The organism is Oceanococcus sp. HetDA_MAG_MS8 (assembly GCA_019192445.1).
Lineage (GTDB): Bacteria > Pseudomonadota > Gammaproteobacteria > Nevskiales > Oceanococcaceae > MS8.
In genome coordinates this window covers 1-57671 of sequence record JAHCMK010000012.1, presented here as the reverse complement: position 1 = coordinate 57671, position 57671 = coordinate 1, and the positions used below count along the sequence as shown (strand labels likewise).

Below are 57671 nucleotides of genomic sequence, written 5' to 3'. Positions count from 1 at the left end.
TCGCCGCAGCCATCACGCCAAAGACTCGGCTGCTGGTGCTTAACAGCCCATCCAACCCTTCGGGCAAGGCCTACACGCGGGCTGAACTTGAAGCATTAGCCGATGTGCTCCGTTTGCACCCACAGGTGTGGATCGCTACTGACGATATGTACGAAGCCATCCTCTGGGCGGATGAGCCTTTTGCCAACATTGTGATGGCTGCGCCCGATTTGTTGGAGCGCACCATCGTGCTGCATGGAGTGAGTAAAGCCTATTCCATGACTGGCTGGCGCATTGGTTATGCGGCAGGGCCTGTAGCCCTTATCAAAGCCATGGCCAAAATCCAGTCGCAAAGTACCTCCAACCCTTGCTCAATTTCACAAGCGGCAGCGGTGGAAGCTTTGAGCGGCCCTCAGGATTGTGTGCAGATGATGCTAGAAGCCTTCAAGCAGCGGCACGACAAAGTGGTGGCAGGGCTGAACAGTCTGCCAGGCGTGGAGTGCATTGCCTCCGACGGGACCTTCTATGCGTTCCCCGATTTCTCGGGGGCAATGCAGACTATGGGCTGCGCCGATGATGTTGCTTTAGGTGAGTTGCTCCTGGAGCGTGCCGAAGTCGCTTTGGTGCCTGGGTCCGCCTTTGGTACACCCAACCACATGCGCCTCAGCTTCGCCACGAGTCAAGACCTGCTGGACCAGTCCCTAGAACGTTTGCACAAGGTGCTTTCGGCATAAAAAACTTTGCTGGATGCCTTGCACCTAGCAGGCATCTTGCTGCTATAATGCGCGCTTCAATTCCCGAGTAGCTCAGTTGGTAGAGCAGGTGACTGTTAATCACCGGGTCGGCGGTTCGAGCCCGTCCTCGGGAGCCAGGATTGAAGAAAAAGCCGGCCTTTGTGCCGGCTTTTTTGTGGGCGCCATTGTCTAGCGGGCTCGCGCCGCCTTCGGCGGTACACGCCGGCCGTCCTGGCCGGCGCCCTCCGGGCGTCCGCTACGCGTCCGTGTGAATCGGCCGTCCGTGGCCGCTTCATCGAGCCGCGTCCTCGGGAGCCAGGATTGAAGAAAAAGCCGGCCTTTGTGCCGGCTTTTTTGTGGGCGCCATTGTCTAGCGGGCTCGCGCCGCCTTCGGCGGTACACGCCGGCTTTTCTGTGGCTGCGATGCAAGCTCGATGCTTAGCTGGCGCCTGGGGAGTCGGGTAGAGACAGGCCGAGTTTGTGGGCCCGCTTGGTCCAGCTTTCGCGGGCGGCTTTGCGGAGGTCTTCCACGGCGTCGCTTTCATCGATGATTTCCACGCCTAGCAGTGTTTCCATCACATCCTCCATGGTGACCACCCCGCACAAGCCTCCATACTCATCCACGACGACGGCAAAATGCTCGCGGCGGCTCAGCAGCTCGCTGAAAAGGGCTCTTAGGGAAATGCCCTCGGGAACGAACATCACGGGGCGGGTTAACTCTTTCAGCGTGGCTCGGCTGTCCCCCTGGGCGAGTCTGAGCATGATGTCGGCTTTGAGTACGTAGCCGCGAATATCTTCGTCGTGCCCGGCATACACCGGATAGCGTGAAAAGGTCAGTGGCTGGTCAGTGCTCATCAGTTCTTGCAGGCTGATCTCCTCTGGCCACTTGACCACCACAACACGCGGGGTCATCACATCTTGCACACGTAGCGCGCTAAAGCGGATGAGGTTGAGAAAGATCTTGGCTTCTTCAGGAGCCAACACACCTTCCTGACTACCGGTTTGTGCCAAAGCGCGGAACTCTTCACGGCTAATGCTAGGCGTCGGAGCCTCTGGCCGGAGTAGGTTGGTGAGGCGTTTGGATAAAACGACCAAGGGCCAAAGCGCAATGATGAGTAAGCGGCAGCTCTGTGCAGTGAAGCCGGCCAGTTGTTTGCTGTAAACCGCGCCAATGGTTTTGGGAATAATTTCCGAGAAGATGAGAATCGCCAGCGTCACCGCCGCTGAGACCACACTGAGCCAAGCAGTGCCGAACACCACTTGAGCCTGAGCTCCGATGCCCGCGGCGCCGAAGGTATGAGCGATGGTATTGAGGCTGAGAATGGCGGATAGAGGTCGGTCAATATCCTGCTTGAGTCGTCTGAGCAGATGCCCAGAAGCGGAACCACACTCCACCATCACCGCCAGATGGGCGGGAGTCACCGATAGCAGCACCGCTTCTAAGATGGAGCATAGGAAAGACACGCCTACGGCCAAGAAAAAGTAGACCACCAAAAGGGCCATGGCATTACAGTCGAAAAGTCAGGCCAGTACCCATCATAAAGACTGAGTCTGTGAATGACTGTCGATGCAGAGTGTGAACCTACCTCAGGCGGCTCTGAATAAATCTCGCGAGTATGCACAGCGATTTATGCAGCGCCGCGCTCGCGAGTAGCTTCGCTTTGGGGATGATCCGCTAAAGGATAGCCAGCGTCGCCGAGCCATCAGCGCTAAGCTAAGTCGCCATGGAGTCCTCACCTGTGATGCTTTCGGCCTTCGCCTCCGCACCTCATTGGCTAGCAGTGCTGCTGACCTTCGCCTTGGTGATGGCCGTCGTCGTCATGCACTACGAAGTGCTGGCCAGGGTCAATGTACTGCTGCCGCGCTGGCGCCAGTTGCCGCCGCGCACCCGCGTGTTGGTGGTGATGATCACCTTGGTGTTGTTACATGTGGTGGAAATTTGGATCTTCGGCGTGGGGATATACGCCGTGAATTGGATGCCCAGTTTGGGCCTGATTCATGGAGTAGAGCGCTTGGAGCTATTGGATGCGGTGTATTTATCGGCCACAACCTATACCACCCTCGGCTTTGGTGACCTTGTACCCCATGGGCCCATTCGTTTTTTGGTGGGCACCGAGGCCTTGGCAGGCTTGTTATTGATTACCTGGTCGGCTTCGTTTACTTATTTGGAAATGCAGCGCGATTGGCGCGGTTAGGCATTGCCGTAGAGTAGCCAACTTAGCCCAAATATCAGCAATGCGCCTATACCGACCAGGGTGAGCGTGAATCGCAGCTCGGGCCACAGCGCGGTGGGCGAGGGGGGTGGAGTCTCGGTTGCGCCTTGGTAGATCTGCACAATAACCTGGGCACGATCACGATCTTGGATGTCTACCTGAACCTGGGCGAAATCTAAGCCTGCAAGCTCCCCCACACCGCCTTGCAAATAATGCCCGCAGACATGCGCGCTAATGCCCTCGGCCTCGAGCATGCCGGCCACAATATGGGCTTCGTTGATGTCTTGAGCTTGGAAGATGGTGTGCATGCTCGATGGGGAAAAGCCAGAAGATTGATGGCTTGAGGCTGGCGTAGACGAGAGTCATAGAGTGGTCTGCACGGCGCAAGTGTGCAAGGGTGTGGCGCCACACCGCAGGCTGAAAACCTAAGCGAGGGTTGGCGGCGCGATGAACGAACTGGTGGCCAGTAAGCCAGGCCTTCGCCTCCAATGCTGGATTCCGTGCGAATAAGCAGCATAGAGTGGCGACCCTATCCACAGTAGCGCCGCTGGCCCGCGGCGGCTGGATTTCTAGTATTGGCCAGAAGCCCCGGTCGCGGGCATGGCTTGCAGGAGTAAGAGCAAGACAATGAAAGCCCAACTACAAAGCATTGTGGTGATTCTGGTCGCCACCGGGATCGGTTTGGCACTGGCGCATATTGTTTCGCCAGGTAGCCTCAGCCTGTTAGGGCAGCCTTTACTACCGATGCTGGCCCTGCTTGCTTTTGGCGTGCAGTGGCTGGTTTTCTTGCCATCGTATTGGGCGCAAACTGAGCATTATTACGACCTCACCGGGAGTGCAACCTATATCAGCGTCATTGCGTTAGCCGCTGGTATGCGGCTGAGCGCAGAGGCCGATTGGCGCACAGCACTGCTGCTAGGACTGGTTCTGATCTGGGCCTTGCGCCTGGGGAGCTTCTTATTCAAGCGAATCCGTCAGGATGGAAAAGATGGTCGTTTTGACGATATTAAGCCGCACTTTTTGCGCTTCTTGGTGGCCTGGACACTGCAAGGACTATGGGTCTTTTTAACGCTCTTCGCAGCGCTGATTGCGATGAGTGTGCAACCAACCCAGGCGCCTGGGCTCCTCGAGGTCCTGGGGCTGGGAGTATGGCTGCTCGGGTTTGCGTTCGAGGCCGTTGCAGACTGGCAAAAGTCTGCATTTAAGGCCAACCCTGCCAATAAAGGCCGATTCATCGATGTCGGTCTCTGGCGCTGGTCCCGTCACCCCAATTATTTCGGCGAGATCACCTTGTGGGTGGGCGTGGCCATGATCGCGACGCCGGTCATGAGCGGTTGGTTATGGCTAGGCTGGCTGTCGCCCGTATTCGTGGCCTTTTTGCTCATCAAAGTGAGTGGTATTCCCATGCTGGAGCAGCGCGCCGACGACCGTTGGGGAGGGCAGGCCGATTACGAGGCCTACAAAGCCCGCACTCCGGTCTTGATTCCTCGGCCGCCACGCGCGCAGCCCTCATTGTCCTAGCGTTTTTAGGAGTGATCGGGGTTGGCCAGAAGGATGGCCGCGCCCAGCCCGCCGCCGGCACAGGTGGCGGTGAGGGCATAACGCCCCCCGCTGGCGCGCAGCCGTCGCGCTGCCGTACTCAGCAGGCGAGTACCCGTGCCGGCAAAGGGGTTGCCCAAAGCCACGGAACCACCCCAGCAGTTGAGGCGATCTTCGGGAATAGCTCCGGTCGCTTGGCTTAATCCCAGTTCCTCTTGGGCGAAGCTGGTGTCGGCGAGAGCCTTTTGGTTACACAGGACCTGGGCCGCAAAGGCTTCGTGCAGCTCAAATACATGGATGTCGTTCATCTGTAGCTGATGCCGAGCCAATAAGCGGGGGATGGCCATAGCAGGGCCCAGCAGCATTTCGGTGTGTAAGTCGTTGACGCCTACGAGTTGGTAATCCACCACCTCAGCCAAGGGTTGGGTTCCTAGCTCCTGGGCTCGTTGTCGGCTCATCAACAGCTGCGCTCCTGCACCGTCGGTGATGCCTGATGCGTTTCCGGCTGTGACCACACCATCAGAGGAGAATGCGGGCTTGAGCTGCGCCAACTTCTGGGCGGAAGTATCGCGGCGCATGCCGTCGTCGCAACCGACCGCAGCTCCGGCACGGTCATCGACGGCGATGACTTCGTCGGTGTAGTGGCCGGCATCCCAGGCTGCACAGGCGTTGAGATGACTGCGTAGTGCAAAGGCATCTGCGGCTTCGCGGCTCACGCCGAACCGCTTCACCATGGCCTCACAGGCCGCGCCCATTGTGAGTCCAGTACTCAGATCTTTACTGGAAGGAACCTCGGGTAATAAGTCCCATGGCCAGAGTCCAGCCACAGCGCGTAGCTTGTCTTTGCCATTGCGGGCGAAGGCGAGTTTGACAGCGCGCTGACGGACCTTGCGCTTCAAGCGTATAGGCAGGTCAGAAAAGTTCTCACTTCCGCCGGCTAGGCCTACCTGAATACGGCCCAGAGCAATCATGTCGCAGATGTGTGCAAAACCCACCGCCGGAGAGACGCCCGCCATGGACACGCTGTATGCCGGTATGCGTGCTGCTAAACCTGCATTGAGGCCGGCTTCGCGGGCGATGTTCGTTGTTTCCAGTTCTTGTACAACGGCGCCGACGGTCAGCAGCTCCACCTGTTGATCTAGCCCCGGGTAGCGTTGCAAGAGGGCGCGTAATGGCAGCGCTGCGAGTTCATGGTGGCGGTAGCGCGCGAACACGCCGCCGGAGTGCAAAAAAGGTGTTCGCACAGCGTCGACGATGACTGGCCGATTGGTGGGAGGGACATGGGCATAGGCCGTCATTGGGAGGCTCCCTCGCGCTTGATTTGGCCAGCTAAGTACACCGCGCCTTGGGGGTCAACGACGCGCATCGTCGTGGTGGAGTCTTGGGTGGCCAGTTCCACATTGAGGCGGGGCTGGGGTAATAGGTTGGGTTTGACAAAGCGCAGATCGGCATCGCTGATCTGGCTACCGTCAGCCTGCACACATTCCCAGCTCCGAGCGAGGGTGCCAAAACCGTGGAGGATGCACCCGCCGAACTTGCTGCGTCGCGCCAGCGGCCACACCGTATGAATGGGGTTGAAGTCGCCGGTGAGGTAGAAGAAGCGCTGGCCGTCGGCACGGTCGGCAGACCAATGGCCCACCTGACGAAAGTTTTGCGCAGAGGCAGCTTGCTGGGCTTGTTTCTTTGCGCGAGGCGACCTTCCACGCAGCACGGCCGCATAGATATCAACGCTCATGGCCTGAGGCTGCTCCTCCCAGCCGACCTGAACCTGCGTGTGCACGCGCACCCTGGAACCCTGATCACTGCAGTCCACTAAGCGGCCGCTCAAATGAATGGGGACATCTCGGGGAATCAGCGAATATACCCGGAACCGACAGCCTTGATTGACGACTTGCAGCATATTAACGGGTGCCAAGCCACACAGCCGGGACACCAGCTCCAGCCCATATTTACTAAAAAAATGTGCCGGTAGCGTATGCGCATAGCGTTCGGGGTCGGCTCCGGACCAGGCTAGGTACTGGTCGACCAACGACCGACTGCATGGGGGCACGATTTGCCGCTGCGTCGCCGTGGGATCAAACAACCGGTGCTTGATGGGAGCAGGTAGCCAAGACAGCAATAAACCGGTGGTCATGCCACGAATGGTGGGCCATTGCTGAGCCGCAAGAGTAGGAGACACGGACATAACAGTTATTTTCCTGAAGACGGATGCTGGGATCGCCGCCGATGAGCTGTAGCGGCCCAGATAAGAAATAGGCTGAGGAGATTCATCCATGAAAGCTGGCCACCGGCATGGCTCAATGCCTGGCGGGCTTGAGCACTACTTGGTTGGATTGCTGCTACCGTGGTGCTCGCACAATCTCGGCGAAGATCTGTACAGCTTCGCGTAACACCATCGCGTTGAGTAAAAGCCCAGGCCGAGTCGTAATACACGCTGAGGCGCTCAGCGAATTCTGTGTGCTGATTCTGGTGGGCGAGTAATCGTTCATCAGCATTGATAAAACCGCCTTCTCCGGGTCTTTTCAGCCAGCGGTCCAACCATGCCAGGGTGTAGTGTTCGGCCATAGGCCGGCCCCAGCCACCTTGGCACTGGCCAGCGACCACTTCAGGACACCAAGAGCTTGCGGGAAAGCCTGGCAGTAATGACCATTCGAAATGGGTGCTGCCTGCAATGGTGAACTGGAAAGCCGGAATGCCTGCTCTTTGCCAGCTGGCAAACGCTTCTAAATGTTGATCGCGTTGTGGTGGCGCCAGAAAAGGCAGTGGTGCCAATCCATATTCGCTAGCCTGGCCCATGGTCGGAAGCTGCGGAACGATGGGCGGTAATTCGCGGGCAACGACGAGGTCGAGCAGTACTTGGCGTAGCGGTTCGGGAAGATAGTCATAGCCCGCACCAATGGCCCCGCCAACCTGAGTACTTTCCGGGCCCAGCCAGCCATCCCAGGCGACCACGGCGTCGACGGGATTTGTTGAATCCATGGTGCCGGGCCAAGCCTGGGCACCCGGTGCTCCATAACTCTGCACCACGGAAACACCGATGGCTCCGGCGGAGTGGCCAACAATACCCAACCGCTGCAGATCCAAAGTTTGATGGTGGGGGTTGTATGGCTGTGTGACGGTGGCTGTGGTGCTAGCGCAGCTTGCAGCATGGGGATAGGGGCGCTCCGGGCTGCTGCGGAAGAAGTCGATGGCGTCGACGAGACCCTCCCAAAACACGGCGAGATTGATGTTGGTTCCCTGGCCCCCATTGGGAGCCTGCATATCGGAGCGGCCTTGGCCACGGGGATCGAAGCTGAGCACGCTATATCCGGCCCGGACCATGGCTTGTGCCGCCCACCAATACAAAGTCTCTGGTGCTTGTACAGAGCCATTCATGATGACCACGCCGGGACGGCTCTGCTCAGCCGAGCCTATGGGCCGCCATAACCGGCCACTCAAACGCGCACAGTCCCGATCGTAGAAGACAACGGGCTCCACCTCCGCTTCTGCACTATAAAAATCATCGACCCCTGGATAGCGAAAGGGGTCACCCGTACACGGTAGAGCCCAGGTGGTACACAAAGGAGTCAGGGGGGAGTTCAGGGACAGGCTCACCAAGGCCAGAGGATCTGCGCTGAGTTGCTGTGCCAGGGTCGCCACCGCCGCTACAGGGTCACCGCTGAGCGCCGCCGTAATACTCGATTGTAGTGGTGGGCTGCTCGCCAGCAGCCAGCTGGGGTCGGTTAGCGCGCGCTGGCTGAAGCTGGCAATGTTGGCCAAAGATTGCTCCAGCCAGCGCTGCATGAATGGCGGCTGTGCCAGTTGCTCGCCGACGGCGCTCAGAGCAGTTTGATAGTTCTGCAGCTCGCGGGCCGTCCATTCCGGTGAAGGGTAGGCAGGGTCTTGGGCCTGCGCTGGGGCAAACAGCGCGCAGAGCAATGCGGCGCAGTATGTCAATCGGCAGGCTGCGGTTTGGGGTTTGGCCATCATGGCGAATGCACCTGCATGCAGGTGTCCGTGTCTCCTCGGGAGCCCGCAGTATATGCAGGTTATTCACGCGGGGGGTGTGGCTCAGGTGCGCCTTTACTCAAGGATGCGGGGGCTTACACTGAAGCCTTTGGTGATTGGCCTGGCTCGCGACAACCATGCGTACTCAAACGCCCTTACAACACCCTGGTGCAGCCTTTGTGGATGTTTTTAAACAAGCATTTACCCATTCCGAAGGGGCGCAAGAAGGTGCCCTGATTGCGGCTCTGGTGCAGGAGCTACTCAGCGGCTCCAAAGCGGACATTCATTGCTGCGCCGGTTATGTTGACGATGAGGTGGTTGCCGCTGTGGTGTTCTCGCGCATGGCTTTCAGTGAGGATTCGCGCAGCGTTTTCCTACTGTCTCCCATGGCCGTATTGCCGCAGAAACAGGGGCAGGGCTTCGGGCAGGCTCTTATCAACGCAGGCCTGAGTATGCTGCGCGACGCTGGTGTGGATGTCGTTCTTACCTACGGCGACCCGGCCTACTATCAGCGCGTAGGCTTCGCGGCCATCAGCGCCGAGCAAGCGCAGCCCCCGCATCGCTTGCAACAACCGCATGGCTGGCTGGGGCAATCTCTCGATGGGGTGCTGCCCTGGCCGCCGCTGCGGGGAACAAGCCAGTGTGCAGCGGCGCTGGATCACCCTGATTACTGGTGAGCGGAATGGCCGTGGAGCCAGCCTTAGACGGTTTGGTCAAACCTAGCAAGACTCAGCCACTGATGCGCGAAATGGAGTTTGTCGCGCACCTGCGGAGGTGTCACAAAGGGGTATAAGTCGGTCAGGCCCATGCCGCGACTCACATGATTGAAGGCAATGCCGAGCTCTAAGCCCCTTTGCAGGAGTTTCTCGGTATGGGTGTCGGCATACGCGTCATAACCGGTATCGTCGCCCGCTGATGCCAGGGAGGTGGCGTGAAAGCTGTCGACGAGGTCGACAAGATGCAGGGCATGCGCGGCGCTTTCCGCCCAGTCTTCATGGGGGTGAGAGGACGCGTAGGAAGAAATGTAGTGCTGCTCCCAGCCGGCTTGCGGACCTTGCTGATAATGCTGGTTTAAGGCAAGGGCATAGTCCAGGCTGACATCTCCGAAGAGTGCCGCAAAGGCGTTTGTAAAGCCGGAGTACTCGCACAGACGCTCATAGAGAAAATGGGCGATCTCATGGCGAAAATGGCCCACCATGGTGCGATAGCTTTCGCCCAGATTCTCGCGGCGGCGGACCCGTTCGGTCGCGTCACATTCGGCCAGATTGATGGTCACTACCCCAGACTGATGCCCCATGCTGACCTGAGTGGGGCCGCTCGCAGTGGCTTCCGAGAGCATATGAAACTCGGGCCTTGATCCACCATCGGCGTGGCTGAACCAACCCCAGCGATAAAGCCCGGCAAGTACGCGACGCTTTGACCCTTCGGCCAAAGCCCAGAGCGCGTTGTTATCCGCCACTGTGAGGTCCGGGTGCACGCTTGTCAGCATGCAGCTCGCGCATAGGTCCTGACCCATGGCAGCCTGCCAGTTACAGGCCAAGGTGGTGCGGTTAGAGCAGGGCTCGCCCTGGGTGTGGAACAGCTGCTGGTCGGGGTCGAAGTACAAGCCCTGCCCACAGCTACAATGGAGATTGTCGAAAAAAACACGGCCCCCACATGTGGGGCAATGAAAGCTCTGCATCCGCATGCCTCGTCGCTGCCTCCGCCCAAAAGTGGCTGAGGCAAAGCATTGCTAGCCTAGCAGTCAGACGCAGTGCTTGCTGTTGATTGGCTCAGAGAACGATTGAAGTACAGCCTTGCCGTAGTTCTCGTGAGGCTATTGACCGAGTATGAGTTCAAGCTCAACACCATCGCTGTGGTCGCTGCGTATCACCGAAAACCCGAGGTCTTTCGCCAGATGGATCATCGCCTGTTTGGATGACAATGCTTGGCCACAGAGCCTCTCGATACCGTGTTCTTTACAGTATCGGATCATCTTTTCCAGCAAGGCTCGTCCTAGGTCTCGACCCTGAAAATCGGAGCGCACGATGAGGGCGAACTCTGCATCGGTATTGTCGGCATTGGCTACAGCGCGGACCACACCCAAGGTTTCCTCTCCAGTATGGGTGTGGCGGGTAGCAATGAAGGCCATCTCACGCGCGTAATCAATTTGGGTAAACCGGGCCAATTGATCATGAGATAAGTCGCCGACTGCGCGGAAGAAGCGAAAATACAGGTCCTCGAAGGAGAGCTTGTCAATGAACACTTTGTGCGCTGGCTCATCCTCGGGACGGATGGGACGCAGTAGGAGTGCTTCACCGTCAATCTCTACAGTTTCCTCGAGCTCTTTAGGGTAAGGACGGATCGCAAAGCGTTGGCTTCCGCTCAAAGCTGCAGGTGCGACACGAATCCTTGCGTCTAGTGCGAGCACGCCATCTTCATCAGCCAGCAGAGGGTTGATGTCGAGCTCAATGATTTCTGGGTGGTTGGCGACAAGATGCGAGAGTTTGACCAGAGTTAACTCGATATCGGTTAAGGCTACGGGCTGGGTACCTCGGTAGCCGGCAAGAAGTTTACTGATTCGCGTTCGTTGGATGAGCTGGCGCGCCAAAGCCTGGTTAAGCGGGGGCAGTGCAATGGCTCGATCCTTGATTACTTCAACTGCAGTACCGCCCTCACCGAAGAGAATCACTGGGCCGAATATGGGGTCAGTGTGTACGCCGAGTATGAGTTCGTAGGCCTTCGGTCTAGAGATCATAGGCTGCACTGCGAAACCTTCTACAGAAGCATCGGGCTGGCATTGCTTAATCCTGGTGAGCATTCCTTCTGCGGAGGCCTCTAGAACAGCCGCGGATTCAATCCCTAGCAGCACACCGCCCACATCCGACTTGTGGGTGATGTCTTTGGAGAGAATCTTCAGAGCGATTGGAAAACCAATGTGTTTGGCTATGCGCACGGCCTCAGCTGGGGAATGAGCAACCTGGGTGGTGACAGTGTTCACGGCGTACTTTGCCAAGACGTCCTTGGCTTCGACTTCGGTGAGTAGTTCGCGGTCTTCATTGAGTGCAGCGTTGATGACGGCACCAACACCATCCGGGTCGACATGAAACTCCTCAGGAGCCGAAGCCGGAGTTTCAAGCAATGACCTTTGATTCAGCTCGTAGTCATGCATATGCATGAACGCTTTGACGGCAAGCTCGGGCGTGTCATAGGTGGGAATTTTTCGTGCTCTGAAGATCTGCCTTGCTTTGGCAACTGCCGAATCCCCCATCCAGCAGGTGAGTACAGGCTTAGAGGTTTGGGTAAGTTCCTCCGCAACTGCTTCTGCGACCCTGGCATTATCGATAACTGCCGAAGGCACCAGCATCACCAAAATCACGTCGTAGTTGGGGTCTTGGAACAAGATGCGCAGGGTTCGCGCGTAGCGTTCCGCATCCCCGTCGCCGATAATGTCGACGGGGTTGGCATGGGACCAGCTTGCCGGCAGTACCTCATTTAACGCGGACTGGGTCTCCGAGCTGAGCTCGGCCAGAATGCCTTCATGGGCAATGAGTTGATCAGTTGCAAGTACACCCGTTCCTCCACCGTTGGTCACAATAGCCAAGCGTTTGCCCGTGACGTGACGGCCATGTGCAAGCGTTTCAGCCGCCGCGAACAACTCATCGATGCCAAGCACACGAAGCATTCCTGAGCGCCGGATGGCTGCGTCGAAAACAGCGTCATCTCCAGCCATGGCACCCGTATGTGAAGCCGCCGCGCGCGCACCCTCGGCATATCGCCCGGACTTGATCACGATGATCTTTTTGTTCCTGGAGGTTGCTCTTGCCGCGGAGATGAATTTCCGCGCGGCCACCACCGATTCGACGTACATCAAGATGGCGGAGGTTTTAGGGTCGCTGCCGAGATAATCAATCAGATCACCGAAATCGACGTCTCCCATATCACCCATAGAAATGCAATGGGAAAAGCCGATCCCTCGGGCTTGGGCCCAGTCCAGAATTGTGGTGCACAGGGCGCCGGATTGAGACAGCAAGGCCAAACGCCCATCTAGAGCATGGGTATGAGCAAAGCTGGCGTTTAATCCGATACCAGCGACAAGCAGGCCCACACAGTTCGGCCCCAGTATTCGTAGTCCATAGGCTTGCGCTGCGTCTAATGTTTTTTGCTGTAGCGATATGCCATCCACGGTCTCGTTGAAGCCCGATGAGATAATCACTGCTGCTCGCGCTCCACGCGCACCAAGATCGTGAATGATCTTTGGAACACTAGCTGCGGGAGTGCAAATGACACCGAGATCCGGGGCTACAGGCAAGGAGGCAATATCCGGATAAGCAAGTACCCCACGCACGGTTCGAGCCTTGGGGTTCACTGGCAGTATAGGGCCGTGAAAACCAGCATCCAGCAGGTTCTTCATCACCACATTGCCGACAGAATTGCTACGCGTGGAGGCTCCGATTAACGCAACGGACTGAGGATTTAATAGGTAGCGGAGATTCAGTACGCTCATGGCGACAACCAAGCCTGGCTGATGACCACTGGTTGATGGGAATTCAACGCTAACGACTCTGCTGCGGTGCAGCAATAAGACCATGGGCTGATAGCGGTCTCAAAGCCTGTCTATCAGGGACCACCCACATCCAGGGAATGGGCTGCACCAAGGGTGCAGTCACGCCGGAGTGTCCTGCCCATCGGTCGAACCCAGATGGGTTCTCATCAAACCACCCCCATCGCATATACAAAAAACCCCGCACAAGCCGGGGTCTTTTGTATGTGGCGGAGAGGGTGGGATAGATTCGGGCCGTCCTGGCCCTCACCCTGCGGGCTGCACTAGCGTGCAGTCACGATGGGCTGTCCTGCCCATCGGTCGAACCCAGATGGGTTCTCATCAAACCACCCCCATCGCATATACAAAAAACCCCGCACAAGGCGGGGTCTTTTGTATGTGGCGGAGAGGGTGGGATTCGAACCCACGGTACGCACGAGGCGTACACCTGATTTCGAGTCAGGCCCGTTCGACCACTCCGGCACCTCTCCGAGCCGCGCATTCTAACCTTTGCGGGGGCTTTGCGCATAATCTGTAGGGGTTTTCGGGGTTTGCAAAAGGACGTTTGTGTTTTCTACCCGCTGGAGTGTGTGGGTTGCGCACTGGAGCCGTTGGCGCCGGGGTGGTTTACTCAATCGCGGTCTGCGTCAGGCGCTGTTGGGTGTGGCTTGTGTGTTTTGGTTAACGGCGGGGCCGCAGTCCAAAGATGTCTGGGATCAAGTCCAAGATTTGGGCGAACTGCGCGTGGCCACTGTGAATGGCCCCTTCACGGTGTATGAAAGTAGTGATGGTCAAGCGGGGTTTGAGTTTGAGCTGGTGCAGAAACTCGCCGAAGAGTTCCGGCTCAGCATCGATTGGCAGGTATTTCCCGATTTGGGGCAGGCTATGGAAGAGGTGGCTATGGGCAATGCGCATTTGCTCGCTGCGGCCTGGTCACGCCCGGAGACAATCCCGCCAGGTCTGCTGCTGACATCCTTTTACCGGCAAGCGCCTTATGTGTTGGCCTGTAGTGCTAAAGATCGTCACTGTAGGGTGGACCTGCCTGAGGTCGGTGCCCAAGAGCTGATTTTGGTAGAGGGCGCGCCCAAGGCGGATGTGCGCTCTGTATTACCGCAAGCCATTTTGTTGCGTAGCCCCCAGCCCGTTGATTTTTTGTTGGAGCGTTTGCACCAGGATCTGGTGGAGCCCTTAGTTGTTGACGCTGATAGCTTGACCTTGGCACAACGCCTACATCCATCACTGCGTACAGGTCCGGCTCTGGGCCCTCCTGTGGCCAAGGTGTGGGCGGTTCCCAGTGAGGGCGGACAAGGACTGCATGGGCGGGTTCAGGGGTATTTAGACAGAGCCCAGCGAAGTGGGTATCTACAGCGCCTGGAAGATCGACACTTTAAGCACTTAGGCCGCCTTGATGATTACAGTCAACGCGCGTTTAGACAGCGTGTGGATTCACGCCTGCCCGCCTTCCGAGAACTCTTTGAGCAAGCCGGCCAGACCTATGGGATTGATTGGCGCTTTCTGGCAGCGATGGCTTATCAAGAGTCGGCTTGGGACGCCGACGCGGTGAGCCCCACGGGTGTGCGTGGACTGATGATGCTGACCCGAGCGACGGCGCGCGAAGTGGGTGTGCGTCAGCGCACCGACCCTGAGCAAAGTATCGATGGCGGCGCCCGATACTTTTTGAAACTACATTCCCGAGTGGCGCCGGGAGCACCCGAACCCGATCGAACCTGGATGACCTTAGCCTCATATAACCTGGGCTTTGGGCACTTTTTGGACCTACAGCGGCTCACGCGAAGCCTCGGGGGGAATGATCAAAGCTGGATAGATCTGCGTGCTCACTTGCCCAAACTCATGCAGCCGCGTTGGTATCAAACCCTACGCCATGGTTATGCGCGTGGTACCGAGGCACGTGCCTACGTAGGAAACATCCGCGCTTATTTCGACCTGCTGCGCTGGTTGTATCCGCTACCAGGAGAGAGTCGGCAAACCGACCGCCCCTTGTTGGAAAAGGCAGTCTCTGAACCGCTTCCCGAGCCAAGCCCGGAGCCCGTATTGCCCTTGCTGTTGCCGGCGATGTAAACCTGTCAACGCTTGTTCTCGGCAAAAAGGCCGGGCACTAGGGGCTGGCAGCCCGCCATATTGGGGCGCTACTAGACGTCGCAGTTGTTCTTTTGGAAGACCCGGTCGGCTCTATAGCTGGAGCGCACCATGGGTCCGGCGACGACTTCCATAAAGCCTAATCCTAAACCAAACTCGCGGAGCTGGTTGAAGCTTTGCGGAGACACATAACGGTCGACGGGTAGGTGGTTGCGCGTTGGCTGTAGATATTGCCCAAGGGTGACGATATCGACTCCAGCGTCGCGAATGTCACGTAGGCACTGCTCGACCTCGGCATCAGATTCGCCTAAGCCTAGCATAAGGCTGGTTTTGGTAAGGACCTCAGCATTGACAGTTTTGGCGTGGCGTAACACGTCTAGAGTTTGTGCGTAGCCGGCACGGCGGTCACGCACGGCATGGGTGAGGCGCTCCACGGTTTCTACGTTCTGCGCGAAGACCTGCAAGCCGGAATTCACCACAGTGGCGACATCGTCCAAACGGCCTTGGAAATCCGGTGTAAGGGCTTCCACAGCGGTATCTGGGTTGCGGTCGCGAATGGCACGTACGCAAGCTGCGTAATGGCCGGCACCACCGTCATCCAAATCATCTCGGTCCACGCTGGTGAGCACCACATACTTGAGCTGCATGAGTGCGACAGAATTCGCTGCATTGGCAGGCTCTTCGGGGTCTAACCAACCTTTGGGGTTACCAGTATCGACGCTGCAGAATCGGCAGGCCCTGGTGCAGACGCTGCCCATCAACATAATGGTGGCAGTGCCATGTGACCAACATTCCCCAATATTCGGGCACTTGGATTCCTCGCACACAGTGGCGAGGCGGTGCTCATTCACAATGCCCTTGGTTTTGTAGTACCTGGGGTCACTGGGAAGCTGCGCCTTCAGCCATTTGGGTTTGGCCAGACGAGCGCCATCGGCAAGAGCATTACTACCCCTGGCCGTTTTAATACCATCGCGAACCGCCGAAAAACCTTGCTCGGTGCGGTATTTTTCGCCACTGCGGACGATGGGAATGCCTTTGAAATCACTCATATGGGTATTGTACCGCCTGCCGTGCTGTATGGATGACGCAAAGCTATGCTGCCGGCCTATACTGCGCGCATGAATAGGAGACTCTCTACCGTAGTGGCCGCTGTTGTTGGCTGGGTTGCGACGACGGCCTATGCAGACGCCTTAACCCCCATTGGCGCTGATCCCAAAGCGGAGCAGGGCCCACATGGCCTGAGCATTCCTCCCTGGGATGGTGGCTGGGTGAATACGGGGGCCGGTGATGAACTCACAGACTTGGAGGCCCCGCATGCGGATGATGAGCCGCTGTTCACCATTAATGCGAAGAACGTGGAGCAATATGCCGAGCTGTTGAGCGCTGGGCAGCGGGCGTTGTTCAAAACCTACCCCGACAGCTACTACATGCAGGTTTACCCCAGCCGGCGTACCGCAGCCCTACCGGCTGAGGTTCAAGCCCAAAGCCAAGCGAACCGCGACAGCGTGACGTTGATCAACGAAGGCTCTGGCCTGGAGGGTGCCTCTGCTGGAGTGCCATTCCCCGTTCCGGAAAACGGCGTTGAAGCCATGTGGAACCATGTGGCGCGGTACCGCACCACCGGCTTTCAGGGTTTCGTGAACCACGCTGTCACAACAAAGTCTGGGGCGTATGTGATCGAGCGCCAGTACTTAGAGATTGTGTTTGGTTATAACAATCCGGTGATGGCCGAGGCCGTGGACAAGCCCATGATTGGTTGGATTATGACCAAGCTCGTGGCCCCAGCGAACAAGGTCGGCGACGCCTACTTGCTGCATGTTCCATTGGATCGATCCGAGCACGACACTTTGGTCTGGGTGTACAACCAAGGTACGCGCAAAGTGCGGCGCATCGGAGAGGTGGGTTATGACAACCCCGCCCGAGATGGTCTGATCACCCAGGACCAGATCGATATGTTCAACGGGCCCTTTGACCGCTACCACTTCAACTTAAAGGGTAAGCGCATGATGCTGGTGCCCTACAACACCGAAGCTCTGCACGATAAAGATTTGGAATACGATGAGCTAATCCAGCCTGGTCATATCGACCCCGAACATGTGCGCTACGAGCTGCACCGGATGTGGGTGGTTGAGGCCCAGCTACGCGAAGGGGCAGGTCATGTGTATTCCAAACGGGTGTTTTATCTAGATGAGGATTCTTGGCTGATTTTGCTGCAAGACATGTACGACGCGCGGGGCGAGTTTTGGCGCTACGCAGAAAGTTACGCACGGCAGTACCCTCAAATTCCCTTGCTAGTGAATGCCATGCAGACCCATTACGACCTGCAGTCACGGCGCTACGTGATCCTCAACATGACCAATGAAGAAGAGGACCCTATGGAATACGACGTGCAAAAGCCCCAAAGCCATTTCACGACCTCGGCCCTGCGGCGTTTTGCTAGTCAGCGTCATCGCTAAATCAGGGTAGGGAGTTGCGTCTCGGAGTTGACCTCGGCGGCACTAAAATCGCCGGAGTGGTCTTGGATGATGCTGGGGCTGCTCTTGCCCAAGCTCGCGTTGCCACTCCTCAGGGCGACTACGCCGCCACGCTAGAGGCCATCGCGCAGCTGGTTGAGCAACTGGAAGCGCGGGTAAAAACTCGGCTGCCAGAGCTTGGAATTGGGACTCCGGGGACCTGGGATGCAGCACTCGGAGAGCTGCGTGGTTGCAACTCCACCTGTCTGAATGGGCGCGCATTCAAAGATGATTTGCAAGGCCTGTTACAAAGACCGGTGCAGATTGCGAATGACGCGAATTGTCTGGCTTTGAGCGAATCCGAGGATGGGGCCTGCGCTGGGCTCGACACCGTATTCGCCGTCATCTTAGGCACCGGCGTGGGTGGTGGGCTGGTGGTTCATGGGAAGCACTGGGAAGGCCTACACGGCGCGGCTGGAGAATGGGGGCACTGTCCTTTGCCCAACCCCCGAGAAGAACAAGTGTGCTGGTGTGGTGGCCGCAACTGTATTGAAAGCCACTTAAGTGGTCCTGCGCTGGCCCGCCGGGCGGGTACCACCAGCGTTGAGGCCCTGGTTGCCGCTATCGACGCTGGCGATGCTGCGGCGGTTCAGGTGATGGATGCGTGGGTGGATGATTTAGCCCGAGCACTCAGCCTCATCATTAACGTGATTGACCCGCAGGCCATCGTCTTTGGTGGCGGCGTGTCGCGCGTACCTGGCTTGCTGGCGCGGCTACGCGAAGCGCTTCCTCCATATGTATTCAGCCCTCGGCTTGATACTCTATTGCGCCTTTCTGTTCATGGCGACGCCAGTGGCGTTCGCGGAGCCGCACGATTGTGCTCCGCCTCACCGACCTGAGAACACACAACTAGCATGCTCGATTTATATACCTACTACCGCAGTGTTTCCGCGCATCGCGTGCGCATTGCTCTGAACTACAAATCTATTCCTTATCGTTCGGTGTATATCGACGAAGATCGTGATGAACAGGCCTCTGAGGCTTATTTAGCGCGCAATCCGCAGGGTTTGGTTCCGGCCTTGGTGGTAGATGATTCGCTGACTATTACCCAGTCCTCAGCCATCTTGGAATACTTGGAGGAACGCTACCCAGAGCGCCCCTTGCTGCCAGAAAACCTATTGGATCGGGCCCGTGTGCGCAGCTTCGCCCAGGTGCTTATTGCCGATACCAACCCCATGAATACCTTGCGAATTTATCGCTACATGCGCGATGAGATGGATTTGGATCATGCGCGGCGTAGGCAATGGTATGAGCATTGGGCGCACAATGGCCTGCAAGCCATGGAGTCCCTGCTGCATGCCCATCTCACCCCAGGCCGATATTGTCATGGCGATAAGCCCACGTTGGCCGATGTGTGTTTAGTGCCTCAGGTGGCCAATGCGGAGGCGAATGGCTTGGACCTGTCGGCGTATCCGACCGTGCGACGAATATATCGCACCTGTAATTCCTTATCGGCCTTTCAGTCGGCTGCGCCATTGACCCAAGGCGACCGCCTTGCCAAAGCCTTGCAAGAGCCATCGGGTTCAGCCTAGCTCGCTTCAGTCGCGCGGGTCCGTACTGCTGTAGCGGCGCTCGATGCGCGCGACTTCCACTTGGTACTCGCTGTACCAGCGCTGCTTACCAGCCCGGATTGCTGCTTGGTGGTCGGGGTTGGCATGCCAAGCACGCGCGCTTTGATCATCCTCCCAATAACTCAAGGTAATACCCCAGCCTTGGGCATCACGCACGGACGTGATCCCTCGGTAGCCAGGCTGTAGGGCAGCCAAGTCTTCCATGTGTTGTGCCGCTTTGGCATAGCCATGCGCGGGCTCGCGCAGGCGCGATCGAAAGATGACGACCACCATGGTTCTGGTCCTCAGGTTGCACGGTGTTGCTAAGCCAGCAAGATTTTATCTATCCGCCCTGGTAGAGGCGGTATAGTCCCTGCATCCGGTTCCCAAAAACCGGACGAAACGGGAGATACCATGACGCCATCGAGCGCGCCAGATCAAGAGCGCGAATTGGTGCTAGAACAGCTAGACACGCTGTGCCAGCAAGAAGTGTCCGGACAGGAGCGCGGTCAGGTCATTGAATTCCTGCGCGCATACTACGCGGGGGTAGAGACGCAGATCCTCAGCCGTTGCCATCCGCCGGATTTGCTCCATCGGGGTTTGGCCCACCGAGGGCTGGTGCAAAGCACGCTTGCCGAACCCGCGCGCTTCGAGTTTGAAGAGCTGAGCGAGGGGCAGGGTTGGTTATTTCGTCTGGTAACGCCAGATCGCCCTTTCCTGGTCGATACCTTGCTGATGACCATGCGCAGGCAGCACGCCCAGGTGCGCTGGATGGTGCATCCGGTACTGGCCGTGGAGCGTCAGCAGGGCGGGCAATTTCGGCGTATCGCCGACAACGCTGCCAGTCACCCAGAGTCACTCATTCAGATGGAGCTGGAGGGGCTCAACCAAGCCCAAGTGTCTGCCTTAGAAGAAGAACTCACTCAGGTACTGCGCCAACTTCAGCATGTGGTGGAAGATTTTCCGCTCATGCGTGCTCGGCTTCAGGAGGAGGTGAATGCACTCGCGGTCAAAGTACCCGACGTGGACCCCGCCGAGCGGCAGGAGATTGCGGAGTTTTTACGCTGGCTGGAAGACGGGCACTTCACCTTCTTGGGCTATCAGCGCATTCGTTCCACAGCCGAGGGCGGACTCAGCCCAGATGTGGAGTCGGGTCTGGGCTTGTGGCGCGCCTCAGAGACATGTCCTATTCAAGTGGCACCCGAGGCGGAGATGTACAAGTACGCGGCGTCTAAACGCCCGATTGTGATCACCACAACCGAGGGGCGCTCGCCCATCCACCATGACGAATACTGCGATGTGGTGGTCATCAAGCTGTATGACGACGCCGGAGAACCCTGTGGAACGGCGCGCTTCTTGGGCTTGTTCTCCAGCGAAGTATTCAACACCTTGCCACGGCGCATTCCGGTTGTCCGCCGCAAAATTGAGCAGGTCATGCGACGCTCGCAATTGCGTCCCGGGGGTCACTCGGCCAAGCAGCTGCGTGACATTCTGAATAATCTGCCGCGCGATGAGTTGTTCCAATCCAGTGTGCGTGAGCTCTATACATTGGTGCGCGGCGTGCAAACGGTGCGTGAATCACAGCATCTGCGCCTATTTTTGCGACGCGATCGCTATGGCCGCTTTTATTCCTGCCTGATTTATCAGCACCGCGATCGCTATAGCTCGCGTGCGCGTCGGGCCATGAGTGCAGCCCTGTTGCGTCTGCTGGGGGGGCACGAGGTCGAGCATGAGGTGTCTTTTCAGCGTGATGGGCTGGCGCGTATTCACCTCACGGTTCGTACACCTCCGGGAACGTCCACGCCCCTTACTGTGGAGGAGTTAGAGCAGCGCTTGGTTGAGCTTGCTACGCGCTGGGAAGATGCCGTCTTGATGGCCTTATCCAAGGTCCTCCCCGACAAAGATGCCAAGGCCATTGCCCAGCGCTGGTTGGGCTTGGTCCCGGCCCCGTATCGCGAGGAGATGCATCCCTTAGAGGCCGCGACTGATCTCCAGTACCTGCGCATGTTGCGCGACGTCAATGACTTAAAGGTTCGCTTGCTGGCTGGCGAGTCTGGACATCTGGATCTCAAACTCTATGGCCTTGGCGAGATGCCCAGCTTGTCGGTGATCCTGCCGATGCTGGAGCACTTCGGCTTGCAGGTGCTGCGTCAGCATCCTTATAACTTCGGCGAGGATGGCCAGAGGGGCTGGCTGCAGCACTTTGCTGTGCGCCTGCGGGCCGAGCAGGCTCCGGATCGCGAACGCCGCGCCGGCTTCGAGGAAGCCTTCGTCGCCGCCTGGAGCGGTGCCATTGAAGACGATGGCCTGAATGCCCTGGTGCTGATGGCAGGGCTGCCATGGCGGGAGGCCGCGCTGATTCGCGCATTGGCCAAGTACGCGCAGCAAACCTTGTTGCCCTTTAGTTCCGGATACACCGAAGGCCTGCTGCGTAGCCATCCGGAATTCATTGCCGATTTGGTACAGCTGTTCCGCCTGCGCTTTCATCCGGAACTGCAGGACTGTGGCGCAGAGATAGAGGAACTCACTGCCCAACTGCAGGCAAGACGGGATGCTGTAGAGAGTCTTGATGCGGACCGTCTACTGGCATGTATGTTGAGTGTGGTGCAAAGCACGCAGCGCACCAATTTCTTTCAATCCGCGGCGGACGGGCAGCCCAAGTCGTATATCAGTTTGAAAATTCGTTCTGGCGGTGTGCTGGAGCTGCCTGAGCCACGACCTATGGTCGAGACCTTCGTCTACGCACCGGAGGTCGAAGGTATCCATTTGCGCGGTGGGCCCGTCGCACGTGGCGGCTTGCGCTGGAGTGATCGCCGCGAAGACTTCCGCACCGAGGTTTTGGGCTTGGTCAAAGCGCAAATGGTCAAGAATGCGGTGATCGTGCCCACCGGCGCCAAGGGCGGGTTTGTGGTCAAGCAAGCCGTGGATCGGCGTGATCGCACGGCCTGGAGTGAGGCTGGCATTGCTTGTTATCGAATTTTCATTCGTGGCTTGTTAGACATCACCGACAATTTGGTCGATGGCGCTGTGGTTCCGCCCAAGCAGGTTCGTCGACATGATGGGGACGACCCCTACCTGGTGGTGGCGGCAGATAAGGGAACAGCCAGTTTCTCGGATATCGCAAACGCCTTATCCGAGGAGTACGCGTTTTGGCTGGGAGATGCCTTTGCCTCCGGGGGTAGCGCAGGCTACGACCACAAGAAAATGGGAATCACTGCGCGCGGCGCCTGGGAGTCGGTGAAGCGACATTTCCTAGAGCGCGGACATGATGTCCAAACTCAGGATTTCACGGTCATTGGTATTGGCGACATGGGCGGAGATGTCTTTGGCAACGGTATGTTGTTGTCTGAGCATGTTCGTCTGCTCGCGGCCTTTAACCACCAGCATATCTTTATAGATCCGAGCCCCGATGCCGCTCGTAGCTTTGCAGAGCGACAGCGCCTGTTCTCGCTGCCGCGGTCGTCCTGGACGGATTATGACGCGAGCGTGATCAGCGAAGGCGGTGGAGTTTTCGCGCGCTCTGCGAAGTCGATCAGCCTTTCAGAGCAGGCGCGCAAGGCCTTGGGCATAGAGGCATCTACGCTCAGCCCCAACGCCCTCATCAAAGCCATACTGCAGGCACCAGCTGATCTGCTTTGGAATGGAGGCATCGGAACCTATGTCAAAGCCACCGCAGAGACCCAACTCGATGTTGGCGATCGGAGTAATGACGCGCTTCGCATCGACGCGCGTCAGTTGCGAGTGGCGGTGATCGGCGAAGGTGGCAATTTAGGACTAACCCAACTGGCGCGCATCGAAGCCGCGCGCGCCGGGGTTCGTGTGATTACCGATTCCAATGACAATGCCGGCGGCGTGAATTCCTCGGATCGGGAGGTCAATCTCAAGATTCCTCTGAATGCTTTGATGCGCGCGGGTCATCTGCCGCGGGCAGATCGGGATGCACTGCTGTTTGCTATGACCGAGGATCTCGCCCAACGTGTTCTGCGTGATAGCGATCTACAAACTCAGTCGATCTGCCTGCAGGCGGGTATGGCGACGTCGCGCCTGTCCGAGCATGCCGCCCTCATTCGCAGTTTGGAGCGCCATGCCGGGCTGGTGCGGGATATCGAAGCCTTGCCCAGTGAAGAGGCTTTGGCTGAGCGGCGGAGCGCAGGTCAGGGGCTGAGCATGCCCGAGCTTGCTGTGCTGGTGAGCTACGCCAAGCTTGATCTGTTTGCTCAGGTGGTCCATAGCCCTCTGCCCCAAGATCCAGCCTTGGAGCAGGACCTGTTGGAGTACTTTCCTCCGGCGGTGGTCCAGGCCCATGCCCAAAGCCTGCGCGAGCATCGCCTGCGCAATGAAATTATTGCCACGGTCACTACAAACCGCTTAGTCAACCGCATGGGGCCGAGTTTTGCTCGTCGCGTCGCCGAGGAACGTCAGCTGCCCCTGTATCAAGTTGTTCAGGCATGGTTGGCTGCCACTCATGTGTTGGGGGGTGAACAGCGCTGGACCGCGATGGAGGCGGCCAATATTCCTATCCGGTCCGTTTATGGGGCCTTAGACCGATTGGCTGGTCTACTCAAACACATGAGTTTATGGCTGCTGACTGAGCATCCAGAGCTGCCAAATATTGCCGACATTGTGCAGCGCTACCACACTGGAATGGCTGAGCTAGAAGCCGCGCTTCCACAGCTGCTCGCCCCCAGCTATGAGCAGCGCCATGCCGCGCATTTCCAAGCCATGGTCGCTGAGGGAGCCAGTGAGGCACAGGCTACGGCGCATGCCAATCACCACATCCTGGGAGCTTTGTTAGATGTTCTTTGGGTCGCACAAAGCGGTGGCTTGGAGGGCGTGGATGTGGCCCGCGCATATTTCTTGCTTGGCGATCAGCTGGACTTACCCTGGATGTTGGAGTCCATCAACCATCTCACGGTCAAGAACCGCTGGCAGGCCATGGCCCGGGTGCAGCTACGCGAGGAAACACACCGTATGCAGCGCGATTTGCTGCTGCGCATTCTGGACCATGACTCAGCTCCCGACCCCTGTCATCGGCTCCAGCATTGGCAAAGCAACCACACGGCGGCCTTAGAACAAATCGCGCAGTCCATTGCGGAATTGAAAAGCCTGGATGCCCCTGATTCGGCTGGACTCAGCGTGCTGCTGGGTCAGCTGCGGCGCCTCAGCGCGAACTGACGCAGCGTACTGCGCGCGGGCCGTGGTTACGCTAGGGCGAGCCGCATAGCAAAAATTTTGGACTGCGCTGCTCCTGTTTGCCGAATGCTGCGGCATGCGTGGGCGGCGCTGCTCTGCTGCATACCCTGAGCCGGGGCTACAATGCCGCAGTTTTCAAGGGACGAGCAGGATGCGCTGGACGGGCTTCGCGTTATTGGTGACGGCTTTTGTGATGGGTTTCTTCCATCGCATGGCACCTGCGGTTGTCGCTCCAGACTTGCAGGCCGACTTTGCCGTAGATGCCACGCGTTTGGGTCTATTGGCGGCCAGCTATTACTACCTATACACGCTCATGCAGCCCATCTCCGGTTTGGCTGCTGACGCTTTGGGCCCGCGCTTGGCTGTGGGACTGCTCGGTATGGTCGGCGGCGTGGGCAGCATTGTTTTTGGGTTGGCCGATAGCTTTGCCATGGCCAGCCTCGGGCGCCTACTGGTGGGCTTCGGAACGGCCTTTTTGTTCGTCGGGCTGATGAAATACAACAGTCTGTGGTTTGCGCCCTCCGTCTACGGCCGCGTCGCCGGTTTGACCATCTTGATTGGCAACCTAGGTGCGGTTTTGGCCGCTGGGCCATTGGCTTGGGTGCTGGGCTTTGCGGACTGGCGCGATATCTTCGTGGGCTTGGGCGTGGCCGGCATTGTGCTCAGCATGGTGATCATCGCTTCTGTGCGAGTGCCCGAGGACTATGCTCACACCCGTCCCGACATTGGCAAGGTACTCAAGATTTCCGGCGTACGCTGGGGAACCTTGGCGATGTTTTGCACTGTCGGCAACGTGTTCGCGTTTTCCGGCCTGTGGAGCCTGCCCTTGTTGCAAGACCGCTTTGGGTTGTCCAGAGCGGCTGCCTCTGACCATGTCACGGTGTTGATGCTGGCTTTGTCGGCCGGGGCACTGAGTGCCGGGTATTTGTCCGATCGGCTTGGCCGGCGGCGTTTGGTGGCGCAGCTAGGAGCGGCCGCCATCTTGGCTGCTTATGCCGGTTTAGTTCTGCTGCCCTGGGCCCCAGGCTGGTCGGCCATGAGTTTGTTTATCCTGCTCGGCCTCGGTGGTGGTTGGGTCTCGGTGATTTATGCCAACGCCAAAGAGTTGGCCGGTGGGGCCTCGGCCGGCTTTGCCATGAGTGTGGTCAATACCGGCTTATTTCTTGGGGCAGCATTAGTTCAATCTGGCTTTGGCTGGGTCCTCGACTGGATTGACCCCACAGCGGCTGGTCGCGACTACAGCCTGCTGGCCTGGCAGTCTGGATTGGGACTGTGCTTAGGCATTGCCATGATTGGTGCCGTGGCCTGCTGGCGATTGACAGACTCGGGAACTCGCCTTGTGGCACCCTCTGCGACACCGTCCTTTGCAACTCGGACCGAAAGAACGTGAAGACATTAGACGACTTCGTTGGCAATACCCCACTGGTGCAACTCAAGCGCATGGCAAGTGCAACGGGTAGCCGAGTTCTGGGAAAGCTCGAAGGGAATAACCCTGCCGGCTCGGTGAAAGACCGCCCTGCATTCTCAATGATTACTCGCGCTGAGGAGCGGGGGGAGATTCAACCCGGCGATCGGCTGATTGAGGCGACCAGTGGCAATACAGGCATTGCCTTGGCGATGGTGGCCGCGATGCGTGGCTACAAAATGACCCTGATCATGCCGGCACATATGAGTGCGGAGCGCCGTGCGGCGATGAAGGCCTTTGGCGCTGACATTGTTTTGGTGTCTCAGGACGAGGGTATGGAAGGTGCCCGTGACTTGGCGCAGGCCATGCAGGAGCGTGGTGAGGGCCGGGTTCTCGATCAATTCGGCAACCCCGATAACCCTCGCGCGCATTACGAGGGGACCGGCCCGGAGATCTGGAGAGATACGGGCGGGCAGGTCACGCACTTCGTGGCATCCATGGGCACCACCGGCACCATTATGGGTGTGTCACGTTTTCTCAAAGAGAAAAATCCAGATATCCAAATCGTTGGCGTACAGCCAGATGGTGAGTCCTCCATTCCAGGAATACGTTGCTGGCCGGAGGCGTATCTACCCAGCATTTACGAGCGTCCACGGGTGGACCGCATAATGGAAGTCGGGGCCGCGGAGGCTGAAACAACCATGCGCCGCCTCGCGGCGGAAGAGGGCATCTTCGCCGGGGTATCCTCCGGCGGTGCCTTGTATTGTGCACTGCAGGTGGCTGCAGAGAATCCCGGCTCCACCGTTGTTAGCATCGTATGTGATCGCGGCGATCGCTACATTTCTACAGGCGTTTATCCCGACTAATGACGACCGAATCCGTTTATGCCCTGGTGCCGGTGTGGCGCACCGATACCGCGGCTGCGCGACGCCTCTATGGTTTCAGCGACGACTTGAGCGCCGACGATATTCACAAGGCGGTGGAGCAAGTGCGCTTTCAACGCCAGGGACAGGCGCGAGCCCCCCTATGGCTGCAGGCCCTGGCCGGCTTCGCTTGGGCTCAGGCACAGCCGGCGCAGGTGCATTGGCAAGAGCAGGACGAGGAACGCGAAGTGCTGTTGGCCTTGGTCAAAGCCATCGATACCCAACCTGAGGCCACAATTCTGGTGTTTTCCCAGGCTGCGGATCTAGCGCAACGCTTGCGTCTGCGTCTCTTACTACAAGGTTTGGCGCCGCAGTTTGCGAACAGTTGGGATTCACGTCTGCGCGATGGGCAAGCCTGGCAGCCGGAGGGTCTGAGTCTGGAGTCCGATGCAGCAGCTGCTGTTCTCAGCCTGGCCACCACGCAAAATTGTTATGACCCTTGGCAAACAAGCGGGCCAAGCCCCCAGCAAGCGTGCCAGCAGGCCCAAGCTTTGTGCGAACTGTGGCAGCGAGGATGGTTATGAGTCGCAAACGTTTTGATCGTGAGGAGCGGCTACAGGGTGAGGTTGTGGACCTATCCTCAGATGGGCGTGGTGTCGTCCGTCACCCGGATGGAAAAACCGTGTTCGTGGCCGATGCACTGCGCGGCGAGGTGGTCGAATACCGCCGGCGTAAGCGCAATCGCAGCTTCGACGAAGCCGAGCTGTTGGAGGTGCTTCAGGCCAGTCCTGAGCGTGTTGAGCCGGGTTGTTCTCACTTCGGTCAGTGCGGTGGTTGTTCTTTGCAGCACCTTGAGCCCAAGGCTCAGTTGGCGGCTAAACAAAACACCCTCGAGCAAGCACTGCAGCGTATCGGCGGCGGGTTGAGCCCAGTTACCTGGCTGGCACCCCTCACGGGGCCTGTATGGGGTTACCGCCGGCGTGCTCGGCTAGCCTGCAAACAGGTTGCGGGCAAGGGGCGAGTCTTGGTGGGCTTTAGGGAGCGCAACGGGCGCTACGTGGCCGACATTCAAAGCTGTCCGGTCCTGGATCAACGGATGGGCGAGCTGCTGATTCCTTTATCGGATTTGCTGGGTGGTTTGAGTATTCCCGATCAAATCCCGCAGATCGAGGCCTCGGCGGGGGACAACCAGGTGTTGTTGCTACTACGGCATTTGCAGCCCCTGAGCGCGGAAGATCGCGAGAAGCTTCGGGCCTTTGCTGAGCAACACGCTGTGCACTGGTATTTGCAATCCGGCGGCCCTGACACCATTGTGCCGCTGGGTGAACCCTGCACCTTGCGTTATGCATTGGATGATTATGCGGCGGACCTGGAGTTTGGGCCGGGTGATTTCATACAGGTGAATACCGCGCTGAATCGCAAAATGATTCCGCACGCCTTAAGCCTGCTCAATGTATCGCCTGGAGCCAGGGTGTTGGAGCTATTCTCGGGCTTGGGGAACTTTACAATTCCCTTGTTGCGCTCCGGGTATGCCGTTACTGCCGTGGAGGGAGCGCAGACGCTGGTAGATAAGGGACGCGCAAATCTGGCCCGGCACGATCTGCAGGCGGACTACCACGTCGCTGATCTGTTTGCCTGTACCGGGGAGGAGAGTTGGCTGCAGGAATCTTATGACGCAGTATTGCTAGATCCGCCGCGCAGCGGAGCTGCCGACATCATTCCGCACATTCTGCGTCGTCCGCCCCAGAACATCGTCTACGTGTCTTGCCACCCTGGGAGTTTGGCCCGGGACGCGGGCAGCTTGGTTGCTGGTGGGTATCGTCTGGAGGCAGCCGGCGTGATGGATATGTTCCCGCACACCGGACATGTGGAATCGATCGCCAGCTTTCACTGGGACCCCTGATGGAGAATGCGCAGGCGAAGTTGGAGCTGAGCCTTGCTGCGCAGCGGCTGCTGTGGCGCGAAGGCTCGGAAGTGCTGCGTAGCTACGCTGTTTCCACCGCGGCCAATGGGGCTGGCGAGCAGTGGGGTAGTGGCTGCACGCCACGGGGGCGGCACCGCATTCGGGCCCGTATTGGATTGAATCAGGCACCAATGAGCGTGTTTGTGGGTCGCCGGCCCACTGGTGAGATTTACAGCTCAGAGTTAGCCCGGCGTTGGCCGGCGCGAGATTGGATTTTGAGCCGGATCTTGTGGCTGGGGGGATTGGAGCCGGGTAAAAACCGCTATGGCAATGTCGATTCTCAACGCCGGTTTATCTACATTCATGGTACGAATGAGGAAGATCTGTTGGGTCAACCTGTATCGCATGGCTGTATCCGTATGGCCAATACAGAGGTGATTGAACTGGCGCAGCAGGTTTGGGCGGGAATGGAGGTGCATATTGTCGACTGATGCGGTTCGGGCTCTGGGCCCAGTGATGGGGGATCTTCGGGGCCTGACGCTGCAAGCCGACGAGGCCGAGTGGTTGCAGCATCCTTTGATTGGAGGCCTGATTTTCTTTGCTCGCAACTTTGTTGATCGTGAGCAAGTAGGGGCTTTAATTGCGCAGGTGAGGGCGATTCGCCCCGATATATTGCTGGCTGTGGATACCGAGGGTGGTCGGGTACAGCGCTTCCGCAAGGGTTTTGTCGATCTGCCACCGCTGGCCGTTTACGGGCAAATCTGGGAGCAGGACCACAATGCTGCAGTGGAACTGGCTGAATGGGGAGGCTATGTCCTGGGGGCCGAGTTAGCACCCTTGGATATCGACCTGCCATTTAGCCCGGTGCTGGACTTGGATGGCGGAGTGTCGGCCATTATTGGCGACCGTGCCTTGCATGCTCAGCCTGCGACGGTGGCTGAACTGGCAGCAGCTCATCTGCGTGGCCTGCGCCGGGCGCAGGTGGCCACCACGGCCAAGCATTTCCCTGGGCATGGCGCTGTGGCCCCTGATAGCCATGTGGAACTCCCTGTGGATTCGCGGAGCCGAGATGAGATTGAGCAGCACGACTTAGCACCGTATCGAGAGTGTCTGGGGTTATTGGACTCGGTGATGGCCGCTCACGTGGTGTATCCCGCAGTGGACTCTGTGCCGGCCAGTTTTTCGAAGGTGTGGTTAGAGGATGTTTTGCGTGTGCGCATGGGCTTCGCGGGCACTGTGTTCGCGGATGACCTCAATATGGGAGGCGCTCAGGCACAGGGCGATATTGTGGCCAGAGCCAGTCAGGCCTTTGCCGCCGGATGCGACATGTTGCCCATCTGCAATGCGCCTCAAGACTTGGTCACCGCGCTGGATCAATGGCGCTGTCCAAACCCTGCTCGCGGTCATGTGCGGCTGCAAGCGCTGCGCCGGGGGGCAGGTCGGCCTGGCTTAACAGCGCAGCAGCGGATGTTTTTTGAAGATCAGCTTCGCTCTTGGCGGGAGGCCTTGTAATGCAGGAAGTCTGGGGCCAACTGCAGCCTTGGCTGAGCTACTGGGTGACCCAGGTCTTTGCCGTGGTTCTCTTGGTGGTTTTGGTCAACACCCTATTGATCCGCGTGCTCAAACGGGTTCACGCCCGGGTCCAATCCAGTAAGACCCTGTGGGACGACGCCTTATTTGCAGCCGTCGTCCCCCCACTGCGGGTATTTACTTGGGTACAAGGAATTGCCGTTGCGGCTGGTTTAGTTGAGCCGCTTCCGCAGGATCAGGTTTTTGCCATGGTGAGCCCCGCGCGCAAGCTTGCTGTGGTGGGGATCTTAGTCTGGTTCTTGTTACGGCTCATTCACCACATGTCCCTGGGCCTTGTCTATCGCGCCCGCGCTCAAGACCCTGGATATGACGACACCACTGTGGAGGCTGCGAGCAAGCTGCTGCGGCTTGCGGTATTCATCACCGGCAGCTTGGTCATGCTGCAGACCATGGGCGTGTCGATATCTGGTGTTCTTGCCTTTGGCGGCATTGGTGGTTTGGCCATTGGTTTTGCGGCAAAGGATATGCTCGCCAATCTCTTTGGTGGCCTCACCGTCTATTTGGACCGACCCTTTGCCAAGGGAGATTGGATCCGCTCCCCAGAGCAGGATATTGAAGGTGTGGTCGAAGAAATCGGCTGGCGTACTACGCGGATTCGACGCTTCGATAAGCGACCAATCATGGTGCCGAACTCGCTCTTCACCAGCTTGGTCATCGAAAACCCCTCCAGAATGACCCATCGGCGAATCCGCGAAACTATCGGGATTCGGTATTGCGATGCTCAGCAAATGCAGCCGATTACCGATGCGGTTCGTGACTATCTCCAGACCAATGCGGACATAGACCAAGACCAGATCATCCTGGTCCATTTCGACAGTTTTGGAGCGAGTTCCTTGGACTTTTTTATTTACTGTCTTACCCGCACGCGTGATTGGGCCGAGTACCACCAGGTGAAACATGCCGTGCTGCTGAGGGTGTTGGCCATTATTGAAGAGCACGGTGCGGAGGTGGCTTTCCCCACCCGCACCCTGGAGATTGTGCGCCAGGCGGCGCCGGAGGCCGTATGAGCGATTCTGACCAGCAACGCCTTGAAGACGCACAGCAACGGCTAAGTGACTGTGAGGAACTGGTGTCCTCTGCACAGCTGGCCTCTATTTACGACCGGCTCGCAGCGCAAAGTGCGCAGGATTTACAGGGCTTATCGCCGCTTGTGTTGTGCGTCATGGTGGGAGGTCTGTATGCCACTGCGGAAGTGACCCGGCGCTGGGGCTTCGCCCATGACTTGGGATACTTACATGCCACGCGTTACCGCGGCGCGACCTCTGGTGGCGAACTGCATTGGAAGGCGCCGCCCAGCCATGCAGTGCGCGGCCGGCATGTATTGATCATTGACGATATTCTCGATGAGGGCACCACTTTAGTGGCGATACAAGAGGCGCTCAGGGCGGAGCAGCCGGCATCGGTTCGTACTCTGGTGACCTGCAGCAAGTCTCATCAGCGTAGAGATCCGCGCGCACAAGCCGACTACATCGGTATTGAACTGCCAGACCGTTATCTGCTCGGGGCTGGGATGGATTATCACGAGGCGCATCGTCAGTACGACCGCATCTTGGCACTACCCTAGGAAACAAAGCTATGTTGGGCATCATTGGGGGCACTGGCCTGAATACCTTGCCGGACCTCAGCGAGGTCGAGTCGCTGGAAGTCGACACGCCATGGTCACCGACGCCAGTTGTGGTGACGCGCGGGTCATATTTTGGGAGTCCCGTGGTTTTCCTGCCGCGTCATGGTCTGGGTCATCGTCTTCCACCGCATCGGGTGAACTACCGGGCCAATATTGCGGCCTTGCAAGAGGCAGGGGCTAAGCGGGTTATTGGTATCGCCGCAGTGGGCGGTATCCGCGCCGATATGGAGCCGGCAACTCTTGTACTGCCGCATGATCTGATCGACCTCACCTGGGGGCGCCAGCATAGTTTTTGTGATGCCGAGTCCGACAACGTGATGCATATTGAGTTCGCGCCCCCCTATGACCCGCGCCTCAGACAAGACTTGTCTGCAGCTGCGCAGACCGCTGAGGTAGATGTGATTAGCGATGGTGTCCATGCTGTCACGCAGGGGCCAAGGCTAGAAACGGCGGCCGAAATTGAAATGCTGCGTCGGATGGGAGCCGACATTGTGGGTATGACGGGTATGCCAGAGGCTGCCTTAGCCAAAGAGGCCGAGCTTCCCTATGCCTGTCTGGCCATGGTGGTGAATTGGGCCGCAGGCTTGGGCCATGGGGGAATTCATGATGAGATTGCCGAGTGTATTGATCGCGGGCGGTCTCAAGTGTTGAGAGTACTCGCGGCGGTGGCAGGGTGACCTGCCCTGGCAGGGCAATTGTGCCCTCAGCGCTGCGCTAATGAGCCGGCGCACAGCGGCTCCACTCTTAATAGGCGATATTGATATCCGCCAGGCGGAGTGCAAGGCCGGTGCTTTGCCGGTTTAACACCAGGTCTATACGGATGCGCTCAGCGGCAAACTGAGGGGTCCAATACTGTCCATGAGGTTGATTGGCTTCCGGGCCTAGTTCCAGCATGCCTTTGCGGATGTTGCTGGGGTCGTAAATCTGCAGACGGGCCCCGGGCGGCAGGTGGAACTCTGAGAAATGTAAGCTCAGATTCTGCGACTGTGGACTGCTCAGTTCCCAGCGCAGGCGTTGTCGCCGTTCATCCCAGGCTGTCCACTGCCCAGCTTGGGCCAGGTCGACTTCCACCGAGATAGTGCTGGCATAACCAAACTCACCCTCAGACCCAGGTTGGCGTACGCGGGCAGGTGGCGCATCCAAAGTCAGCACTGGAACCGCAGCCAGGCTGCCCTGCATGGGGGGAGGCTGCGTATTTCCAGCGGTGGGCGCTGTAGACGGGGTGCGGGACGCACAAGCAGCGAGAACTAGGGCGCCAAGCACAGCCACGATTGGCCCACTGTTCATGATTCTGGCTCTAGCAAGGGGCTGGTCTTGGGTTCGGTGATTTGGATCAACATCCCGATCCGTGGATGGTCAAAGTAGTGAAGCTCGTTCAAGCGCACGCGTTTGCGTTCCTGCAATCGATACAGATCTACGGCCTCTGCAGGCCAAACATCGACGGTGGATACAGCTCCGACAGCGGGAGCGGGGCCGGCGTTGCCAAAGGGACTGTTGTATGGAGAAGACGATAGGGATTGGCTGAAATCAGAAGCGGACTGCCAAGCTGCCGATCGGGTGCGCAGTTCTTCGAGGCGCTGGGTATTGCCCACAAATTGACCGATATCGAACTCCACAAAGAGGTAGCGATCGACCCAGGCGCGCACCCAACCATCCACGGCAAAGTGGGTTTGCATCTGACGAGAGAGGCTCTCCTCGTACCATTGGCTACCCATGAGCTGGTCGCCGGACACTGCCAAGGAGGGTTCAACCAGCAGGGGCTCGCCGGCTTGGATCTGCCAGTGAACCGCATCAGCGTTACGCGTTTGCTCAAATTGCAGACTCAATTGATCTAGCACGGTGTAGCCTTCAGCCTCGAGGCGTTGCACTTCCTGGGCTAAGCCGCCTTGCTCGGTCGCGATAAGCCTTGCTGTTCCGTCTTGCTCAGCCTGCGCAGGGTCGACGCGCGTCGCAGGCGGTGGCGTTTGGTAGTCCCATTGCCCTTGATCACGCTTGGTAATCCATGGCGGCTGGGCGAACAACACCATATCGAGTTGGAGTACATCAGCCAGGGCAGGTAGCGGCGATGCCAGCCACATCGCCAGCACCCAAGAGCTTAGACGCGTCATGTGTTGTCCCCCTTGAGCAGAAAATCGAGTATGCCAGTCAGGGCACGCAACCGGGTGTCACGGTCCTCCAGCGGTCGGTTGTAATCCAGCTGTTTATCACCGCTGAGCTTGTAATCTTTGGGCCGACTTTGAATCAGTCTCAACAAGCGGCTGGGGTCCAGCTGGGCATGCTTTCCAAACACAATGCGTATGCCGGCCTTGCCCGCTTCAATGCGTTGTAGACGCAGTGGAGCCGCATGCACCCGGAGGCGTTGGCCATCAAACAAACGCTGGGCCACTTCGGGTAAATCACCAAAGCGGTCCATAATTTCGCTGCGCAGGTCGTCTACCTCAGCATCGGTTGCCGTTTGGCCCAAGCGCTTGTAGAGCGTAAGGCGGGTGTTCACATCACCGATATAGTCTTCAGGGAAGAGGGCAGAACCACCCAGTTCTACTTCAGTTTGTGGAATGTCTTCTAGGGGGCCGTCCAACTCTCCGCGTTTGAGGGCGCGAACCGCTTTGGACAGCATTTCCGCGTAGAGCGTAAAGCCGATGGCGTGGATCTGACCAGACTGTGCAGAGCCGAGTAACTCCCCAGCACCGCGTATTTCCAGATCATGGGTGGATAGTTGGAAGCCGGCGCCCAAGTCGGTCATCTGCGAGATGGCTGTTAAGCGCTGTTCGGCATCATGGGTGAGCAGCTCACTTGGCGGCACCAACAAAAAACAATAGGCGCGGTGGTGGGAGCGCCCCACGCGGCCGCGTAGCTGGTGCAACTGTGCCAAGCCCAAGCGATCGGCTCTATTGATCAAAATAGTATTGGCATTGGGAACATCAATGCCGGACTCAATAATTGTGGTGCACACCAAAATATTGAAGCGGTTGTGGTAGAAGTCGAGCATCACCCGCTCCAACTCCCGCTCATTCATTTGCCCGTGGGCAACGGCGACTCTGGCCTCAGGGTTAATCCGCCGCACCTCGGCGGCTACGCGTTCGATGTCTTCCACGCGGTTATGTAAGAAGTACACCTGGCCCCCACGCCGCAGCTCACGCTGGCAGGCTTCATGGATGCGTGCATCCTCCCACTCCGTGACAAAGGTTTTGATCGCCAGCCGCTTCACGGGCGGGGTCGCAATCACCGACATGTCGCGAATGCCAGCCAGGCTCATGTTGAGGGTACGCGGAATCGGGGTGGCGGTGAGGGTGAGCATATCCACCTCGGACCGCAGGCTTTTTAGTCGCTCTTTGTGACGCACCCCAAAGCGTTGCTCTTCGTCAACGATAACCAGGCCTAAATTCTTGAATCGTATGTCTTTTTGCAACAACCGGTGGGTGCCTACAATGATATCAATGCGGCCATTGTCCAGGTCCTCTAGCAAGCGAGTCTGCTGCTTGCCAGTTTTGAGCCTGGATAAACCTTCGACGCGGATCGGCCAATCGGCAAAGCGATCCATGAAGGTATTGAGGTGTTGCTGAGCGAGTAGGGTTGTTGGTGCGATCAAGCAAACCTGCGTTCCTGCAGCCGCGGCCACAAAGGCGGCGCGCAGGGCAACTTCCGTTTTACCAAAGCCCACATCGCCGCAAACAATACGATCCATCGGATGGGCTTTGGCCAGATCCTCCAGGACCTGCTCAATGGCGCGTGCTTGGTCGTCGGTTTCCGTGAAGGGAAAGCCACTGGCAAAGCGGTGGTAATCCTGCTCTTCGCACACCAGCCGCTGTCCGGGTTGTGCAGCCCGGCGGGCCTGGATTTCGAGCAGTTCCGCGGCGACATCACGCGCCCGCTTCTCCGCCTTCTCCCGGTTTTTAGACCAGCGATCCGTGCGCAGGCGGGTGAGTGGTGGATTGTCGAGGTCGGCTCCGGTGTAGCGGTGGATCTGCTCCAGTCCGGTGACCGGCACATAAATTTTGTCGCCGTCGGCGTATTCCAGGGCCAGGAATTCTTGCTCTATGCCGCCGGCTGTGAGGTGGGTAAGACCTTGATAAATGCCCACCCCATGATCACGGTGCACCACAGCTGCGCCAACTGCCAGGCTAGATAAGTCCTTGAGTAAGGACTCGGCATCCCGGTTGGCGCGTTTGCGTTGGCGAACTGGCGGCCGGCTGCCGTAGAGCTCGCTGTGGGCCACCACGCGCATGCCATTGCCAAGATCGCAGCCGCGTTCTAAGCGGCCCAGGGTGACGCCCAGGCGGGCCTTGTCTTGGCGAAAACTTCCCAGGTCGGAGTAGCGTCGCGGTGTTTGTCCGCGACTATTCAACTCATTTTCGATCTGTTCACGCTGGCTAGCCGTGTTGGCAACAAACAAACAGCGCGCATCATCGGCTAAGGCCACCTCCCAACTGACTTGAGGCACATCGCCGCTGTTGCTCTCAAAGGGCACCTGGGTATAACCAAAGCCGCTGAGCTGATTATCCAAGGTGTCCGGGGCCAAATAGAGTTCGGCTGGATCGAGTACCGGCCTTTCGATGTCGTGTCGCCGCTGTTCGTGACGTTCGCAAATATCGGCCCAGTCTTGAGCAAAGGCGCCAGGACCTGCGGCATCGACGACGCGAATGTGGCGAGGTAGGTAATCGAATAAGTTGGCCGGCTGTGCAAAAAACAACGGCAGCCAGGCTTCAATGCCGCCCGGTGCAATGCCTTTGGAGACATCGTCATAAATGCGACTGCGATGAATGTCACCAGGGAAACGAACTCGGTAGCGCTCCTTGAACTGCGCAATAGCCTCGTCATCCAGGGGCACTTCCCGGGTGGGCAGCAGGCGAATCGCGTCCACCTTGTCAGCCGACCGTTGCGAGTCTGTATCAAACCAGCGCAGCGAATCGATTTCGTCATCGAATAGATCCACCCGCACGGCGCGTTCTGCTCCCATGGGGAAAACGTCGAGAATGGAGCCGCGCACAGCGTACTCCCCGTGTCCGCTCACTTCCGGTACCCGCGCGTAGCCGGCTTGTGCTAAGCGTTTGAGCTCTGCTTCTAGGTCTAGACGTGCGCCGACCTCCCACACAAAGCTGCGTGACTGCAGATAGTCCTTTGAGGGCAGGCGTGAGCGCAGGCCATAGGGTGTGGTGATCACGATGCCGCTGCGAATCTGCGGCAATTGACTGAGCAGCCCCAGCCGGTCGGATATGAGGTCGGGATGCGGCGAATACAGATCATAAGGCAGCGTTTCGGGGTCACAAAAGTGATAAACGCTGAGTTGGTCCTGGGCATAGAACCGCAGAGCATGCTCTAGGCGCCAGGCTTGCTGTTCATCCGGCGCGATGAGTAATACGGGACCGCTGCCAGACTGGGCGGCGGCAACTAAGGCCGCCGGGAAATTACCTGCATCCAGCTGTGGCCAGTTGAGTTTGGTTCCTGCGTCTTCGGCCAGACTCAGCGCAGCCCAGGGCGCCCCGGTCATGCATTAGGCGCCTGAGCGGCGCGTGTCATGCGGGCCTCACAGGCCTGGCGAGACATATTCACATCATCGATAAAGCGGGCTAACTCGTGCATACGTAGGGCTTGAGGGTCATCGACTAAGGCATCTTCAGGTTTGGGCTGAAAAGTCATCAGCCCCATGTTGGCGTCTAGCGCGTGGGTATCACCGAGCAGGTCGACCTCGGTGAGTGTTGTCTTGGCACCGTGGATCATGTGGCTGCGATGATCGATGCTGGGACGCTGGTTCAACTGAGTCAGCGGCGCGGCATAAGCTGTGCGTTCGTGATCAGTATTCTGTTCCAGTATCAGTATCACTGAGGATCCTTAGGCAGGGGAGTCGGGCAGCCTGCTATTTTAGGTTACCTTGCTGTTTCGGCGACGAAACCGCTGTAGCTGATGTTGGTTTGGCCAGAGCTGACAGGGGGCGGCGATGGCAAAGGAATTGCAACATGACGGTTTTTCTACGTCTTAAGTCAGAGGTCTGACATGGACATTGCAGTAACAGCCTGGTGGCAACCTTGGATGGAGCCCGTGCTGGCAGCGTTTATGGCAGCTTTGGCTGCCTTAGTTGTGTGGGGGTGCGTACGCCCTTCTACCTCCGATGCAAGCGAGCCAGGCACAGCCAAGCCAGCAGATGAGCTTTCAGAAAGCCTATCCCTTCAACAAGCGCAGCCTTTACGCGCCGAAGTGGCAGAACTGCGCGCCAGCATCGGTGCGCTGGAAGCGCGTATGCAGGCCATGAAGCAGCGTCAGGAGCTGCAATTGCAAATGACGGCGGTGAGCAGCTCGAATACCATTACCGCAGACGGTATGACGACTGAAGATGTCATTGTTTTGGCTCGCCAGGGTTGGTCAGCCAAGGAGCTGGCGCGTGTGGCTGGCTTAAGTCACGCGGAGGCCGAGCTTCTCACCCGGCTGCATGGCCAAGCCCAAGAACAATCACCGGGTTCTAAGAACGTGAGTTAAATCTATGTGTGCCTGGTCGGGGTGATGTCATCCCGTTTTGTTGCGCCAGTGTTGGGTCTAGAACCATTCAAACTCTGGCGAAGTCTCGCTGGCCACTACCGCCACCGAACTGCCCGTGCGCGTTGTAGGTGCTGTCAGGGTTCATCTGCGACATCCGATTCCGAACCTCTGCGCGCCGCTGATCGATATGTCCACCATTGCGCAGGTTGAGCTGTTGGCAGCGCTGTAACAAGTCGAGGGTGTCAGCGTCCATGAGCATGGACATGTCATGACCCTGGGTGAAGAGGCTGAGTTGTTGGCAAAGCGCATCTTTACGCTCGATGACGGGGTGCAAATCCGTCGCGGACTCTGTATCCAAAACGACTTGTTCTTCCTCCAGGGTGTGCAAGAGCTGCTGGAGTAGTGGACGAAGATCATCTGCGTTGGTGCTCACAGTGTCCGGTGTCATGGGATTATCCTTGCAGTTGAGATTCAAAGCTGAGCATTCCCTCAGCGATGGCGTCGGCGTCCACGGCGTAGTCCCCGCTGGCGATTTGTGCGCGCAGCTCGGCGATGCGATCCATATTGGTATCGGGGGCATTACGGACTAGCTGCATCAAGTCAGCGCTACGCAGCTGTACCTGATCCTGAGTCTGGGCTGGGCTGCTCGCGGCGGTGGTTGTGTTGCCAGGTTTCGCGGGATCGGAGCGCACGGTTTCGTTCACTCCTACGGTGCTTTTTGGCAGGCTGCCGCCGACGTCATATCGCGTGTTCATCGTGGTATCCATATCAGCTCTGCTTAGTGTATCGGCCGCTGTCGCCGAAACTTAAGGGGTATGAGGAAAGTTTTTTCATGGCACGCGGACCAAACCCGGCTCCTGCACCCGGCCTTCAACCAGTCGGCCCGAGCGAGGATTGCGTACGACCACCCAGTGGCCCACCGCAGCATCGCTTTCGGCAATGCCCTGAGTTTCGATATGTAGGCCGCCGCGTGCCACCAGCAAGCGCACCTGCTGTCCACGCTGTACGTCGCGGCCGCCACCGAGATGACTGTCTCGAAGTGCAAGGCCGGCAGGCAAAGCCTGTTTGGCCTCGCGGCCGATGGCCATATTCACAGCGCCAATAAAGCCTAAGGGCATGCTGGCAGCAGGTCGCTGTTCCACGCGCAGGTCCTGCGTCGTCAGAACCTGGCCTCGGCTAATGGGTCTGGCAAGCACCACCATGTTGACCTCGCGGGTGATTTGGGTGGGTACATATAAGGTCCAGCCCTGAGGGCATTGCACTCCTACGGTACGCCGATTGCCGGGGCGCACACCTGGCGGATCAAAAGCACGCAGCGGCTCCGCGCAGAGCGGCATGCGCAGACCACCATTTAGGGTGGGTGTGCTGATCGCGACCTCGGCGTTGGGGTATGCAGCCTGTATGTGCCTACGGATGGCGTCTCGAACGCGCTCCGGCTGCTCATAGCTGGCAGCACTAGCGGCGGTGGCTAGCAAACCCAGGCAAAGAGCAGCAGAGGAGGACACATTCCATTTCATAGTGGCCGAACGTGCAATACCAATGCCGCGGCGTGAGCCTTGCAGGCGGTCGGCGCATCGTTCGATTTATGGAGTACTTCCTGGTGAGTCATCCATCAAGTTTGCTGTCGCGCATTGACGATAGCACTCGCCTGGCCGGTCATAACCGCCTCGCCCTGCTGCTGTTCGAGTTGGGTGATGAGGTTTTGTACGGCATCAACGTTTTTAAAGTACGCGAGGTGCTCACCACGCCCGAGATTCGGCCGATGCCCAAATCTCATCCGGTGGTGGCAGGAGTGATTCGGGTGCGCGAACAAAATGTCATGGTGCTCAAGCTGGGCGCGGCATTGGGTTTGCCAGGCAATCTACCGGCTACCACCTCCATACTCACAGAGTTCAATCGCACCACGCAGGGGCTATTGGTCTCCAGGGTGGATCGCATTATTCACAAGTCCGTGGAAGAGGTGCTGCCGCCCCCGAACCTGGATGGCCAGCGCGACGGATTCCTGACAGCCGTGACTCGGCATGAAGGCCGCATCGTTGAGATTATCGATGTAGAACATGTGCTGTCATTGGTCTCCGGTCCTGCGCCAGAGCTCTCTGAGGATGTGGTCCAAGCCGTTCCGCAGCAAGTGATCCAGAACAAGACGGTATTGGTCGCCGACGATTCACGCACCGCGCGAGCGCAGATTGTGCGCACATTGGATGCCTTGGGCTTGGAGTCTTTGGTGGTCAATGATGGCCGTGCTGCCTTGCGCGCTCTGCAAGCGGCTGCGGAGAGTGGGCCCGCTACGGATGTTTTTGCCATGGTCATTTCAGACATCGAAATGCCAGACATGGATGGATATCACCTCACCAGTGAAATTCGTAAAGATCCGCGGCTTCGCGATTTGCCTGTGGTTCTGCATACCTCTTTATCGGGCATGTTCAACGCGGCGCTCGTACGCCGCGTGGGTGCGGATCGTTTCGTGCCCAAATTCCACCCGGATGATTTAGCAAGAGCCGTCACCCAAACCTTATCTGTGCTGCATGCGACTGATGGCACGGCGCTTGCCCCTGACGGAACACAGTCCTGATTTGGAGGGCCGACATGGCTCAATCAGATCCTCTTTTTGGCGCCGCCGCTCCTGCACTTAAAGTGCATGGTCAGCGTCTAGGCGTGATTGCCGGCAACATCGCGAATGCTGACACCCCTGGGTTTAAAGCTCGCGATGTGAATTTCAAGGACGTGCTTAAAGGTGTCGGAGATTCGCCGCTACCCATGGCGCGGTCGCATGCCGGGCATGTGGGTGACGCAACTATGACACAAGCGGCTCCGACCCAATGGCGCATCCCTACCCAGCCTAGCGCCGATGGCAATACGGTTGAAACCCCAGTCGAGCAAGCCGCGTATGCCGATGCCCTCATGCGTTATCAGGCGGCGCTGCGCTTCATCGACGGACGCATGGCGTCGCTGAACCTCGCCATCCGCGGGAGCTAAAAATGGCCTCATTTTCTACATTGGAATTGGCCGGTCGCGCTCTGGCAGCCCAGTCTACTCGCCTGAACACGGTGGCCTCGAACCTGGCTAACGCAGACAGCGTGGCCGGAAGCCCGGATGAAGTCTACAAACCCCGCTACGCCGTTTTTAAAGCGGTGCTGATGGAGTCGGGCTTGCCCGGCGTGGCGGTGGATGAAATTCGCGAGTCCGAAGCGCCTGCGCAGGCACGCTACCAGCCCGGACATCCTCTGGCCGATGAGCAGGGTTATGTCTATGCCCCGGCGGTGGACGTGGTGGAGTCCATGGCGGACATGATCTCCGCTTCGCGTTCTTATCAGAGCAGCCTTGAACTTATGAACACCACCAAGGATTTGATGGTGCGTACTTTGGAGACCGGACGTGGCTGATATTCAAGCAATACAAGCCGCCGTGGGAGCGGGCGCGAGTACCGGAACTAGCCGCTCTGGCGGCGTAGAAGAGCAGTCCTTAGGCCAGGACGACTTTTTACAGCTGATGATTGCGCAGCTGCAGAATCAAGACCCCTTCAAGCCCATGGAAAATGGCGAGTTCTTGGGCCAGATGGCGCAGTTCTCCACCGTGAACGGGATTACGGAGCTGCAGGCTAGCGTCGAATCTATGGTGTCTTCTTTAGGGGCCAACCAATTACTCGACGCCGCATCTCTTATCGGCCGCGAAGTCTTAAGCATGAGGGCTAGTTACTCCGGAGCTGCCCAAACGGTGGCAGTCGAGCTTCCCAACGGTGGCCCTCTGCAAGTTCGGATTCAATCCTCTGACGGCAGCTTGGCCGAGGTTCTGGATCTGGGTTCGCGCAGTGCCGGCATGGTGGATGTGGCGCTACCTGAACTGCCGCCGGGGAACTACCAAGTTCAAGCAGTGCTCGGGGCAGGCGCCGCGTCACAAACACTCGACGTCTTGATGGCTGACCGCATTCAAGGGGTCACGCTGGCTGCCGGTGGTGGTCAGGCTCAACTTCAACTTGCCAATGGACAGGAACTCGCTCTGCGCGATGTCCGCCATATTCGTCAGGAGAACTAATTATGTCTTTCCGTATCGCTTTGTCGGGCATGAATGCTGCGACCTCAGATCTGAATGTGATCTCGAACAACATCGCCAATGCCAACACCAATGGTTTCAAAGGCTCACGTTCAACATTTGCTGACCTCATTACGACTTCGGGTCAATCGCTCACTGCTGAGGCAAGCGGTGGCGGTGTGGCCATTGGCTCTGCGCGTCAGGATTTCACGCAGGGAACAATCCAGTTCACTGATAACTCTCTAGACCTGGCCATCAGCGGTGCTGGTTTTTTCACTCTGAATCGGGACGGCTCTGAGGTGTATACCCGAGATGGATCCTTTCAGGTCGACAATGAGGGTCGCATCGTGACGGCTTTTGGTGATCGGCTGCAGGGTTTTGCACCGCTGGCTGGGGGTGGTTTTAACACGGCAGAGCTGGCTGATTTGCAAATCTCGACTCAGGAAAGTCCGCCGCAGGCAACCGGCGAGATCGAGTCCGTGTTTAATCTGCCTGCCGATGCCACTGCGCCCCCCGTAGCGACCTTTGATCCAGCTGATCCAGATAGCTATAACCATGCGACGTCGATCACGATTTATAACTCGTTGGGCGCTCCTTCTTCGGCGACCCTGTACTTGAGCAAGACCGCCACCGATAACGAATGGACCCTGAACATTGCAGTTGACGGCACAGACGTGGGGTCACCAACCACCCTGACATTTGACGGCAGTGGTCTCTTGACAGCCCCCGCCACGGGCGAGGTCAACCTCACTGGCTTAACCGTTGGCGTTGGGGCAGATCCGCAGGACATCACCCTCGACCTCACCGGGCTGACTCAGTTTGGCTCCGAGTTCGCCGTGAGTGATCTTGCTCAGGATGGCTTTACCAATGGCCAGCTGAATCGGGTGGAGTTTTCCAGTAACGGCACCCTGCAAGCGCGTTATAACAATGGTCAATTGATTGACCTGGGCCAAGTGGCCTTGAGCAGTTTCCGAAACCTGAATGGTCTGCAGCCCCAAGGTGAAAACGCCTGGTCTGCGACGGCCGACTCTGGGCAGGTTCGTCGCGGCGCTGCGGGCACCGGTGACTTCGGCAACCTGCGTGCCGGAGCTATCGAAACCTCGAATGTGGATCTCACCGCTGAGTTGGTCAATATCATCACCGCACAACGCAGCTTCCAGGCCAATGCTCAGGTGGTGACGACCGCCGATCAGATCACTCAGGCTGCACTGAACCTGCGGTAATTCTGAGTAGCCTGCGATGGACCGTCTCCTCTACGTCGCCATGAACGGTGCTAGCCGAGCCCTGCAAGCGCAGGGCAAGGTGAGCCATAACTTGGCGAATGCGAATACGCCCGGCTTTAAGGCAGCACTGAACCAGACCGAGGCCACCAATGTGGATGGGCCCGGCTGGCAAAGCCGGGTCCATGCCAGTGCAGCAGAGGGGGGTTACGACGCCCTGCCTGGCGCTGTTAAAACCACCGGTCGAAGTCTGGATATCGCCTTGCAGCCAGGGACCTGGCTAGCGGTAGAGGCTGCCGATGGCAGCACGGCCTATACCCGTGCCGGCAACCTACAAATCGACGTGAATGGGCGCTTGCAAACCGCCTCGGGAAACGCGGTGCTCGGCGGTGGTGGAGCGATTGGTGTGCCCCCTGCAGAGTCCATCAGTATCGGCCGCGATGGCACTTTCTCGATTATTCCCTTGGGCGTTGGCGGCGGCGTTAATGCGGAGATTGATCGCATTCGGGTGGTGCAGGAACCCGATGCCGGGATGCTTCGTGGCACGGACGGCTTGTTTCGACCACGCGATACCGAGCAGGAATTAGCGCCAGCGGGCGACGACGCCATTCTCAGTGGAGCCCTGGAGCAGTCCAATGTGAATCCGGCCTCTGCACTGGTTTCCATGATTGAGCAGCAGCGCCGCTTTGAAACCCAGATTCAACTGATGAAGAAGGCGGATGAACACGCGCAGCGCACCGCCGAACTCCTGCGGATGCGCTAAGTGAGAGGAGAGAAGGATGAATAACTCGTTATGGGTGGCCAAAACTGGGCTAGATGCACAGCAAACACGCATGAGCGTCATTGCCAATAACCTAGCCAATGTGAACACCACCGGCTTTAAAAAAAGCAATGCTGTCTTCGAAGATCTGATCTATCAGAACCTGCGTCAAGCTGGGGGACAAACCTCGCAGCAAACGCGCTCTGCAACAGGTTTGGAAATTGGCACGGGCTCGCGCCTCGTGGCCACCGAACGTGACTTCACCCAAGGCACACTATCGCAAACCGACAATGCGCTAGATGTGGCCATCAACGGTCGCGGATTCTTGCAAATTCTGCTGCCGGATGGGACCCAGGCCTACACCCGCGACGGCTCTTTGCAACTTGATGCTGAGGGTAATTTGGTCACTGCCGGCGGCTATGCCGTGTTACCGGGCATCAATGTGCCCATCGAAGCGCAGTCATTAATTATTGGCCAGGACGGCGTGGTGTCTGTGCAAACGCCCGGCGCGGCCGCTCCTCAGGAGGTTGGCAACCTCACCTTGGCCGATTTTGTGAACCCAGGCGGTTTGGCGGCGCGGGGTGAAAACCTGCTTTTGGAAACCGCAGCCAGTGGGCCTGCACAGATTGGCGCTCCTGGCGCCAATGGCTTGGGCACAGTGCGACAGGGCGCCTTGGAGAGCTCCAATGTGAATGTGGTGGAGGAGCTGGTGGACATGATTGAGACCCAGCGTGCCTATGAGCTGAACTCTAAAGCCATCGAAACCAGCGACCAGATGTTGTCCTATGTCAACAACAACCTCTGATAACTCAAAGCCGGATCGGGGCATCTGGCTGCCGGTCCTATACCTGGGCACCTTATGGCTCTTCGGTGGTTGCGCCAGTACGCGTCAACCTGAGCCTGAACCCCTTCCGGAACCGGTCTACCCGGTGCAGCAGCCCATTGCCAATGGCTCTTTATTTAACCCAAACCGGGGCTCGGGTCTGTTTTCCGATCAACGCGCACGCAATGTGGGTGATGTGCTCACCATTTTGTTGGAAGAGCAGACGACAGCGCGTAAATCAGCCTCTACCTCTACCGGGAAGTCGCAGAGCGTGAGTTTGTCGGCGCCGAACCTTTTTGGCCGCGTTCCTACTACCGATGGCCTCAGTGCCGAAGTGAGCGGCGAGCGTGAATTTGAAGGGAGCGGAAACAGTCAGCAGAGTAATCAGCTACAAGGCGAGCTATCGGTACGCGTGATAAAGGTGCTACCTGGTGGAACGCTTTCGGTGGCTGGTGAGAAGCGTCTGCGCTTGAATCAGGGCACCGAATATTTACGCCTCACTGGCTTGGTTCGGCCCCAAGATATTGCAGCGAACAACACCGTGCCTTCATCGCGGGTCGCCGATGCCCATATTGATTACTCCGGTCGTGGCGCGGTGGCTGATGCCAACGCCCAGGGTTGGTTAGCGCGCTTTTTCTCCTCTCCACTCTGGCCTTTTTAGGAGCCTTAGTCATGTGGCGAATTGCATCATTGTTGGTTCTGGCAGCTTTGCTGGTCGTAGGACCCGCCCAAGCCGAACGAATCAAGGATTTAGCCTCCGTAGCAGGAGTTCGCTCTAACGCCCTCGTGGGTTACGGCTTGGTGGTGGGCTTAGATGGATCGGGGGACCGCACCAATCAGACACCATTCACAAACCAAAGCCTGACCAGCATGTTGCAAGAGCTGGGAGTGACCTTGCCGCAGGGCTTGAATCTGCAGCTTAATAACATTGCAGCGGTGGCGCTTCATGCCGAGCTCCCAGCCTTCGCCAAGCCCGGCCAAAAGATTGACGTCACGGTGTCTTCCTTCGGTAATGCGCGTAGTCTGCGTGGTGGCAGTTTGCTGATGTCGCCACTGCGCGGGGCCGACGGCGAGATTTACGCCTTGGCCCAGGGCAGCTTGGTGGTTGGCGGCTTCGGCGTTGAGGGGCGCGACGGATCACGCGTGTCTTTGAATGTGCCGTCCACCGGCCGTATTCCTAACGGCGCTATGGTGGAAAAATCCCCGCCCAACGCACTGATGCAAGATGACATGGTGCACCTGAACCTGCACCAGGGCGACTTCCGCACTTCGCAGCGCATTGTGCGCGCCATTAACAATACCTTGGGGCCTGGTCTGGCCAGTGCGGTGGACGCTGTTACGGTGGCGGTGTCTGGGCCCAAAAGCGCCGATCAAATGGTGGCCTTCATTGCGGCCCTGGAAGATATTGAAGTTGCGCCAGGGCAGGGACCCGCGCGGGTTGTGGTCAATTCTCGCACGGGTACCGTGGTGATTGGTCAGAGCGTGAAGGTATACCCCGCAGCGGTGACGCATGGCTCTTTGTCTGTGACCATCCGCGAACGCTTTGATGTGGATCAGCCCAATGCCTTGGGCCAGGGTCAAACCGTGGTAACTCCGCGCACCGATATTGCGGTGGAGGAGGGCGATGGCCGCATGTTCGTGCTTGAAGGCGGCACGACATTGGATTCCATCGTGCGCGCGGTCAATAGCGTAGGAGCGGCTCCTGGGGATCTCGTCGCTATTTTGGAAGCGCTCAAGCAGGCCGGCGCATTACGCGCCGAATTGGTTGTGATCTGACCCCGCTAAATTATGCATATCGATCGTTATTCACAGCGCGGCGGCAATGAAGCTTGAGGCCAGTCATGCTGGGTTAGCCCTTAAGTCGGCTAGCAACCCCGCAGCGCTGGCAAAGCCTACGGAGCCAGTGGCCGACATCGCTCGAGAGTTTGAAGCCCTCTTTATCAAAACTTTATTAGACGAGGCCTTACCGGAGGATTTTGCCGGCATGGGTGGTAGTGGTCAGGCCGAACAAGTTCGTGGATTGTGGGTACGCGAGTTGGCGGATAGTTTGGCGGCTGGTCGGGGCCTGGGGGTGGCGCAGATGCTTCAACCGGCTTTGTCCCAGGCCACAGGAGCATCGTCCTCTAAGGCCGAGTTCGGTCTGAATCAGGACCTGCGGCGTGAGCAAGTGGGCCTTCAGCCACCTATGCGGGCAGCCTTGAATGTCACCACAACGATGGCGCTAGCCGAATACACGCAGCAGAGTGATGCTGCTATTGGGTCGCCCCAAGATTTTGTACAGAAGTTGCACCCCATCATTGCTCCGGCTGCCCATGCTTTGGGGGTGTCTCCTCGTATCTTGCTGGCTCAAGCCGCGCTAGAGACGGGGTGGGGGCAGCACATGCCAACGCAACAACCTGGCCAGAGCAGCCATAACCTCTTCGGTGTCAAAAGCCATGACCGTTGGGCTGGAGCCTCCGTCCAGGCCACAACTCAGGAGTATGAGAACGGGCAGATGCGCAGCGAACAGGCCGAATTTCGTGGTTATCAAAGCTTCGCGGAGGCCGTGGCCGATTATGTGCATTTCGTGCGTGCGCAGCCCCGGTATGCCCAAGCATTGGAGCATGGTGGCTCTGATCGCGCCTACATTGAGGGCTTGGCCAAGGCCGGCTACGCCACAGATCCAGATTACGCGGCACGCGTATTGCAAGTTGCAGATTCTCCATGGCTCGCAGATTTGAGCCGGAAGGAATCTGCCGATGACGCAACTCTTTGATATCGGTCGGTCGGCACTGTCGACCTACCAAGCGGCGCTGACCACAGTCAGTCGTAACGTCGCCAATGCGAATGCTCCGGGGTATGCCCGGCAATCTGTGAATATAGGCCAACTCGCTGGTGGCTCTGGCGTTGATGTTGTGTCTTTGACGCGTGATGCCGACAATTCGGCGCTGAGTGCTGCCCGCGAGGCAACCGCCCAGCGGGCGCAAATTGAAGTTCGCGCCACCACGCTGAGCCGACTAGACACGCAAGTGTCGGATCCGGCCACAAACTTGGCCACACCGCTGCAGGATTTACAACAGTCGCTGAGTGCGTTGACCATCCAGCCAACGGATATCCCCACCCGCCAGTCCGTTCTGGCGGCTTTGGAGCAGTTCTCCTCCCGTGTCGCCGGGCTCGATGCGACCTTTGCGGCGGAAGAACAAGACAACATCCGCAGTTTGCAAACTCAGGTTCAGTTAGCCCAAGACCAGCTTGATCAATTGGCCGTTGTACAAGGGCAGCTCGATACTGGCGGCGCTCTGGATGCTGGCCGGGCCACACTGCTAGATCAACGTGATGTGTTGCTGCAGGATCTCTCCCAGACCCTGGGCATTGAAGCACAGGTGGGTCGGAACGATAGCTTGCAACTGGGCTTGGCCAATGGCCAGCCTTTGCTCCAAGCCGGGCAGCCCGTGGACTTTGGCTTGGCACGTGACGAGTCTGGACAACTGCAGCTGACGGTGGACGGCGTGGTGCAGCCTCCACGTGTGGTGGGCGGCGAAATCCGTGGCTACTTAGACCTACTGCAAAACGATCTTCCTGCCGCGCGTGACAGCTTGGGTCAGCTTGCCGCCGGTGTCGCCATCACGCTGAATGACTTTCAGGCTGCTGGTGTTGGCTTGGATGGTAACCCAGGCCCTGCCTTGTTTAGCGTTCCCGAGGCTGTGGTTACCGACGGAGCGGCGAACACCGGTACGGCAGTGTTCAGCGCAAGTATTGATGATGTCAGCCAGATTCCTGCACAACGCTTTGAACTCAGCTTCGACGCTGGTTCCTATAGTGCCCGTGATGCTGACGGCAACGCATTGACGGTAAGCGGTACCGGCAGTATTGCGGACCCGCTACTGGTCTCAGGTATTGCTCTGAGCTTGGCGGGTACGCCCGCCAATGGAGATCGATTTGTGATCCAGCCTGCTGCTGCGTCCAGTATCGAAAGTCTGAATGTAGACGCGCAGGATCTGTCGGTTGCGGCGGCGGGGAGTCCAGCCAATAGCGGTGATAACACCAATCTACTGGCGTTGCAGCAAAACATTTCCGGCCCACTTCTCAACGGTGGCCAGGATGATGTGGGCACGGCCACTAACTTGTGGATTGCGCGCACTGGCCAGTCTGCAGCCAGTGCGAATCTAAGCTTGGATAGCAGCCGGGCAGCCGAGAACTTCGCCTTGGATCGCCGAGATTCTATCCAAGGCGTGAACTTGGACGAAGAGGCTGCCGATTTACTCCGCTACGAGCAGGCCTATCAGGCCGCAGCGCAGGTTATTGCCACTGCCGGTTCGCTATTCGACACTATTTTGTCTGCGGTTCGCCGCTAGGAGGTCATCTCAATGACCATGCGTATCACCAGCAACATGATCCAACGCCAGGTTCTTGGTGCCTTGCAGCGGGGTGGTGAAGCGCAGTTCGGGGCGCAAAAAGCGCTTTCCTCCGGACTACGCTTTGAGCACGCCAGAGAAGACCCACGCGCCGCCGCAACCGTGCTTGCTCAACAAACTCGTCTGTCTGAGTTGCAGGGACAACTGCAAGGGGCAGATGTCATTGAGTCACGCCTGGCCAATGCAGAATCCCGGTTGGGAGGTTTGACTGATGTGCTGCAGGCTTTCAGAGAGACCTTGGTTCAAGGCCAGAATGCGACACTTAATGCGGAAGATCGAGCAATCCTGGCGGCGGAGTTGCGTGGCCTGTCCGAAACCTATGTTGGCCTAGCCAATAGCCGCGACGTGGAAGGTCGGCCTTTATTCTCCGGTACCGGCGATGCTTTGCCTTTTGCGGGTGCGCCGGGGAGCTATGTACTGAATCCGCCATTGGCCCCGGCACAGGTTCAGCTCGGATCAGCCGGCGTGTTTAACCTGAACGTTGATGCCCAAGCTCTTTTTGTCGATGCAGCTGGAACCACAGATATGGCTGCAGTATTTGAAAGCCTGGCCGTGGAAGTTGAAGCGAACCCCACTGACGATGTCGGGCGGGCGGCTAGGCGAGATGCCTTGGACCAGGGCATCCTCGAGATAGACGCAGCCATCGATAAAGTCGTGGGACTGCGTAGCCGCCTAGGGAACGATCTGAATCGCTTGGATTCTTTCCGTGACAGTGCGAGTTTGCGTCAGATCGAGCTGCAGTCGGACATTAGCCGCCTTCAAGATGCAGATGTCGCCGAGGAGGCCACACGCCTTGCGCAGGAAAGTGCCAGCCTTGAAGCCGCGCGCGCGGTGTTCCAGCGCTTGAGCCAGCAGAGCCTCTTTAACTATTTGCGCTGACGCTGAAGGCGGGGGCAAGCATGGCCCCGTGCGGTACTGGGACTATCGGCAGGGTGCTACTGCCTGACGGCTACGCTATTAATGATGCGCCCGCTGTGCGCTCTTCTCCCAGATAACTCCTCTCCCAGATAACGCCCGAGGAATCGGCTTCGCCAAAGAACCGTTGTTGGCATAAAAAAGTGCTCAAACGGGCTTAAGTTTTGCTGAGCGAGGTCGATAACTAAGGGGAACGCAGCGAATGCTCCGACATGACACTGCGATACCTCATTCGTTCATTCCAAGGTGGGAATCGTGCAAGTTATCAATACCAACATCAGTGCCCTCCAGGTACAAAAAGATCTTTCTAAGACTGCCGCAAGTTTGGCGACGTCCATTGAAAGGCTGTCGACTGGTTTGCGTATTAACAGCGCCAAAGATGATGCGGCCGGGCTTGCTATTGCCACCCGTTTCACAACCCAAATTCGCGGCGAAACTCAAGCCATTCGTAATGCAAACGATGGCATCTCCCTGGCCCAAACGGCTGAGGGCGCCTTAGATGAAGTCACCAATAACTTGCAGCGGATTCGCGAGTTGGCCGTGCAGTCCTCTAACGCGACGAATTCCAATTCCGATCGCTTGGCCCTGCAGCAAGAAGTGAGTCAGCTGCTCTCGGAGATCAATAGCATTGCCGACAAGACCTCCTTCAACGGTGTAAAGCTACTCGACGGCTCTTTTAGCGGTGCCATCTTCCAAATTGGTGATGACGCAGGCGAGGGCCTCACGGTATCGAGTATTGCGGATGCCAACACAGCAGCCTTGGGCTCGGTGTCGACCAATAACGACGCTGGATTGACGGTGGCCGCATCCACGCTGACAAACTTTGGCACAGCCATCGCCGCCGGGGGCGTCACCATTAACGGTGTGGATATTGGGGCAATCAGCGCCGCAGGAAGCACAGCCGAACGTGCGGGCCAGCTTGTGGATGCGATTAATGAGGTGTCCCAGCAAACGGGTGTGGGTGCCAGCTACGACCCTGCAACGGGGGACTTGACCCTCAACTCGGATACCACTGTGACGGTGGCAGGAACACTCGATGACGCGACACTGTCCGGTTTTGCTAATGCGGCTATCGGGAGTGCAACCACGCAAACCGGTATAGACACATTAACGGTTGCCAACTATGCCGGCGCGCAAACGGCGATGGGATTGATTGATTCGGCGCTTGAGACAATCAATAACACCCGCGCCAACTTAGGCGCTGTTCAGTCCCGCTTTGAGTCCACGATATCCAGTCTGCAGTCCAGCGTGGAGAACTTAAGTGCCGCCCGCTCAAGAATTCAGGACGCCGATTTTGCAGCCGAGACGGCTGAGCTCACCCGCACTCAGATTCTGCAGCAGGCCGGCGTGTCGATGCTGGCGCAGGCGAACGCGGCCCCGCAAAGCGTGCTGAGCTTACTGCAATAAGTTTGGCGGCGGCTGCACCAGCTGCCGCGACTCGTCTTAAAACGGCTTTCAGGCTTTCCTGAGAGCCGTTTTTCTATGCAGCTTTGTCGCGTGGTTCAGGGTGAAGAAGGGAGGCTCTGAAGGACGATGAGCGTGGCAGGTGTCTTGCATCCTGCCAGAGGTAAGACGCAGAAAAATTTTCTTACAAATAGGCCCTCAAGTTTTCCTAATGGTGGCCGATAACCAATACGGAACCTGAAGGACCAAGCTTTCCGACAGTGTTTCCAGGACCATCCATCCCGAGGAAAAATCATGCAAGTTATTAATACCAACGTCAGTTCGCTGCAAGTGCAGCGAAATCTGTCGCAAACCTCGAGCAGCCTGGCGACCTCCATTGAGCGTCTGTCCACAGGTTTGCGAATCAATAGCGCAAAGGACGATGCTGCCGGTTTGGCGATCTCCACGCGTTTCACCACCCAAATCCAGGGCCAAAATCAGGCTATCCGGAATGCCAACGACGGTATTTCTCTGGCTCAAACAGCTGAAGGTGCACTCGACGAAGTGACCAACAACCTGCAGCGGATTCGGGAACTCGCCGTGCAGTCCTCCAATGCCACCAACTCCAGTTCAGACCGTACGGCTCTGCAACAGGAAGTGGGTCAGCTGCTCTCGGAAATTAACCGGGTTGCCGACGCTACAACCTTCAACGGTGTGAATCTGCTCGATGGCTCCTTTACCGGAGCGATCTTCCAGATTGGCGCTAATGCGGGTGAGAACATCACCGTTTCGTCCATTACGGATGTGAATACGGCGGCTCTGGGAAGCGTGTCCACCAACAACGATGCTGGCTTGACGGTTGCTGCTTCAACGCTGACCAACTTTGGCACGGCCATCGCTGCCGGGGGCGTCACCATTAACGGTGTGGATATTGGGGCAATCAGCGCCGCAGGAAGCACCGCTGAGCGTGCCGGTCAGCTTGTAGACGCCATCAATGAGGTGTCTCAGCAAACGGGTGTGGGTGCTAGCTATGACGCTGCCACCGGCGACCTGACCTTGAACTCCGACACCACGGTGACGGTAGCAGGGACGCTGGATGACGCCACGCTCTCGGGTTTTGCCAACGCTGCCATTGGCTCGGCGACCACTCAAACAGGTATAGACACGCTCACCGTGGCCAACTATGCCGGGGCCCAAACCGCGCTCGGTTTGATCGACTCCGCTCTGGATACGATCAACAGCACACGCGCAACCTTGGGCGCTGTTCAGTCTCGCTTCGAGTCCACGGTTGCGAACCTGCAGTCCAGTGTTGAGAACCTGAGCGCTTCGCGTTCACGGATTCAGGATGCTGACTTTGCTGCAGAAACGGCCGAGCTTACTCGGACGCAGATCCTGCAACAGGCTGGTACGGCCATGTTGGCTCAGGCCAATGCGGCTCCACAGAGCGTGCTTAGCCTACTGGGCTAAGTGGGTCGCCACCACGCAATGGATGACCTCGGCCCTTGGGCCGAGGTCCTTTTGGCGAGGAGGGTAATATGGAAATCAACAACGTTTCGAATGTGGTGCAGAACGCTTCAGCAAATGCTGAGGCGGTTCAACGTATGCGACCTGTGCCACCGGTACAGCCGCCAGCTCGCGTCGATAATGATGGGCTGAGTGGTTCAAACACGCGTTCCGGAAGCGCTCAGGCGATGCCGCAAACAGCGATGAGTAGTGGCGATCTGGAGTTTCGCCTGGATGAAGGCACCGACCGCATGGTGGTCTCAATCTTTGATAACCAGGGCGAATTGGTGCGGCAAATCCCTGCAGAAGTCGTTCTGCGGCTCGCAGAGCGTATTGACCAAATCCTGACTGAGAGGAGTTTCGGCCTGGATAGGGAAGCCTAAGGAGGCTGATCACATGAGCGGAACTATCAGTTCAGCGGGCATCGGCTCTGGCCTGGACGTCAACGGTTTAGTCACGCAGCTGGTCGCAGCCGAGCGCGCCCCCGCGGCTGCTCGAATCTCTCGCCAAGAGTCCACAACGCGAACGGAGATCTCCGCATTTGGGCAGCTTCGCAGCAGCTTGGCGAACTTCCAAACCGCGCTGACAACGGCGGGTAGCCTAGAAACCACTGAGGCTAGAAGCTTTAGTCTGAGCCAGGAAGATTTCCTGGATCTTAGCGTTGAGCCAGACGCTGCCTTGGGTAGCTACGACATTATTGTGGAGCGTTTGGCGACGAGTGGTCGCTCGGCGAATCAAACCCCGGTCGACCCCAGCGCAGCGGTGGGCACGGGTACGCTCGATCTCAACCTCGGCAGCGATAGCTTTAGCATTAGCATCGCTGATGCTAATGCGGACCTGTTTGATCTCCGCGACGCTATTAATGACGCGGTGGACAATCCTGGCCTTAGAGCGACCATCATTAATGTGGATGGCGGTTCTGTTCTGTCTTTAAGCTCTTCGCGGACCGGAAACCAAAGCGATATTACGCTCAGCGGTACGGGCGACCTAGGCACATTCGCTGCTGATATTGCCCAGACCACCTCTGGTTTGGATTCGCAAATTCGCATTGATGGTTTATTGAAAACCAGTGATAGCAATGCGATCAGCGACGCGATTGAGGGGGTGACGCTGAATCTGCTCCAAGCAGACCTGGGGCAAACCACCACAATCACCGTTTCCAGAGACGATAGCGTTCTGCGTGAAAGCCTGACCGAGTTCGTCGATGCCTACAACAGCTTTGCGAATACTGCCGACAGCTTGGGCGGTTTTAACGAAGCGGCAGGCCGAGCAGGGGCTTTGAACGGTAACTCCTTATTGCGCTCAGTCGAGTCACAACTACGTAATGCCATCACAGGCGATTACGGGGGCTTTAGGGCTTCGGAATTTGGTTTGCGCTTCGATAGTCAGGGAAAGCTGCAGTTAGATGCCGAGGCCCTGGACACAGCCTTAGCGAGTCGTCGCGATGACTTGCAAAGCTGGTGGTCCAGTGAAGCCGGTCTTGTGGCTGGCGTCGGCGATTTGATCGACACCCAGCTCGATGATGACTCTAGCTTGAGCAGTCGTGAAGAGTCTTTGCAAAACCGTCTTGATGCTTTGTCTGAGCGGCGGGATCGTTTGGACTTGCGTATGGCCCGCGTGGAGACGCGCTTGTTCCGTCAATTTGGTGCATTGGATGCGAATTTGGCGCAGCTGCAGTTCACCAGCAATGCCCTGGCGCAGCAGCTAGCGAGTCTGCCCCAGATCAACTCCGGTCAGAACGGCAGCTAAGACAAAGCTGGCGACTCTGAGTGTGCGGCGCGTCGCTAGTGCGGTTGAAGATGAGCTATTGGGCTATGCGCGAGCCGGTCTACTGCCGGGCCCCAGCTCTGCTTCGATTTCAGACTTTGCAGCTCCGCATGCGTGGCTTGCAACAGCACCCTAAGCAGTTTCAACGGATCTTTCGATGGATTGTGACGGGATGCCTAGGCTGCGTCACTCCATGCTCGGCTAGTTCCTGGCGGATCCTCATCCTTTCTTCGTCATGTAGCGACGCCCCCAGGGTGCGCTTCCTGTAGGCCCCTGGTGGATGGTTCACCGAAGCTACAGCTGCTCGCACTCGCATTGGGTGCGGCCTTAGCAAACTTTCCGCGTTTCTAGCGTGGCCAGGCCAGCATTACTCCAACCGTCGATGCCTGCGTTAGTGGGTATGTGGCTCCCAAACCACGGTAGGGATCGCCCCAAAAAAGACGGTAGGCGGACGGATCTCCAGCTTTGGTTGGATGGCGAGTTCACAAAAAAAGTGACTCAGAGGCCTTAAGTAATCCAGAGTGTGGCCGATACATATAGGGAACCCATTTGGTCAATGTCTCATGTATCCCAGCCAGTCAAATCCCTCCCATGCTTTGAACTCTTACCAAAATGTGGGTGTACAAACGGCCTCGCCCGCACGGCTTGTGTGCTTGCTATATGGAACCTTTGACGCACGTCTAGCAGCATTAGAAGAGCTGGCGCAAACCGGCGCACCGCTCACGGCGACTATGCTCAACCGCCCTTTGGAGGTGCTGACTGAGCTAGAGCACAGCTTGGATATGGAGCAAGGGCAGAGTATCGCGGCAAACCTATTTAACCTCTATCGCTACATGCGTGAGCGCCTGCAAAGCCGCGAGAATGTCCTAGAAAATGTGCGTGAAGTACGGCGGCTACTGGCACCGCTGCAGGCTGCCTGGAATGAGCTGGCGTCGGCACCGCAGCCACAAGCAGCTGCATTCAGCGCGCAGCTGGCGTAAATTGCGGGCATGCGCCCGTATTACATAGACCACCGTCCCTTGGGGTGGCGCTCACAGCAAAATGGTATCCATCGCGATGCCATTTTGCGCGTGCTGCAGTCGGTACAGACCTTGGAAACCCATGACTCAGCGCGAGACACGACCGAGGCTCCCAGCGCCGAGTTGCAAGCGATTCACAATCGTTTGGACTTGCTGGTAACGATGGTGAGTCAACTCTGTGCTCATCAAATGGGTGCTCAGCGGCCCCAGGCGCAGCCACTCTTATTCCATAGCGACGGAATTTTGTGGCCAGCGGGCACCCTAGAGGCCGGCAGAGGTCAGCTGGAACTGTATTTGCATGATGTTCTGCCCGAGCCTTTAAGACTCGACGCTCAACTGACAATCATTCCCGATGAGGAGGCAGGGCAGTCAGATGTGGCGGAGTTGGCCGAGGTTTTCCGCGAAGCCTACCCTCATGTGGGCGCACTGGCCGCGGTGAGCTGGGACATCGATGACCCTGAGGTACGCGACGCCATTACCCGTCAGGTTTTCCGTCATCACCGCCGCAGTCTAGCCCGTCGGCAGTCCACAAACACCGCCCCGCCAAGCTCTTGACGTTTCAATGACGCCCGCTCCGTAGAGTGGTCAACAAGCCGCCGACGTCTTTCTGACGCCCGGTAGCTCCAATAACACGTTGGCTTCGGAGAGAGAGCGATGCGTCCCAATATTACCGTGACAATGGGCCAGCAACTGGGGATGACCCAGCAGCTGGCTCAGTCCATACGGCTTTTGCAATTGTCATCCCTGGAGCTGTCCGCTGAACTGCGCCAGGCCCTTGACGAGAACCCGCTGCTAGAAGCTGAGGACGAGGCCACGGTGTCCGCTGTTGAAGATTACAGCGAAGGTGTAGACCAGGATTTCTCGGGGCCGAGTTCAAGCCTGAGAAAAGACGACTTCGAAGGCAATGATGATTACGCCGACCATTTAGTGGCCCAGCAGGATGTGCATATGCGCATTCTTGAACAGGCCATGCTCATTTTTGACGATGAAGCCGAGCGTAATCTCGCGTGCGAAATTTGTGCCGCCACCGACGATGCTGGCTATTTAATGGAGGATTTAGACGCCGTTCTCCAGCGTGCGGATACCGGTGACATGGACCGGAGGCAGGCCGAAGACGTGCTGCAACGCATACAACGGCTAGAGCCCGTAGCCTATGCAGCCCGCTCTCTTAAAGAATGCCTGAGTGTTCAGTTAGAAGAGTTGGCGCAGGACTCCAAGGCGTCGGCGCTAGTGCTTGCTCAGCGCATTGTGAATCACCATTTAGACGATGTAGCTGCCCATCGCTGGACGGCCTTGTCCTCTCAGCTGGCAACCACCGTCGACGAAGTACTCCACGCTGTCGGTGTGATCCGGGGCCTAGATGCCAAGCCGGCTGCAACCCGCATGCAAACCCAATACATCACGCCGGATGTTCGCGTGGAGCGCAGTGCAACGGGATGGTCGGTGCGTCTGAATGACTCCGCTATTCCGCGCTTGCGGGTGAACCCCATGTATGCCCGCGCTGTGGAGAGTGATAAGTCGGCGAAGGCTTTGCGTACCCAGTTGCAAGAGGCGCGCTGGCTACTGCGTAGCGTGCAAGTCCGCCAAAACACATTGCTCGCCGCCACCGAAGCCATTTTCAAGCGCCAGGCGGCCTTTTTAAGCCGTGGCGAAGTGGGGCTGTCGCCACTGACGC

At 58.0% G+C, this 57671-nt stretch carries 54 protein-coding genes and 2 tRNA genes (1 of these 56 running past the window's edge); 39 read left to right on the top strand and 17 right to left on the bottom strand.

Features of this window, described 5'->3' with window-relative positions:
• Together KI787_15185 and KI787_15180 are read left to right on the top strand one after the other, a co-directional pair.
• Positions 1–713, top strand: the 3' portion of a protein-coding gene (locus KI787_15185) for a pyridoxal phosphate-dependent aminotransferase (protein ID MBV6631298.1). The gene continues 472 nt to the left of window position 1, outside the view; 713 of the gene's 1185 nt are visible here — the last part of the coding sequence; its start codon lies off the left edge, out of view; it ends in the stop codon at positions 711–713.
• 61 nt (positions 714–774) lie between these two features.
• Positions 775–850: transfer RNA gene (locus KI787_15180), tRNA-Asn, on the top strand.
• Positions 851–1151: 301 nt separating this feature from the next.
• Here the strand turns inward: KI787_15180 and KI787_15175 are convergent.
• On the bottom strand, positions 1152–2216 hold the full coding sequence (locus KI787_15175) for an HlyC/CorC family transporter (protein ID MBV6631297.1): 1065 nt from the start codon (positions 2214–2216) through the stop codon (positions 1152–1154).
• Positions 2217–2455: 239 nt separating this feature from the next.
• Between KI787_15175 and KI787_15170 the strand changes: the two genes are divergently transcribed.
• On the top strand, positions 2456–2908 hold the full coding sequence (locus KI787_15170; protein MBV6631296.1) for a two pore domain potassium channel family protein: 453 nt from the start codon (positions 2456–2458) through the stop codon (positions 2906–2908).
• On the opposite strand, the gene KI787_15165 is transcribed toward KI787_15170, so the two are convergent.
• Positions 2905–3234, bottom strand: coding sequence for a DUF2007 domain-containing protein (locus KI787_15165; GenBank protein ID MBV6631295.1), 330 nt, complete (start codon positions 3232–3234; stop codon positions 2905–2907). The genes KI787_15170 and KI787_15165 overlap by 4 nt on opposite strands.
• A gap of 319 nt (positions 3235–3553) precedes the next feature.
• On the opposite strand from KI787_15165, the gene KI787_15160 reads away from it, so the two are divergent.
• A complete protein-coding gene (locus tag KI787_15160; GenBank protein MBV6631294.1) occupies positions 3554–4447 on the top strand; it encodes a DUF1295 domain-containing protein in 894 nt (297 codons plus the stop codon).
• A 5-nt stretch (positions 4448–4452) separates the two neighbouring features.
• Here the strand turns inward: KI787_15160 and KI787_15155 are convergent, their stop codons facing one another.
• From KI787_15155 to KI787_15145, 3 genes are read right to left on the bottom strand one after another with little or no spacing between them, the layout of a single operon-like run.
• Positions 4453–5763, bottom strand: coding sequence for a thiolase family protein (locus KI787_15155; protein ID MBV6631293.1), 1311 nt, complete (start codon positions 5761–5763; stop codon positions 4453–4455).
• Positions 5760–6650, bottom strand: coding sequence for a hypothetical protein (locus tag KI787_15150; protein MBV6631292.1), 891 nt, complete (start codon positions 6648–6650; stop codon positions 5760–5762). The genes KI787_15155 and KI787_15150 overlap by 4 nt, the downstream gene beginning before the upstream one ends.
• A 5-nt stretch (positions 6651–6655) precedes the next feature.
• The gene (locus KI787_15145; protein MBV6631291.1) at positions 6656–8434 is read right to left on the bottom strand and encodes a hypothetical protein; all 1779 of its coding nucleotides are present in this window, start codon (positions 8432–8434) and stop codon (positions 6656–6658) included.
• Positions 8435–8589: 155 nt separating this feature from the next.
• Between KI787_15145 and KI787_15140 the strand changes: the two genes are divergently transcribed.
• Positions 8590–9129 (top strand): GNAT family N-acetyltransferase, encoded by a 540-nt coding sequence (locus tag KI787_15140; GenBank protein ID MBV6631290.1) that lies wholly within the window; start codon positions 8590–8592, stop codon positions 9127–9129.
• 23 nt (positions 9130–9152) lie between these two features.
• Here KI787_15140 and KI787_15135 read toward each other — a convergent pair whose 3' ends face one another.
• The 3 genes from KI787_15135 to KI787_15125 form a co-directional block, all read right to left on the bottom strand.
• Positions 9153–10133, bottom strand: a complete 981-nt coding sequence (locus tag KI787_15135) for a putative zinc-binding metallopeptidase (protein MBV6631289.1) — start codon at positions 10131–10133, stop codon at positions 9153–9155.
• 135 nt (positions 10134–10268) lie between these two features.
• Positions 10269–12938, bottom strand: a complete 2670-nt coding sequence (locus tag KI787_15130) for a GNAT family N-acetyltransferase (protein MBV6631288.1) — start codon at positions 12936–12938, stop codon at positions 10269–10271.
• A gap of 436 nt (positions 12939–13374) precedes the next feature.
• A tRNA-Ser gene (locus tag KI787_15125) sits at positions 13375–13465 on the bottom strand.
• Between the two features lie 76 nt (positions 13466–13541).
• Here KI787_15125 and mltF point away from each other — a divergent pair.
• On the top strand, positions 13542–15053 hold the full coding sequence (gene mltF, locus KI787_15120; protein MBV6631287.1) for a membrane-bound lytic murein transglycosylase MltF: 1512 nt from the start codon (positions 13542–13544) through the stop codon (positions 15051–15053).
• Between the two features lie 71 nt (positions 15054–15124).
• Here mltF and lipA read toward each other — a convergent pair whose 3' ends face one another.
• Positions 15125–16120: a lipoyl synthase gene (gene lipA, locus KI787_15115; protein MBV6631286.1), complete on the bottom strand. Its 996-nt coding sequence runs from the start codon at positions 16118–16120 to the stop codon at positions 15125–15127.
• A gap of 93 nt (positions 16121–16213) precedes the next feature.
• Here lipA and KI787_15110 point away from each other — a divergent pair, with 93 nt between their 5' ends.
• From KI787_15110 to maiA, 3 genes are read left to right on the top strand one after another with little or no spacing between them, the layout of a single operon-like run.
• On the top strand, positions 16214–17527 hold the full coding sequence (locus tag KI787_15110) for a DUF1329 domain-containing protein (protein MBV6631285.1): 1314 nt from the start codon (positions 16214–16216) through the stop codon (positions 17525–17527).
• 14 nt (positions 17528–17541) lie between these two features.
• Positions 17542–18423 (top strand): ROK family protein, encoded by an 882-nt coding sequence (locus tag KI787_15105; GenBank protein ID MBV6631284.1) that lies wholly within the window; start codon positions 17542–17544, stop codon positions 18421–18423.
• Between the two features lie 15 nt (positions 18424–18438).
• Positions 18439–19116, top strand: coding sequence for a maleylacetoacetate isomerase (gene maiA / locus KI787_15100; protein ID MBV6631283.1), 678 nt, complete (start codon positions 18439–18441; stop codon positions 19114–19116).
• Between the two features lie 6 nt (positions 19117–19122).
• Here maiA and KI787_15095 read toward each other — a convergent pair whose 3' ends face one another.
• Positions 19123–19428: an antibiotic biosynthesis monooxygenase gene (locus KI787_15095; protein MBV6631282.1), complete on the bottom strand. Its 306-nt coding sequence runs from the start codon at positions 19426–19428 to the stop codon at positions 19123–19125.
• A 120-nt stretch (positions 19429–19548) separates the two neighbouring features.
• Here KI787_15095 and KI787_15090 point away from each other — a divergent pair, with 120 nt between their 5' ends.
• The 10 genes from KI787_15090 (at position 19549) to KI787_15045 (ending at position 32389) form a co-directional block, all read left to right on the top strand.
• Positions 19549–24309, top strand: coding sequence for an NAD-glutamate dehydrogenase (locus KI787_15090; GenBank protein ID MBV6631281.1), 4761 nt, complete (start codon positions 19549–19551; stop codon positions 24307–24309).
• Positions 24310–24478: 169 nt separating this feature from the next.
• Positions 24479–25717 carry an MFS transporter gene (locus KI787_15085; GenBank protein MBV6631280.1) on the top strand — a complete coding sequence of 413 codons (1239 nt, stop codon included), beginning with the start codon at positions 24479–24481 and terminating at the stop codon, positions 25715–25717.
• Positions 25642–26598: a cysteine synthase CysM gene (gene cysM, locus KI787_15080; protein ID MBV6631279.1), complete on the top strand. Its 957-nt coding sequence runs from the start codon at positions 25642–25644 to the stop codon at positions 26596–26598. Before KI787_15085 ends, cysM begins: the two co-directional genes overlap by 76 nt.
• Positions 26598–27179 carry a hypothetical protein gene (locus tag KI787_15075; GenBank protein MBV6631278.1) on the top strand — a complete coding sequence of 194 codons (582 nt, stop codon included), beginning with the start codon at positions 26598–26600 and terminating at the stop codon, positions 27177–27179. The genes cysM and KI787_15075 overlap by 1 nt, the downstream gene beginning before the upstream one ends.
• A complete protein-coding gene (gene rlmD / locus KI787_15070) occupies positions 27176–28498 on the top strand; it encodes a 23S rRNA (uracil(1939)-C(5))-methyltransferase RlmD (protein MBV6631277.1) in 1323 nt (440 codons plus the stop codon). Before KI787_15075 ends, rlmD begins: the two co-directional genes overlap by 4 nt.
• Positions 28498–28989 (top strand): L,D-transpeptidase, encoded by a 492-nt coding sequence (locus tag KI787_15065; protein ID MBV6631276.1) that lies wholly within the window; start codon positions 28498–28500, stop codon positions 28987–28989. Before rlmD ends, KI787_15065 begins: the two co-directional genes overlap by 1 nt.
• Before the next feature lie 13 nt (positions 28990–29002).
• Positions 29003–30010 (top strand): beta-N-acetylhexosaminidase, encoded by a 1008-nt coding sequence (nagZ, locus tag KI787_15060; GenBank protein MBV6631275.1) that lies wholly within the window; start codon positions 29003–29005, stop codon positions 30008–30010.
• Complete coding sequence (locus KI787_15055) at positions 30010–31095, top strand: mechanosensitive ion channel family protein (protein MBV6631274.1); 1086 nt, start codon at positions 30010–30012, stop codon at positions 31093–31095. Before nagZ ends, KI787_15055 begins: the two co-directional genes overlap by 1 nt.
• The gene (locus KI787_15050) at positions 31092–31652 is read left to right on the top strand and encodes a hypoxanthine-guanine phosphoribosyltransferase (GenBank protein ID MBV6631273.1); all 561 of its coding nucleotides are present in this window, start codon (positions 31092–31094) and stop codon (positions 31650–31652) included. Before KI787_15055 ends, KI787_15050 begins: the two co-directional genes overlap by 4 nt.
• An 11-nt stretch (positions 31653–31663) precedes the next feature.
• Positions 31664–32389 (top strand): S-methyl-5'-thioinosine phosphorylase, encoded by a 726-nt coding sequence (locus KI787_15045; protein MBV6631272.1) that lies wholly within the window; start codon positions 31664–31666, stop codon positions 32387–32389.
• A gap of 67 nt (positions 32390–32456) precedes the next feature.
• On the opposite strand, the gene KI787_15040 is transcribed toward KI787_15045, so the two are convergent.
• Genes KI787_15040 through KI787_15025 form a run of 4 tightly spaced genes read right to left on the bottom strand, consistent with a single transcriptional unit; the run spans position 32457 to position 37532 of the window.
• On the bottom strand, positions 32457–32999 hold the full coding sequence (locus KI787_15040; GenBank protein ID MBV6631271.1) for a hypothetical protein: 543 nt from the start codon (positions 32997–32999) through the stop codon (positions 32457–32459).
• Positions 32996–33820: a hypothetical protein gene (locus tag KI787_15035; GenBank protein ID MBV6631270.1), complete on the bottom strand. Its 825-nt coding sequence runs from the start codon at positions 33818–33820 to the stop codon at positions 32996–32998. The genes KI787_15040 and KI787_15035 overlap by 4 nt, the downstream gene beginning before the upstream one ends.
• Positions 33817–37200 (bottom strand): transcription-repair coupling factor, encoded by a 3384-nt coding sequence (gene mfd / locus KI787_15030; GenBank protein MBV6631269.1) that lies wholly within the window; start codon positions 37198–37200, stop codon positions 33817–33819. The genes KI787_15035 and mfd overlap by 4 nt, the downstream gene beginning before the upstream one ends.
• Complete coding sequence (locus KI787_15025) at positions 37197–37532, bottom strand: hypothetical protein (GenBank protein ID MBV6631268.1); 336 nt, start codon at positions 37530–37532, stop codon at positions 37197–37199. The genes mfd and KI787_15025 overlap by 4 nt, the downstream gene beginning before the upstream one ends.
• A 171-nt stretch (positions 37533–37703) precedes the next feature.
• On the opposite strand from KI787_15025, the gene KI787_15020 reads away from it, so the two are divergent.
• Complete coding sequence (locus KI787_15020; protein MBV6631267.1) at positions 37704–38183, top strand: hypothetical protein; 480 nt, start codon at positions 37704–37706, stop codon at positions 38181–38183.
• A gap of 67 nt (positions 38184–38250) precedes the next feature.
• Here KI787_15020 and KI787_15015 read toward each other — a convergent pair whose 3' ends face one another.
• The 3 genes from KI787_15015 to flgA form a co-directional block, all read right to left on the bottom strand.
• A complete protein-coding gene (locus KI787_15015; protein ID MBV6631266.1) occupies positions 38251–38631 on the bottom strand; it encodes a hypothetical protein in 381 nt (126 codons plus the stop codon).
• Positions 38632–38635: 4 nt separating this feature from the next.
• On the bottom strand, positions 38636–38938 hold the full coding sequence (gene flgM / locus KI787_15010) for a flagellar biosynthesis anti-sigma factor FlgM (protein MBV6631265.1): 303 nt from the start codon (positions 38936–38938) through the stop codon (positions 38636–38638).
• Between the two features lie 75 nt (positions 38939–39013).
• Positions 39014–39688, bottom strand: a complete 675-nt coding sequence (gene flgA / locus KI787_15005) for a flagellar basal body P-ring formation protein FlgA (GenBank protein MBV6631264.1) — start codon at positions 39686–39688, stop codon at positions 39014–39016.
• A gap of 80 nt (positions 39689–39768) precedes the next feature.
• On the opposite strand from flgA, the gene KI787_15000 reads away from it, so the two are divergent.
• The 19 genes from KI787_15000 to KI787_14910 all read left to right on the top strand — a co-directional run.
• The gene (locus tag KI787_15000) at positions 39769–40755 is read left to right on the top strand and encodes a chemotaxis protein CheV (GenBank protein MBV6631263.1); all 987 of its coding nucleotides are present in this window, start codon (positions 39769–39771) and stop codon (positions 40753–40755) included.
• Positions 40756–40769: 14 nt separating this feature from the next.
• A complete protein-coding gene (gene flgB / locus KI787_14995) occupies positions 40770–41159 on the top strand; it encodes a flagellar basal body rod protein FlgB (GenBank protein ID MBV6631262.1) in 390 nt (129 codons plus the stop codon).
• A gap of 2 nt (positions 41160–41161) precedes the next feature.
• Entirely contained in the window at positions 41162–41566 is a 405-nt protein-coding gene (flgC, locus tag KI787_14990; protein MBV6631261.1) for a flagellar basal body rod protein FlgC, read from the top strand.
• A gap of 1 nt (position 41567) precedes the next feature.
• Positions 41568–42215 carry a flagellar hook assembly protein FlgD gene (locus KI787_14985; protein MBV6631260.1) on the top strand — a complete coding sequence of 216 codons (648 nt, stop codon included), beginning with the start codon at positions 41568–41570 and terminating at the stop codon, positions 42213–42215.
• Positions 42216–42217: 2 nt separating this feature from the next.
• Positions 42218–43435, top strand: a complete 1218-nt coding sequence (gene flgE, locus KI787_14980) for a flagellar hook protein FlgE (GenBank protein MBV6631259.1) — start codon at positions 42218–42220, stop codon at positions 43433–43435.
• Positions 43436–43451: 16 nt separating this feature from the next.
• Positions 43452–44195, top strand: coding sequence for a flagellar basal body rod protein FlgF (locus tag KI787_14975; GenBank protein MBV6631258.1), 744 nt, complete (start codon positions 43452–43454; stop codon positions 44193–44195).
• Positions 44196–44211: 16 nt separating this feature from the next.
• Positions 44212–44997, top strand: a complete 786-nt coding sequence (gene flgG, locus KI787_14970; protein MBV6631257.1) for a flagellar basal-body rod protein FlgG — start codon at positions 44212–44214, stop codon at positions 44995–44997.
• Positions 44978–45676 carry a flagellar basal body L-ring protein FlgH gene (flgH, locus tag KI787_14965; GenBank protein ID MBV6631256.1) on the top strand — a complete coding sequence of 233 codons (699 nt, stop codon included), beginning with the start codon at positions 44978–44980 and terminating at the stop codon, positions 45674–45676. The genes flgG and flgH overlap by 20 nt, the downstream gene beginning before the upstream one ends.
• Positions 45677–45687: 11 nt before the next feature.
• Positions 45688–46791, top strand: a complete 1104-nt coding sequence (locus KI787_14960) for a flagellar basal body P-ring protein FlgI (GenBank protein ID MBV6631255.1) — start codon at positions 45688–45690, stop codon at positions 46789–46791.
• Between the two features lie 46 nt (positions 46792–46837).
• Entirely contained in the window at positions 46838–47770 is a 933-nt protein-coding gene (flgJ, locus tag KI787_14955) for a flagellar assembly peptidoglycan hydrolase FlgJ (protein MBV6631254.1), read from the top strand.
• Entirely contained in the window at positions 47754–49349 is a 1596-nt protein-coding gene (locus KI787_14950; GenBank protein ID MBV6631253.1) for a hypothetical protein, read from the top strand. Before flgJ ends, KI787_14950 begins: the two co-directional genes overlap by 17 nt.
• 12 nt (positions 49350–49361) lie before the next feature.
• Positions 49362–50288: a hypothetical protein gene (locus KI787_14945; protein ID MBV6631252.1), complete on the top strand. Its 927-nt coding sequence runs from the start codon at positions 49362–49364 to the stop codon at positions 50286–50288.
• A 288-nt stretch (positions 50289–50576) separates the two neighbouring features.
• Positions 50577–51731, top strand: a complete 1155-nt coding sequence (locus tag KI787_14940; protein MBV6631251.1) for a flagellin — start codon at positions 50577–50579, stop codon at positions 51729–51731.
• Positions 51732–52019: 288 nt separating this feature from the next.
• A complete protein-coding gene (locus tag KI787_14935; GenBank protein MBV6631250.1) occupies positions 52020–53174 on the top strand; it encodes a flagellin in 1155 nt (384 codons plus the stop codon).
• 68 nt (positions 53175–53242) lie between these two features.
• Complete coding sequence (locus tag KI787_14930) at positions 53243–53593, top strand: flagellar protein FlaG (protein ID MBV6631249.1); 351 nt, start codon at positions 53243–53245, stop codon at positions 53591–53593.
• A 13-nt stretch (positions 53594–53606) separates the two neighbouring features.
• A complete protein-coding gene (fliD, locus tag KI787_14925) occupies positions 53607–54959 on the top strand; it encodes a flagellar filament capping protein FliD (protein ID MBV6631248.1) in 1353 nt (450 codons plus the stop codon).
• 581 nt (positions 54960–55540) lie between these two features.
• Positions 55541–55957 (top strand): flagellar protein FliS, encoded by a 417-nt coding sequence (locus KI787_14920; GenBank protein ID MBV6631247.1) that lies wholly within the window; start codon positions 55541–55543, stop codon positions 55955–55957.
• Between the two features lie 9 nt (positions 55958–55966).
• The gene (locus KI787_14915; protein MBV6631246.1) at positions 55967–56551 is read left to right on the top strand and encodes a PilZ domain-containing protein; all 585 of its coding nucleotides are present in this window, start codon (positions 55967–55969) and stop codon (positions 56549–56551) included.
• Between the two features lie 99 nt (positions 56552–56650).
• The coding region (locus KI787_14910) for a hypothetical protein (GenBank protein ID MBV6631245.1) at positions 56651–57671 on the top strand (1021 nt) is incomplete at its 3' end.

Excerpts from the sequence above, each read along its gene's own strand:
- KI787_15175 (MBV6631297.1), bottom strand. The coding sequence starts at position 2,216 with ATGGCCCTTTTGGTGGTCTACTTTTTCTTGGCCGTAGGCGTGTCTTTC.
- KI787_15020 (MBV6631267.1), top strand. The coding sequence starts at position 37,704 with ATGGACATTGCAGTAACAGCCTGGTGGCAACCTTGGATGGAGCCCGTG.
- KI787_14930 (MBV6631249.1), top strand. The coding sequence starts at position 53,243 with ATGGAAATCAACAACGTTTCGAATGTGGTGCAGAACGCTTCAGCAAAT.
- KI787_14945 (MBV6631252.1), top strand. The coding sequence starts at position 49,362 with ATGACCATGCGTATCACCAGCAACATGATCCAACGCCAGGTTCTTGGT.
- KI787_15055 (MBV6631274.1), top strand. The coding sequence starts at position 30,010 with ATGCAGGAAGTCTGGGGCCAACTGCAGCCTTGGCTGAGCTACTGGGTG.
- KI787_14960 (MBV6631255.1), top strand. The coding sequence starts at position 45,688 with ATGTGGCGAATTGCATCATTGTTGGTTCTGGCAGCTTTGCTGGTCGTA.
- KI787_15090 (MBV6631281.1), top strand. The coding sequence starts at position 19,549 with ATGACGCCATCGAGCGCGCCAGATCAAGAGCGCGAATTGGTGCTAGAA.
- flgE (MBV6631259.1), top strand. The coding sequence starts at position 42,218 with ATGTCTTTCCGTATCGCTTTGTCGGGCATGAATGCTGCGACCTCAGAT.
- rlmD (MBV6631277.1), top strand. The coding sequence starts at position 27,176 with ATGAGTCGCAAACGTTTTGATCGTGAGGAGCGGCTACAGGGTGAGGTT.
- maiA (MBV6631283.1), top strand. The coding sequence starts at position 18,439 with ATGCTCGATTTATATACCTACTACCGCAGTGTTTCCGCGCATCGCGTG.
- flgB (MBV6631262.1), top strand. The coding sequence starts at position 40,770 with ATGGCTCAATCAGATCCTCTTTTTGGCGCCGCCGCTCCTGCACTTAAA.
- KI787_15075 (MBV6631278.1), top strand. The coding sequence starts at position 26,598 with ATGACGACCGAATCCGTTTATGCCCTGGTGCCGGTGTGGCGCACCGAT.
- KI787_14915 (MBV6631246.1), top strand. The coding sequence starts at position 55,967 with ATGCGCCCGTATTACATAGACCACCGTCCCTTGGGGTGGCGCTCACAG.
- KI787_15085 (MBV6631280.1), top strand. The coding sequence starts at position 24,479 with ATGCGCTGGACGGGCTTCGCGTTATTGGTGACGGCTTTTGTGATGGGT.
- KI787_15050 (MBV6631273.1), top strand. The coding sequence starts at position 31,092 with ATGAGCGATTCTGACCAGCAACGCCTTGAAGACGCACAGCAACGGCTA.
- flgC (MBV6631261.1), top strand. The coding sequence starts at position 41,162 with ATGGCCTCATTTTCTACATTGGAATTGGCCGGTCGCGCTCTGGCAGCC.
- fliD (MBV6631248.1), top strand. The coding sequence starts at position 53,607 with ATGAGCGGAACTATCAGTTCAGCGGGCATCGGCTCTGGCCTGGACGTC.
- KI787_15140 (MBV6631290.1), top strand. The coding sequence starts at position 8,590 with ATGCGTACTCAAACGCCCTTACAACACCCTGGTGCAGCCTTTGTGGAT.
- KI787_14920 (MBV6631247.1), top strand. The coding sequence starts at position 55,541 with ATGTATCCCAGCCAGTCAAATCCCTCCCATGCTTTGAACTCTTACCAA.
- flgH (MBV6631256.1), top strand. The coding sequence starts at position 44,978 with ATGTCAACAACAACCTCTGATAACTCAAAGCCGGATCGGGGCATCTGG.
- mfd (MBV6631269.1), bottom strand. The coding sequence starts at position 37,200 with ATGACCGGGGCGCCCTGGGCTGCGCTGAGTCTGGCCGAAGACGCAGGA.
- KI787_15035 (MBV6631270.1), bottom strand. The coding sequence starts at position 33,820 with ATGACGCGTCTAAGCTCTTGGGTGCTGGCGATGTGGCTGGCATCGCCG.
- KI787_15045 (MBV6631272.1), top strand. The coding sequence starts at position 31,664 with ATGTTGGGCATCATTGGGGGCACTGGCCTGAATACCTTGCCGGACCTC.
- KI787_15145 (MBV6631291.1), bottom strand. The coding sequence starts at position 8,434 with ATGATGGCCAAACCCCAAACCGCAGCCTGCCGATTGACATACTGCGCC.
- KI787_14950 (MBV6631253.1), top strand. The coding sequence starts at position 47,754 with ATGACGCAACTCTTTGATATCGGTCGGTCGGCACTGTCGACCTACCAA.
- KI787_15000 (MBV6631263.1), top strand. The coding sequence starts at position 39,769 with ATGGAGTACTTCCTGGTGAGTCATCCATCAAGTTTGCTGTCGCGCATT.
- KI787_15150 (MBV6631292.1), bottom strand. The coding sequence starts at position 6,650 with ATGTCCGTGTCTCCTACTCTTGCGGCTCAGCAATGGCCCACCATTCGT.
- flgG (MBV6631257.1), top strand. The coding sequence starts at position 44,212 with ATGAATAACTCGTTATGGGTGGCCAAAACTGGGCTAGATGCACAGCAA.
- flgM (MBV6631265.1), bottom strand. The coding sequence starts at position 38,938 with ATGAACACGCGATATGACGTCGGCGGCAGCCTGCCAAAAAGCACCGTA.
- KI787_15135 (MBV6631289.1), bottom strand. The coding sequence starts at position 10,133 with ATGCAGAGCTTTCATTGCCCCACATGTGGGGGCCGTGTTTTTTTCGAC.
- KI787_15160 (MBV6631294.1), top strand. The coding sequence starts at position 3,554 with ATGAAAGCCCAACTACAAAGCATTGTGGTGATTCTGGTCGCCACCGGG.
- KI787_15065 (MBV6631276.1), top strand. The coding sequence starts at position 28,498 with ATGGAGAATGCGCAGGCGAAGTTGGAGCTGAGCCTTGCTGCGCAGCGG.
- KI787_15095 (MBV6631282.1), bottom strand. The coding sequence starts at position 19,428 with ATGGTGGTCGTCATCTTTCGATCGCGCCTGCGCGAGCCCGCGCATGGC.
- KI787_15040 (MBV6631271.1), bottom strand. The coding sequence starts at position 32,999 with ATGAACAGTGGGCCAATCGTGGCTGTGCTTGGCGCCCTAGTTCTCGCT.
- KI787_15165 (MBV6631295.1), bottom strand. The coding sequence starts at position 3,234 with ATGCACACCATCTTCCAAGCTCAAGACATCAACGAAGCCCATATTGTG.
- flgJ (MBV6631254.1), top strand. The coding sequence starts at position 46,838 with ATGAAGCTTGAGGCCAGTCATGCTGGGTTAGCCCTTAAGTCGGCTAGC.
- KI787_15130 (MBV6631288.1), bottom strand. The coding sequence starts at position 12,938 with ATGAGCGTACTGAATCTCCGCTACCTATTAAATCCTCAGTCCGTTGCG.
- KI787_15170 (MBV6631296.1), top strand. The coding sequence starts at position 2,456 with ATGCTTTCGGCCTTCGCCTCCGCACCTCATTGGCTAGCAGTGCTGCTG.
- KI787_15015 (MBV6631266.1), bottom strand. The coding sequence starts at position 38,631 with ATGACACCGGACACTGTGAGCACCAACGCAGATGATCTTCGTCCACTA.
- KI787_14975 (MBV6631258.1), top strand. The coding sequence starts at position 43,452 with ATGGACCGTCTCCTCTACGTCGCCATGAACGGTGCTAGCCGAGCCCTG.
- lipA (MBV6631286.1), bottom strand. The coding sequence starts at position 16,120 with ATGAGTGATTTCAAAGGCATTCCCATCGTCCGCAGTGGCGAAAAATAC.
- KI787_15155 (MBV6631293.1), bottom strand. The coding sequence starts at position 5,763 with ATGACGGCCTATGCCCATGTCCCTCCCACCAATCGGCCAGTCATCGTC.